The 57671-nt window shown below is 59.1% G+C and carries 37 protein-coding genes and 2 pseudogenes (2 of these 39 running past the window's edge); 14 read left to right on the top strand and 25 right to left on the bottom strand.

Features of this window, described 5'->3' with window-relative positions; genetic code table 11:
* The 4 genes and pseudogenes from JOE39_RS13145 to JOE39_RS26335 all read right to left on the bottom strand — a co-directional run.
* Positions 1-424, bottom strand: partial view of a high-affinity branched-chain amino acid ABC transporter permease LivM gene (locus tag JOE39_RS13145; protein WP_003393368.1) — the start only. Its footprint begins 842 nt before the window's first position; only the first 424 of its 1266 coding nucleotides appear in the window; its start codon is at positions 422-424; its stop codon lies beyond the left edge, outside the window.
* The gene (gene livH / locus JOE39_RS13140) at positions 421-1344 is read right to left on the bottom strand and encodes a high-affinity branched-chain amino acid ABC transporter permease LivH (RefSeq protein WP_003314436.1); all 924 of its coding nucleotides are present in this window, start codon (positions 1342-1344) and stop codon (positions 421-423) included. The genes JOE39_RS13145 and livH overlap by 4 nt, the downstream gene beginning before the upstream one ends.
* Positions 1345-1571: 227 nt before the next feature.
* Positions 1572-2696 (bottom strand): branched-chain amino acid ABC transporter substrate-binding protein, encoded by a 1125-nt coding sequence (locus JOE39_RS13135; protein WP_210077265.1) that lies wholly within the window; start codon positions 2694-2696, stop codon positions 1572-1574.
* A 75-nt stretch (positions 2697-2771) separates the two neighbouring features.
* Positions 2772-3023, bottom strand: a pseudogene (locus JOE39_RS26335) (hypothetical protein); the annotation flags it as partial.
* Between JOE39_RS26335 and JOE39_RS13130 the strand changes: the two are divergent.
* Complete coding sequence (locus tag JOE39_RS13130) at positions 3022-3327, top strand: DUF2288 domain-containing protein (protein ID WP_003393364.1); 306 nt, start codon at positions 3022-3024, stop codon at positions 3325-3327. The pseudogene JOE39_RS26335 and the gene JOE39_RS13130 overlap by 2 nt on opposite strands.
* 149 nt (positions 3328-3476) lie before the next feature.
* Here the strand turns inward: JOE39_RS13130 and JOE39_RS13125 are convergent, their stop codons facing one another.
* Together JOE39_RS13125 and rapA are read right to left on the bottom strand one after the other, a co-directional pair.
* Positions 3477-5768 (bottom strand): EAL domain-containing protein, encoded by a 2292-nt coding sequence (locus JOE39_RS13125; protein ID WP_032659775.1) that lies wholly within the window; start codon positions 5766-5768, stop codon positions 3477-3479.
* Positions 5769-6009: 241 nt separating this feature from the next.
* Entirely contained in the window at positions 6010-8856 is a 2847-nt protein-coding gene (rapA, locus tag JOE39_RS13120; RefSeq protein WP_003425586.1) for an RNA polymerase-associated protein RapA, read from the bottom strand.
* 233 nt (positions 8857-9089) lie between these two features.
* Here rapA and JOE39_RS13115 point away from each other — a divergent pair, with 233 nt between their 5' ends.
* Together JOE39_RS13115 and JOE39_RS13110 are read left to right on the top strand one after the other, a co-directional pair.
* A complete protein-coding gene (locus tag JOE39_RS13115; RefSeq protein ID WP_003348204.1) occupies positions 9090-9431 on the top strand; it encodes a hypothetical protein in 342 nt (113 codons plus the stop codon).
* Positions 9432-9531: 100 nt separating this feature from the next.
* Positions 9532-9690, top strand: coding sequence for a hypothetical protein (locus JOE39_RS13110; protein WP_003314444.1), 159 nt, complete (start codon positions 9532-9534; stop codon positions 9688-9690).
* Positions 9691-9901: 211 nt separating this feature from the next.
* Here the strand turns inward: JOE39_RS13110 and JOE39_RS13105 are convergent, their stop codons facing one another.
* Together JOE39_RS13105 and JOE39_RS13100 are read right to left on the bottom strand one after the other, a co-directional pair.
* A complete protein-coding gene (locus tag JOE39_RS13105; protein ID WP_210077267.1) occupies positions 9902-11527 on the bottom strand; it encodes a type III helper protein HopAK1 in 1626 nt (541 codons plus the stop codon).
* A 173-nt stretch (positions 11528-11700) separates the two neighbouring features.
* Entirely contained in the window at positions 11701-12171 is a 471-nt protein-coding gene (locus JOE39_RS13100; protein WP_003314447.1) for a MaoC family dehydratase, read from the bottom strand.
* Between the two features lie 368 nt (positions 12172-12539).
* Between JOE39_RS13100 and fadD2 the strand changes: the two genes are divergently transcribed.
* Both fadD2 and fadD1 read left to right on the top strand, forming a co-directional pair.
* Positions 12540-14228 carry a long-chain-fatty-acid--CoA ligase FadD2 gene (gene fadD2 / locus JOE39_RS13095; RefSeq protein WP_074909886.1) on the top strand — a complete coding sequence of 563 codons (1689 nt, stop codon included), beginning with the start codon at positions 12540-12542 and terminating at the stop codon, positions 14226-14228.
* A 354-nt stretch (positions 14229-14582) separates the two neighbouring features.
* A complete protein-coding gene (gene fadD1, locus JOE39_RS13090) occupies positions 14583-16274 on the top strand; it encodes a long-chain-fatty-acid--CoA ligase FadD1 (RefSeq protein WP_065093542.1) in 1692 nt (563 codons plus the stop codon).
* Between the two features lie 272 nt (positions 16275-16546).
* Here fadD1 and JOE39_RS13085 read toward each other — a convergent pair whose 3' ends face one another.
* Entirely contained in the window at positions 16547-16792 is a 246-nt protein-coding gene (locus tag JOE39_RS13085) for a type II toxin-antitoxin system Phd/YefM family antitoxin (RefSeq protein WP_210077269.1), read from the bottom strand.
* 174 nt (positions 16793-16966) lie between these two features.
* Between JOE39_RS13085 and hrpA the strand changes: the two genes are divergently transcribed.
* From hrpA to JOE39_RS13065, 4 genes are all read left to right on the top strand, one after another.
* Positions 16967-20878 carry an ATP-dependent RNA helicase HrpA gene (gene hrpA / locus JOE39_RS13080; RefSeq protein ID WP_210077271.1) on the top strand — a complete coding sequence of 1304 codons (3912 nt, stop codon included), beginning with the start codon at positions 16967-16969 and terminating at the stop codon, positions 20876-20878.
* A 241-nt stretch (positions 20879-21119) separates the two neighbouring features.
* Positions 21120-22241, top strand: coding sequence for a beta-ketoacyl-ACP synthase III (locus JOE39_RS13075; protein WP_209995867.1), 1122 nt, complete (start codon positions 21120-21122; stop codon positions 22239-22241).
* A 120-nt stretch (positions 22242-22361) separates the two neighbouring features.
* Positions 22362-27257 carry an NEL-type E3 ubiquitin ligase domain-containing protein gene (locus tag JOE39_RS13070; protein WP_209995869.1) on the top strand — a complete coding sequence of 1632 codons (4896 nt, stop codon included), beginning with the start codon at positions 22362-22364 and terminating at the stop codon, positions 27255-27257.
* Between the two features lie 39 nt (positions 27258-27296).
* A complete protein-coding gene (locus JOE39_RS13065) occupies positions 27297-28424 on the top strand; it encodes a GNAT family N-acetyltransferase (protein ID WP_016568774.1) in 1128 nt (375 codons plus the stop codon).
* 1002 nt (positions 28425-29426) lie between these two features.
* Here JOE39_RS13065 and JOE39_RS13060 read toward each other — a convergent pair.
* The 3 genes from JOE39_RS13060 to JOE39_RS13050 form a co-directional block, all read right to left on the bottom strand.
* On the bottom strand, positions 29427-31259 hold the full coding sequence (locus JOE39_RS13060) for an ABC transporter ATP-binding protein (protein WP_016568773.1): 1833 nt from the start codon (positions 31257-31259) through the stop codon (positions 29427-29429).
* Positions 31260-31360: 101 nt separating this feature from the next.
* Positions 31361-31924, bottom strand: a complete 564-nt coding sequence (locus tag JOE39_RS13055; protein WP_003314459.1) for a peptidylprolyl isomerase — start codon at positions 31922-31924, stop codon at positions 31361-31363.
* A 232-nt stretch (positions 31925-32156) separates the two neighbouring features.
* Positions 32157-33080 carry a LysR family transcriptional regulator gene (locus tag JOE39_RS13050; RefSeq protein ID WP_004416516.1) on the bottom strand — a complete coding sequence of 308 codons (924 nt, stop codon included), beginning with the start codon at positions 33078-33080 and terminating at the stop codon, positions 32157-32159.
* Between the two features lie 67 nt (positions 33081-33147).
* Between JOE39_RS13050 and JOE39_RS13045 the strand changes: the two genes are divergently transcribed.
* Entirely contained in the window at positions 33148-33462 is a 315-nt protein-coding gene (locus tag JOE39_RS13045) for a hypothetical protein (RefSeq protein WP_003314461.1), read from the top strand.
* A gap of 187 nt (positions 33463-33649) precedes the next feature.
* Here JOE39_RS13045 and JOE39_RS13040 read toward each other — a convergent pair whose 3' ends face one another.
* Positions 33650-38482 carry a glycosyl hydrolase family 28-related protein gene (locus tag JOE39_RS13040; RefSeq protein ID WP_210077274.1) on the bottom strand — a complete coding sequence of 1611 codons (4833 nt, stop codon included), beginning with the start codon at positions 38480-38482 and terminating at the stop codon, positions 33650-33652.
* Between the two features lie 267 nt (positions 38483-38749).
* Here JOE39_RS13040 and JOE39_RS13035 point away from each other — a divergent pair, with 267 nt between their 5' ends.
* Positions 38750-39628, top strand: coding sequence for a carboxylate/amino acid/amine transporter (locus JOE39_RS13035; protein WP_003418418.1), 879 nt, complete (start codon positions 38750-38752; stop codon positions 39626-39628).
* Position 39629: 1 nt separating this feature from the next.
* Here JOE39_RS13035 and JOE39_RS13030 read toward each other — a convergent pair whose 3' ends face one another.
* Both JOE39_RS13030 and JOE39_RS13025 read right to left on the bottom strand, forming a co-directional pair.
* Complete coding sequence (locus JOE39_RS13030; protein ID WP_003314465.1) at positions 39630-40364, bottom strand: SDR family oxidoreductase; 735 nt, start codon at positions 40362-40364, stop codon at positions 39630-39632.
* Positions 40365-40442: 78 nt separating this feature from the next.
* Entirely contained in the window at positions 40443-40988 is a 546-nt protein-coding gene (locus JOE39_RS13025) for a Bro-N domain-containing protein (RefSeq protein WP_210077276.1), read from the bottom strand.
* Between the two features lie 465 nt (positions 40989-41453).
* Here JOE39_RS13025 and JOE39_RS13020 point away from each other — a divergent pair, with 465 nt between their 5' ends.
* The gene (locus JOE39_RS13020) at positions 41454-42029 is read left to right on the top strand and encodes a DUF1349 domain-containing protein (RefSeq protein ID WP_198706130.1); all 576 of its coding nucleotides are present in this window, start codon (positions 41454-41456) and stop codon (positions 42027-42029) included.
* Positions 42030-42085: 56 nt separating this feature from the next.
* Here JOE39_RS13020 and JOE39_RS13015 read toward each other — a convergent pair whose 3' ends face one another.
* The 9 genes from JOE39_RS13015 to JOE39_RS12975 form a co-directional block, all read right to left on the bottom strand.
* On the bottom strand, positions 42086-42523 hold the full coding sequence (locus JOE39_RS13015; RefSeq protein WP_210077277.1) for a DUF3757 domain-containing protein: 438 nt from the start codon (positions 42521-42523) through the stop codon (positions 42086-42088).
* A 459-nt stretch (positions 42524-42982) separates the two neighbouring features.
* Positions 42983-45943, bottom strand: coding sequence for a bpX6 domain-containing protein (locus JOE39_RS13010; protein ID WP_210077278.1), 2961 nt, complete (start codon positions 45941-45943; stop codon positions 42983-42985).
* Entirely contained in the window at positions 45930-47726 is a 1797-nt protein-coding gene (locus tag JOE39_RS13005; protein ID WP_245227481.1) for a hypothetical protein, read from the bottom strand. The genes JOE39_RS13010 and JOE39_RS13005 overlap by 14 nt, the downstream gene beginning before the upstream one ends.
* A 38-nt stretch (positions 47727-47764) precedes the next feature.
* Positions 47765-48211 carry a hypothetical protein gene (locus JOE39_RS13000; RefSeq protein ID WP_210077280.1) on the bottom strand — a complete coding sequence of 149 codons (447 nt, stop codon included), beginning with the start codon at positions 48209-48211 and terminating at the stop codon, positions 47765-47767.
* Positions 48208-49329: an AAA family ATPase gene (locus JOE39_RS12995; protein ID WP_210077281.1), complete on the bottom strand. Its 1122-nt coding sequence runs from the start codon at positions 49327-49329 to the stop codon at positions 48208-48210. The genes JOE39_RS13000 and JOE39_RS12995 overlap by 4 nt, the downstream gene beginning before the upstream one ends.
* Before the next feature lie 576 nt (positions 49330-49905).
* Entirely contained in the window at positions 49906-50157 is a 252-nt protein-coding gene (locus tag JOE39_RS12990; RefSeq protein WP_024662863.1) for a hypothetical protein, read from the bottom strand.
* A 38-nt stretch (positions 50158-50195) separates the two neighbouring features.
* Positions 50196-52316, bottom strand: coding sequence for an alpha/beta hydrolase domain-containing protein (locus JOE39_RS12985; protein ID WP_210077282.1), 2121 nt, complete (start codon positions 52314-52316; stop codon positions 50196-50198).
* A 452-nt stretch (positions 52317-52768) separates the two neighbouring features.
* Entirely contained in the window at positions 52769-53383 is a 615-nt protein-coding gene (locus JOE39_RS12980; protein ID WP_096113084.1) for a hypothetical protein, read from the bottom strand.
* Between the two features lie 164 nt (positions 53384-53547).
* Complete coding sequence (locus JOE39_RS12975) at positions 53548-53829, bottom strand: transposase (protein WP_080397917.1); 282 nt, start codon at positions 53827-53829, stop codon at positions 53548-53550.
* A 59-nt stretch (positions 53830-53888) separates the two neighbouring features.
* Between JOE39_RS12975 and JOE39_RS12970 the strand changes: the two genes are divergently transcribed.
* Positions 53889-54965: a DUF6396 domain-containing protein gene (locus JOE39_RS12970; protein WP_096113083.1), complete on the top strand. Its 1077-nt coding sequence runs from the start codon at positions 53889-53891 to the stop codon at positions 54963-54965.
* 248 nt (positions 54966-55213) lie between these two features.
* Here the strand turns inward: JOE39_RS12970 and JOE39_RS12965 are convergent.
* Positions 55214-56523 (bottom strand): annotated as a pseudogene (locus JOE39_RS12965) (mechanosensitive ion channel family protein).
* A gap of 158 nt (positions 56524-56681) precedes the next feature.
* On the opposite strand from JOE39_RS12965, the gene JOE39_RS12960 reads away from it, so the two are divergent.
* Positions 56682-57671, top strand: the 5' portion of a protein-coding gene (locus JOE39_RS12960; RefSeq protein ID WP_210077284.1) for a hypothetical protein. The gene runs 123 nt beyond the window's last position; 990 of the gene's 1113 nt are visible here — the first part of the coding sequence; its start codon is at positions 56682-56684; its stop codon lies beyond the right edge, outside the window.

Raw genomic sequence — 57671 nt, 5'->3', positions numbered from 1 at the left:
CCAGGTCAAGCAGACCTGCCAGGCCGACCACGATGTTCAGGCCGAGGCCGAGCATCACGTAGATCAGGATCAGCGTGGCAATGTCCACCGCGCCGCGCGACCCGAAGAATGGCCAGATGAAGGCCAGCACGATGAGCGCCGCAAGGCCCCAGCGCTGGGTTTTCGGCTGGGTCAGGAAGTCGCTGGTCTTTTGCGGGATCAGCGGTTTTTCGGAGCCACGACGCAGGCCGCTGATCTGCTCGGCGAACAGCACGCGCAGGAACAGCAGCACCGAACACACGGCAATGATGGTCAGGGTCAGCGGGCTGGCGTTCTGCACTTGCAGGGTGACGCCGGAAAAGGCCAGTTTCAGGCCGAACACCGGGTAGGCCACGGCCCAGACCAGTAAGGCGCTGAACAGCGCCTGTTTGAAAGACTTGCTCATACTTTCTCAACCTCCGGACGACCCAGAATGCCGGTCGGTCGGAACAGCAGCACCAGGACCAGCAGGCCGAAAGCCACGACGTCCTTGTACTGATCACCAAAAATGTCGGCACCGAAGGCTTCGGCGACGCCCAGCACCAGGCCACCGAGCACGGCACCCGGGATCGAGCCGATACCGCCCAGTACCGCAGCCGTGAAGGCTTTCAGGCCGACGAGGAAACCGGCGTTGGGGTTGATCACGCCGTATTGCATGCTCAGTAGCATGGCGGCGACGGCGGCCAGTGCAGCACCGACCACGAAGGTCAGGGCGATGATGTTGTTGGTGTTGATGCCCAGCAGATTGGCCATCTTCATGTCCTCGGCGCAGGCGCGGCAGGCGCGGCCCATTCGCGAGCGGGAGATGAACAGGGTCAGGCCGGTCATGGCCACCAGGGTGACGACGAACACCACGATCTGCATGTAGGAAATCAGCACTTCCTCTGCGCCACCGGGCCCGAACGAGAGGCTGCCGGGCAGCAGGTTGGGGATGGCGAAGTTGCCCGAGCCCTGGGAAAGCTGGACCGAGTTCTGCAGAAAGATCGACATGCCGATGGCGGAAATCAGTGGAATCAGACGGTTGCTGTTGCGCAACGGACGGTAGGCCACGCGCTCGATGCTGTATCCGTAGGCACTGGTCACGATGATCGCAGCGGCAAAACCGGCAATCATCAGCAACGGCAGGCTGTGAATCCCCAGCATCGCCAGACCGGCGAGGGCCATGAAAGCTACATAGGAACCGATCATGTACACCTCGCCATGGGCGAAGTTGATCATTCCGATGATGCCGTACACCATCGTGTAACCGATGGCGATCAATGCATACGTACTGCCAATGGTCAGGCCATTGACCAGCTGCTGCATGTAGTGGAATAACTCGGGCATTTACCGCGCTCCTAAAAACCTGATCTGCATTTCTCTGACCTGCGCCGGGGTGGCATTCTGTCGATGCGTAGCCTGTTGCGCTATCAAGGAACCGCTATTGACGGTTTTAAGATTTTCAGGGGGCCTCGTGCACGCCGTTCGGGTCGCCGAAACGTGCGTACGGGCCTGGATTCGTAAAACAAAGCCCACTGCGCTGGCAGTGGGCTTTGAGGGTTGACGCAAGCAGCTTATTTGGCGGCTTCGGTCTTGGGTTTGCCGAAGTGCCACTCGTAGACCACGAACTGGAAGTTCTTCAGGTCACCTTTTTCGTCGTAGCTCAGCTCGCCCATTGGCGTCTTGAAAGTACCGGCATGGATGGCAGCAGCCACCTTGGTGGTGTCTTCGGACTTGGCGGCAGCGATGCCGTCAGCAATGACCTGCACGGCGGAGTAGGACGGGTACACGAACGGGCCGCTCGGGTCCTGGCTCTTGGCCTTGAAGGCTTCGGTCAGTGCCTGGTTGGCCGGGTCCTGGTCGAAGGATTTTGGCAGGGTGACCAGCAGGCCTTCGGAAGCTTCGCCAGCAATTTGCGAGATCGACTCGTTGCCGACGCCTTCAGGGCCCATGAACTTGGCATTCAGGCCTTTTTCCTTGGACTGGCGCAGAATCTGGCCCAGCTCAGGGTGGTAGCCGCCGTAGTAGACGAAGTCTACGTTGGCCTGCTTGAGCTTGGCGATCAGCGACGAGAAGTCCTTGTCGCCAGCGTTGATGCCTTCGAACAGTGCAACCTTGACGCCTTTTTTCTCCAGCGTCTGCTTGAAGGCTGTCGCGATACCTTCGCCGTACTGCTGCTTGTCGTGGATGACTGCAACGATTTTCGGCTTGGCGACGTCGGCAATGTAGTTGCCGGCGGCCGGACCCTGAGCGCTGTCCAGACCGATGGTGCGGAACACCAGTTTGTAGCCGCGCGCGGTGATTTCCGGGCTGGTGGCAGCCGGGGTCACCATGATGATGCCTTCGTCTTCGTAAACGTCGGAGGCTGGCTGGGCGGAGCTGGAGCAAAGGTGACCGACCACGTATTTCACGCCGTCGTTGACCACTTTGTTGGCGACCGCAACGGCCTGTTTCGGATCGCAGGCGTCATCGTATTCGACGGCTTCAAGCTTTTTGCCATCTACGCCGCCTTTGGCGTTGATCTGCTCGATGGCCATCTTGGCGCCATTGAACTGCATGGTGCCGTATTCGGCGACAGGGCCGGTCTTGGGACCGGCGATGCCGATCTTGATGGTGTCAGCTGCGAACGAATGGCTGGCAACCCCCGCCATAACCAGTGCGGCAAACAGCCTTGAAAGCTTATTGGTACCCTTAGTCATGATGCTCCACTCTTGCGTTGTAGTTTTTATAATCCTGATGGCCAAGGCTCCAGGACCGATTCGATCACCGGTTGTCCCACGCCGCCAACTGTACCGGAACAGTTTAGAGCGCGGTTCGCTGGCTTGGAAAGCCGGGCGTCTGAGGACAAACCTGTGGGTGTCGCTTAATCGAAAGAAAGTTACAGAATCGAACCGCTTGAGCGTCTGAAATCACTTCAGATCCATAGGGTTATCTGCACTTCCCTGCGATAAATCGCCTGCTTCTGGGCTTGCCGGTGGGAAACTCGGCGTTATCATTGCGCCGATTTTCTTTTTGGTGAAACCCATGACGCAAGAACCTAGCACCCTCTATGCCAAACTGCTTGGCGAAACGGCATCAATCACCTGGACTGAATTGCAACCATTCTTTGCCAAGGGTGCCCTGTTGTGGGTCGAGTTGCCTCTGGATTTGATCGAAGTCGCCGAGGCGGTGGCCGAAAATGATGCAGCCAGGGTGTCTGCATGGTTGGCTGAGGGGCGGGTTGGCAAGGTGTCTGAAACCAAGGCGCTTGAGCTGGTGGAGACAGATCCGCTGCTCTGGGCTGTAGTAGTGGCACCTTGGGTTTTGATTCAAAACAGGGCGCAGGATTGATTTGCGCACCAGTCAGGTGCCGCGCGGTTTTCCGGAGTGAGTTGGAAGGTAACTTTTCGGCAGCCCGCGTAGCGTAAAACCCCACCTTGGAGGTAGCGGTTCCGCGGGCTGCACTGTTTCTTTAGACGGTGGAGCCGTGCGCCCCCCCCTCAGGTACGGACAGGTCTGGGACTGGCGAAATCGTCATTGTCACGCAGTTCGGCAAACACATCCGGAATGGCTGGTGTTTCGCTGCCCGACTCCTCGCTGTGCTGTTGTGGCAGGGCAGACCAGCGGGTAGTGGGCTCGCGCTGGTTCATCTGTCTGGCAAGAGGCAGGATGCGCTCCAGCGGCTGGGGCCTGCTGAACAGATAACCTTGTACGTAATCACTGCCAAACTGCCTGAGAAACTCCAGTTGATCCTGGGTTTCGACGCCTTCGGTTACCACTTTCAAGCGCAACGTATGCGCCATGACGAGGATTGCCTGAACGATTTCCATGTCCTGCGGGGACTGCGGAATGTCGATAATGAACGAACGGTCGATCTTCAGCGTGTCCAGTGGCAGTCGCTTGAGATAGGCGAGCGACGAGTATCCCGTGCCGAAGTCGTCAATCGACAGTGAAACACCCAGGCTGCGAATGTGCTTGAGCATCTGGATGGTGTTGCTGATGTTGCCCATCAAGGCATTTTCGGTCACCTCCAGTTCAAGCTGTCCAGGTGCCGCGTCAGCATCGGCCAGCGCCCGTTCAACCTCTTCGACCAGTTCGTTGCGGCCCAGCGTCAGCGCTGAACAGTTGACGGAGATGATCAGCTGTTCCAGCCCTTCCTGGCCTAGAGTGCGCAGGTCGTGACAGGCGCGGCGCAGCACCCAGTTATCCAGCTCGGCAATCAGGCCGTTAGTCTCGGCAATGCTGATGAAGCGTGCGGGTACCAGCAGGCCGTGGTGCGGGTGATTCCAGCGTACCAGCGCCTCAAGCTTGGCAACGTGGCCAGTGCGCATGTCGACAATAGGCTGGTAATACACCTGCAGCCCCTTCCCCTCGCGCAAGGCATTGCGCAGTTCTTCTTCCAGTTGCAGTTCCAGACTGGCTTTGGTCTTGAGAGCCGGGTTGAAGAAGTTGACGCCGTTGCGCCCTTTGTCCTTTGACTGGTAGAGCGCGAGGTCTGCGTGCTTGAGCAGCTCATCGCAGGTCGAACCATCACGCGGGAACACGGCAATGCCGATACTGGTGGTCATGACCATACGCCTGCCTGCCAGCGCGATGGTCTCCTTCATTTTGTGCATGACTCGATGAGCCAGATGTCTTGCCTCTTCGTAGTCCGGAATGCTCAGCAGAATGCAGAATTCGTCGCCGCCGAAACGCGCAACCACGTCCTGGGCACGTGTAGCGCTGCGGATGCGCTCGGCGATCACCTTGAGCAACTCGTCACCCGCGTCATGGCCCAGGCTGTCGTTGATGCGCTTGAAGTGGTCGATGTCAAGGAACATCACCGCAAGCATGCCTTTGTTGAAGGTGTGCTCCTGCAGCTTCTCGGCGAAGATCTGATTGAAGCCGCGACGGTTGATCAGGTTGGTCAGTGGGTCGTAATGTGCAACCTGCTGAAGCGAGACACGTGCCTGATCAAGCTGGCTGAGCAGCACATTGACCCGTTGCAGGTCATGCTCCTTGCCTTGCAGTTTCTTGTCGGCCATTGCTGCGCTGATGCTGCCGGCGATGATCAGCAGGGCGATGGCCGCGATGGTAAGCCCCAGCTGTTGGCTGTTTTCGGTAGTGGGGCCGTGCAGCGCAACGCCTTCTGGTATTACCAGCCGCAGCGCCTTCATGCCCATCAGGTGCATGGTCAGCAGGCCTGCGCCCAGCAAAAGGCTGACCGCGTAACGGAACATCTGATGAAACATGCCGCTGTACTGGCGCAAGTGCCGGGACAGGGTCAGGAGCGCAATGCTGGAAAGAACCGCCACCAGAATCGACAGGGCAAACATCCGCGGCTCGTAGTACTGCGTGGCAGTGGAGCGCATGGCCGACATGCCCAGGTAGTGCATGACACTGATGCCGATCCCCATCACCACCGCGCTGATCAGACAGCGCTTCAAGGTCAGCTCGGGGATGGTCAGTGCTCGCATGGCCACCAATGCGGTGATCAATACGATCAGCAGGGAAATCAGCGTGATGGAGAGGTCATAGGCGATTTTGAGGGGGGCCTGGAAGGCCAGCATGCTGATGAAATGCATCGCCCATACGCCACCGGCCAGGCAAAGCGCGCCCAGCGCTTTCCAGAGGCGACGGCTTTTGAGGGCGTCGACCTGGATGACACGGTCCGCAATGTCCAGCGTGGCAAAGCACGCAGCACAGGCCACGCCGTAAGCAAGCGCGACCAGAAACAGGTTGTGACTACAGTCGATCAACAATTGCACGTCCGCTGGTGGGTCAGCGAATACGTTCAAACCCAGCCAATCCATAGCTTGCCCTATTCTCACTGCAAGGGCGCCAAGGCTGAAGGCCTGGCGTTCTAGGCTGAGTATAGAAGCTGTTTACATCCTGCCAATACACGAGGTGCCAATTTGGCATCAAAGTGATGGCTGGCGCGTCTGGACTCTATGCTTGGGAGGACGCAGAGCGTCCGGAAAGGCATGCCCATGCGGAGCATGGGCACGATAGGGGGGGCGTATATCGCGTGGCAGGTGGGTGTGTAACTGGCCCTCAGCCTGCGACCAGTACCCGGATCGCTTCCAGACGCAGTGCCGCTTTTTCAAGCATGGCCAGACCCTGTTCACGTTGAGCGCGCAGAGCCACCAGTTCACTGTCGCGCACGGTCGGGTTGACCGCTTGCAATGCCGTCAGGCGGGCCAGTTCTTCTTCAGTATCGGCTGCCAGGCGGCGCTGCGCTTCGGCAACGCGCTCTGCGTGTTTCGGCGTGATTTTCTCTTCGCCCGCGTTGATCCTCGGGGTCAGTTGGTCACGTTGTGCCTGGATGAACTTGTTGGCGCTGGCACGGGGCACACTTTCGAGCTGATCATTGAGCGTGTTGAACGACACACGGCTGGCCAGATCGTTGCCATTCGGGTCGAGCAGGCAGCGCAGCGCGGCAGGCGGCAGATAACGTCCCAGTTGCAGCGAGCGCGGCGCAACCACCTCGCTGACGTAGATCAGTTCCAGCAGAACGGTGCCCGGCTTGAGCGCCTTGTTCTTGATCAGCGCCACGGCGGTGTTGCCCATCGAACCGGACAGCACCAGATCCATGCCGCCTTGCACCATCGGGTGCTCCCAGGTGATGAACTGCATGTCCTCGCGGGACAGCGCCTGATTGCGGTCGTAGGTGATGGTCACGCCTTCGTCGTCGCCCAACGGGAAGCTGGCGTCGAGCATCTTTTCACTCGGCTTGAGGATCAGGGCGTTTTCCGAATGGTCCTCGCTGTCGATGCCAAACGCGTCGAACAGGGTTTCCATGTAGATCGGCAGGCTGAACTGATCGTCCTGATCGAGGATCGCTTCGACCAGCGCTTCGCCTTCGCCAGCACCGCCGGAATTGAGTTCCAGCAAACGGTCGCGACCGGTATGCAGTTCGCTTTCCAGGCGCTCGCGTTCGCTGCGGGCTTCATCGATCAGTGTTTGCCACTCGTCGTCGTCACCGCTTTCCAGCAGCGGCAGCAGGCGCGGGCCGAACTGATGCTGCAGGGCGTTGCCGGTCGGGCAGGTATTGAGGAACGCGTTGAGCGCTTCGTGATACCACTGGAACAGGCGGGCCTGCGGACTGGTTTCCAGGAACGGGACGTGCAGCTCGATGGTGTGCTTCTGGCCGATCCGGTCCAGACGCCCGATACGCTGCTCCAGCAAGTCCGGGTGCGACGGCAGATCGAACAGGACCAGATGGTGGGAGAACTGGAAGTTGCGGCCTTCACTGCCGATTTCCGAACAGATCAGCACCTGGGCGCCGAACTCTTCGTCTGCAAAGTAGGCCGCCGCACGGTCGCGCTCAAGGATGTTCATGCCTTCGTGGAAAACCGTTGCAGGGATACCGGAGCGCACACGCAGCGCATCTTCCAGGTCCATGGCGGTTTCGGCGTGGGCACAGATGACCAGCACCTTGACGCGCTTGAGCATTTTCAGGGTATCGATCAGCCAGTCGACACGGGGGTCGAAGCGCCACCAGCGCTCTTCTTCACTGACTTCCGATTGCGACTGGAAGCTGACTTCCGGGTAAAGATCGGCATGCTCGCCGACCGGCAATTCGAGGTATTCGACAGGGCAGGGCAGCGGGTATTGATGCAGCTTGCGCTCCGGGAAGCCCTGCACCGCGGCGCGGGTGTTGCGGAACAGAACGCGGCCGGTGCCGTGACGGTCCAGCAGTTCGCGAATCAGACGCGATTTGGCTTCTTCGTCGCCGGTATTCACCGCGGCCAGCAGCGAATCGCCTTCGGCACCCAGGAAGCCGTGAATGGTCTCTTGCGCCGCAGCGGACAGCTTGCCCTTGTCGAGCAACTCCTGAACGGCCTGGGCCACCGGGCGATAGTTCTCGCTCTCGGCGCGGAAGGCCTTGAGGTCGTGGAAACGGTTCGGGTCCAGCAGGCGCAGACGGGCAAAGTGGCTGTCCTGGCCCAGTTGTTCCGGCGTCGCGGTCAGCAGCAGTACGCCAGCAATGACTTCGGCCAGCTGTTCGACCAACGAATATTCGCGACTGGCCTTGTCTTCGTGCCAGACCAGGTGGTGCGCTTCGTCAACCACCATCAAGTCCCAGCCCGCCGCAAACAGGGCGTCCTGGGCTTTTTCGTCTTCGACCAGCCATTCCAGGGCAACCAGCGCGAGCTGGGTGTCTTCGAACGGGTTGCCGGCATCGCTTTCCATGAAACGCTCGGCGTCGAACAGCGCAACCTGCAGGTTGAAGCGGCGACGCATTTCCACCAGCCACTGGTGCTGCAGATTTTCCGGAACCAGGATCAGTACGCGGTTGGCGCGGCCCGACAGCAGTTGGCGATGGATCACCAGACCGGCTTCGATGGTTTTACCCAGGCCCACTTCGTCGGCCAGCAGAACGCGTGGCGCGATGCGGTCCGCGACTTCGCGAGCGATGTGCAACTGGTGGGCGATAGGCTGTGCGCGCACGCCACCCAGGCCCCAGAGCGAGGACTGCAATTGACGGCTGGTGTGCTCGAGCGTGTTGTAGCGCAGCGAAAACCATGACAGCTGGTCGATCTGGCCGGCAAACAGACGGTCGGTCGCCAGGCGGAACTGGATGAAGTTCGACAACTGGGTTTCCGGCAGCGTGACCAGTTCGTTCTGCGCGTTCAGGCCGTGGTAGACCAGCAGGCCATCGACATCGTCGACTTCGCGAACGGTCATTTTCCAGTTTTCGAAGTGCGTGATCACGTCGCCAGGGGAGAAGCGCACGCGGGTCAGCGGCGCGTTACGCAGTGCGTACTGACGTGTTTCGCCAGTGGCCGGATAGAGCACGGTCAACAAGCGGCCGTCCTGTGCCAGAACGGTGCCCAAACCCAGCTCGGCTTCGCTGTCACTAATCCAGCGTTGCCCCGGTTGATACTGCTGCGCCATGCTGCCTGTCTCCCGCTTGAAAAAGCTGAGTATGTTAACGGAACGCGCCCCGAAGGCCAAAGGCAGCGTGAAAAAACTCATGGTCAGCGCCGGAACCTATCGAATTTTTGGTTCCATGACACTTATTTCACTGAGAGGAGTCAAAAAAGATCTTATAAACCATCACTGGCTATTTCAGCCCGGTTCAAGTTGCCTCGTGCACGGCCGACACCCCGGTAAGAGGAGATAAAACCATGCTGCAACCTATGCTTCCGTTAAGTGTGGTGCCAGTGACATCACAGCTGGATCCGGCCAAACGCATGCCGGACATTCCACCTGTCGCGCCGGTGCAGCAGAGCTCCAGCGAGACCTCCATCGACCTGCGCAATGAAGATACTGAACGCAGCGCGTTGCTGTTGCGTGAAGAGCAACAGCGCCAGCAGCAACAGCAGCAGGCTCATGGCGGTGGAGAAGCCGAGGAATACGTGGGGCTGGTGGTTCCGGGTGATTCGCTGAACGCCGACAATACCGTACCCGTCGTACCGCTCATCGACGACGAGCCGCGTCAGGGGCTTTGGGTGGATATTCAGATCTGATCGCTGCACCGCCCATGTCTGTACGGGTCACGGGACTGGCCAGGGCTGCTGCGATTGAGCATTATTGGCCCTGATTTCCCGTGTTCGAGAACCGCAAGCCATGAGCGACGACGCACAACTGATCGACCTGGGCGCCGAGCGCGCCAAGCGTATCCACGATCTGAATGACAAGCGCCTCAATGAAGTACGCAATGCCTTCGAGCAGGCCATGCCGTTGAGCAAGCAGAAAAAGTCCGGCAAAAAGCCCAAAAAGCGCTGACCCAGCCGCCACGCTCCTGATCTGATCAGTTTGGTTTCACAACAGCTGATCTGGATCAACTCGCCTTTATGCACGCTGCCTTAATCTTGTTGCATCGGATGCGCTGTAGGCGGACACGCGCCTGACTGCATTCAATGAGCACGCAAGGCACTTGGGGCGACTTCGGTCGCCCTTTTTTTCGTCTGCATGCCACGCCCTTCATCGAGCGCTATCAGTTCACAGTGTTGGCGCCGGCATGGGTCAGGTCATAGGCTCTGGCGGCTTCGGCGGTCTTGATGTCGCGCTGATAGCTCGGCGTCCAGGCGGTCACCGCTGACTTCTGGGTGAAGCTGACATTACTGCCGATGTCCTTGAAGTGCGCATCGCCATAATCATCCAGCACGCCGGAGTTGCTGGCCTTGCCGGAAACATCCACTCCTTTTGCGAAATAGTTGGCCTGCGAAAGGATGGTCGCATTCCCCGTCGCGGTAAAGCCAAGATGGAAATTGTCGATCGAGTTGTTATAAGCATCAAATAGCCCTTGACGCATCAATCCGGGTGCTCGTACATCAAGGTTGCTGAACACGTTGTTGGCGATGGTCATGCGCGGGTAGCCCTTGTACTCGGCCTTGGCTTGAGCGGAGTCGTCCGGCTGACCGAGAATCACGCCATATTTGTTGTTCTGGAATTTCGAGTTGGTCAGGCTGACGTTGTCTGCCGTTCCGCCGACATAGAGCAGCTTGTCCAGACCTTTGGGATTCTGATCCTTGGTGCCTGAATAGGTGTTGTGGTCGATCCAGTATTTCTGACCGCTGCTGATAAACATCTGCATGTCACCGTTTTCGCGATAACGGCTGTCGTGGTCGAAGTTCAGGTTCTGGAAGATGTCATTGCTGGCGGTCTTGCCGCTGGCCAGGTAGATGTTGTGCAGACTGTTGCCCTTGTCGGTGCCGAGCAGAGTCTTGTTGGCGCCAAAGTTGATGGTCACTTTGCTGTCGGCAGACAGATTGGCCCCCAGTTTGACGGTGCGGGCTTTATCGTCCTCCATGTACTTCTTGAGGTCCGCCACGGTATTGACCGTAACGACTTCGCCACCGTTACCGCCGGTGGTGTTGGCCTCTTTGGCGAAACCTACGATGCCGGACATGTCCGCGCCCTGGCCATGCGCTGCCGGGGTCACGGTTTTCGCTGCTTTAACCGTGTTATCGGTCTTGGTGGTGTCCGTCGAGGTTTTCGGCAGGGCAGGGTCATTGACCACTGCCGGGTTTACCGCATCGGGCCCGGCGGGTGTCTTGTCTGGAGTGGCACTGCTTCTCTCGGCCGTCCGGTCTGCTGTTTGTGACGGCGCAGCGGACGTCGGCTCTGTATTTTTTTGCAGTGATACAGGTTTTTCTGAAGGGTGATCGTTCTGCACCACAAAGGGTTTTTCTGCGTTGCCCTGAGGTGTCGAAGGCGACGAGGAAGAGGACGAGGGCGATGGCGATTGAGCGAGTGTCGGCGTCTGTTCGCGTTGAGTCTGTGCAGGCCCGGAGCCGTTCTGTAGATTGCCTTCCAGCAGAGAGAGCAGGTTGTTGAGGATGTTGCGGATCGCTTGCACAAGTTTGTTCAGTACCTGCTCACCGTTGCCACCCAGCATGTTTGAAGACGTGCTCGTGTCAGTCGGCTGGACTCTGGAGCCTAGTGTATTCAGCGAAGAGTGCGGGCCATTGGCCTGCTGTGTCAGGCCGAAGTCGATCAGGTTGCTATTGTGGCCCGGCTTGATGCCCTGACCTTGAAGCTGCAGTTGATCAGTCTGCGCCGGAGCATCCTGCGCAGAAGTCCCGGAGACGGGGTAATAGTTTCTGTTGATCGTATTCATGGCTGATTTCCCCGCCTGTGGGATGAACAATTCGTGATCCGGATAGGGAGTGCTACTGGTTTCCTGAGTGGAAAGCGCAGGAAAGCAGTTCCGGGTGCATCATGAATTTTTGTTCAGGCCACTGGCGAGTCGGTCGGTCGTGCGCGCTGCGTGGCGCACGCCCGTGCGCGGTATCAGCCGAAAGTGATCTCGGGCAATACGGTCAGGTCGACGGTCTGCTGCTTGCGCGGGGCGAGAATCTCGGCTTCGCCGTCCACAACCAGCTCATCGTTCTGATTGAAAACGCGGGTGGCGATGCGCACGCGGAACTTCGGCAGTTTTTCCAGGATTTCCAGGCGCACCGTCAGGGTATCGCCCAGTTTTACCGGCTTGAGGAAGGTCATCTGTTGACCGATATAGATGGTGCCGGGGCCAGGCAACTCGCACGCAACCGCCGCACTGATCAGCGCGCCGCTGAACATGCCGTGGGCAATACGCTCCTTGAACATGGTCTTGGAGGCGTATTCGGCGTCCAGGTGGACCGGGTTATGGTCGCCAGACATCGCGGCGAACAGCTGAATATCACGCTCTTCCACTGTCTTGCTGTAGCTGGCGGTCTGACCGACTTCAAGGGCTTCGTAAGGCGTGTTGGTGACTTGAGTCATGTGGCTGTCCTGACAATAAAAATGAATTGAAGCGCGCCGGTTCGTGCAATCCGACCTGGCCTTGATTTGTAACACTTGATGACCTGTCGCCGCCAATGCGCGGACAAGATCATTCAGACGCTTGCTGGCGCTCCCCGGATCACATTCAAGGCAAATAATAAGCAAACGTCGTGTGAATACGGCTACTGCGCTATCGGGCAAGTATCTTTACCAGCCCGATTGCCGTGCGCAGTGTATCGCCGACGACAGATTTCAGTCTGAACAGAGACAAGATTCATGCTGCTGATGAGGCCCGGACGATTATTTGCCTGAGGCACTTTAACTGCTAACGTCCGCCCAGACCTATGCAGGGAAAAAGGATAAAAATAATGCAAGCTGACTTCTGGGATGACAAGCGTCCGGCGGGTGTCGATGCCGAGGTGGATCTGCAGACCTACCAATCGGTCGTCGAGGTGTTCGAGCGCTGCTGCAGGAAATTCGCCGACCGGCCTGCGTTCAGCAACATGGGCGTGACGCTGACCTACGCGGAGCTCGAGCGTCACTCCGCCGCCTTCGCCGCGTATTTGCAGCAGCACACGCAACTGGTGCCGGGTGACCGCATTGCCGTACAGATGCCCAATATCCTGCAGTACCCGATCGCCGTATTCGGTGCGATGCGTGCCGGTCTGACGGTGGTCAACACCAACCCGTTGTACACCGCGCGCGAGATGCGCCATCAATTCAAGGACTCCGGCGCCCGGGCGCTGGTCTATCTCAATCTGTTCGGCAAGCTGGTGCAGGAAGTGCTGCCGGACACGGCCATCGAATACCTGATCGAAGTGAAAATGGGCGACATGCAATCGGCTGCCAAGGGCTGGCTGGTCAATACCATCGTCGACAAGGTCAAGAAGATGGTCCCTGAATTCCATCTGCCTCAGGCCGTCGGCTTCAAGCGGGCGCTGCGCCTGGGGCGCGACAGCCGCATGCAGGTCGTGCCGCGAGGTCTGCAGGATGTTGCCGTTCTGCAGTACACCGGTGGCACCACGGGGCTGGCCAAGGGCGCGATGCTCACCCATGGCAATCTGGTCGCCAACATGCAGCAGGTCTATGCCTGCATGCGTCAGCAAGGGCCGCAAGGCGGATCGCTGTTTGAAGAAGGCAAAGAGGTGATGATCGCGCCGCTGCCGCTCTATCACATCTACGCGTTCACGGCGAATTGCATGTGCATGATGATCAGCGGCAATCACAACATCCTGATCACCAACCCTCGCGATATCGGCGGCTTCATCAAGGAACTGGGCAAGTGGAAGTTCACTGCCATGATCGGCCTCAACACACTGTTCGTTGCGCTCATGAACCATCCGGAATTCAAGAATCTGGATTTCTCGGCGCTGAAAAGCACCAACTCCGGCGGCACTGCACTGGTCAAGGCCACGGCCGAGCGCTGGGCGCAGATCACCGGCTGCATGATCGTCGAAGGGTACGGCCTGACCGAGACGTCGCCTGTTGCCAGTGCCAATCCCTACGGCACTCTGGCGCGCTTGGGAACCGTGGGCATTCCCGTGCCCGGCACCGCCATGAAAGTCATCGATGACAATGGCATCGAGTTGCCTTTCGGTGAGCGTGGCGAGCTGTGTATCAAGGGGCCGCAGGTCATGAAAGGCTACTGGAACCAGCCTGATGCCACAGCCGAATGCCTGGACGCCGAAGGCTGGTTCAAGACCGGTGACATTGCCGTGATTGGCGCTGACGGGTTCGTCAGTATCGTCGACCGCAAGAAAGACCTGATCATCGTGTCCGGTTTCAACGTCTACCCCAACGAAATCGAAGACGTGGTCATGGCCCATCCGAAAGTCGCCAACTGCGCCTGCATCGGCGTGCCGGACGAGCGCTCGGGGGAGGCCGTGAAGCTATTCGTGGTGGCGCGAGACCCGGGGCTGAGCATCGAAGAGCTCAAGGCCTTCTGCAAAGAGAATTTCACCGGCTACAAGGTGCCCAGGCAGATCGTTCTGCGTGATTCATTGCCAATGACCCCGGTGGGCAAGATTCTGCGCCGCGAGCTTCGGGACATTGCCTGACCCTTTAATCGTCTCCATCTGTGTACCTGACCCCGTTTGCAGATCGCTGCAAACGGGGTCGATTTTTTCCGGAAACAGGCGATTATGCTGAGGGGCCGCTCTGGTCCGGTGCTTTTGAGGCAGTGATGAGGTTTTATTAAATGTATTAAAAGTGACCAGATGTAATTTTCTGGTCTTATTGGTGACTGTCGGGCCTTCTTATGCCTCTAGTCGGCCTTTGGCAAAGCTGCTACTCTCGGCGCGCTTTTTGATCAGTCATAAAGCGGAAAAAGCGTCTACTGCATAATTCCAAGCACAAGAAAATCATCGCTTCAGGCGATGTGAAGAATTCGCTATCGCTACGGAGCCGACTGAATGATTGATAACTTCTGGAAGGACAAGTACCCGTCCGGTATCCCTGCCGATATCAACCCCGACGAGTACCCTAACGTCCAGGCGGTCCTGAAGCAGTCCTGCCAGCGCTTCGCCGACAAGCCGGCGTTCAGCAACCTGGGCAAGACCATCACCTACGGCGAACTGTATGAGCTGTCCGGCGCGTTTGCCGCCTGGATTCAGCAACATACCGACCTGCAGCCGGGTGACCGTATCGCCGTGCAACTGCCCAACGTTTTGCAGTACCCGATTGCCGTCTTTGGCGCGATTCGCGCCGGGCTGATCGTGGTCAACACCAACCCGCTGTACACCGCGCGGGAAATGGAACACCAGTTCAACGACTCCGGTGCCAAGGCGCTGGTGTGCCTGGCAAACATGGCCCACCTGGCCGAGAAGGTCGTACCCAAGACGCAGATCAGGCAGGTGATTGTCACCGAAGTGGCCGACATGCTGTCACCGTTCAAGCGCTTGCTGATCAACAGCGTCATCAAGTACGTGAAGAAAATGGTCCCGGCCTATCACTTGCCCAAGGCCGTCAAATTCAACGATGTACTTGGCAAGGGCCGTGGGCAGCCAGTGACCGAGGTGTCGCCTGGCAGCGCCGATGTTGCCGTGCTGCAGTACACCGGCGGCACTACCGGCGTGGCCAAGGGGGCAATGCTCACGCACCGCAACCTGATCGCCAACATGCTGCAATGCCGGGCGCTGATGGCGTCAAATCTGGGCGAAGGCTGTGAAATCATCATCACGCCGCTGCCGCTTTACCATATCTATGCCTTCACCTTTCATTGCATGGCGATGATGCTGCTCGGCAATCACAACATCCTGATCAGCAACCCGCGTGACCTGCCGGCCATGGTCAAGGAACTGTCGAAATGGAAGTTCAGCGGCTTTGTCGGCCTTAACACGCTGTTCGTGGCCCTGTGCAATAACGAAGGCTTCCGCAACCTCGATTTCTCGGCGTTGAAAGTCACCTTGTCCGGCGGCATGGCCTTGCAGCAGGCCGCTGCCGAGCGCTGGAAGCAGGTGACGGGCTGTCAGGTCTGCGAAGGCTACGGCATGACCGAGACCAGCCCGGTGGCCACGGTCAATCCTTCTCAGTACGTGCAGATGGGCAGCATCGGTATTCCGGTACCGTCGACCCTGTGCAAGGTCATCGACGATGCGGGCAACGAGCTGGCGTTCGGTGAAACCGGCGAGCTGTGCATCAAGGGGCCGCAGGTCATGAAAGGCTACTGGCAGCGCCAGGAAGCGACCGATGAAATGATCGACAGCGAAGGCTGGCTGAAGACCGGCGACATCGCGATCATCCAGCCTGACGGCTATATCCGGATTGTCGATCGCAAGAAAGACATGATCCTGATCTCCGGTTTCAACGTGTACCCCAACGAACTGGAAGACGTGCTGGCGACGCTTCCCGGCGTGCTTCAATGCGCGGCGATCGGCGTCCCGGACGAGAAGTCGGGCGAGACCATCAAGGTCTTCGTGGTCGCCAAACCGGGCGTCACCCTGACCAAGGACAAGGTCATGGAGCACATGCGCGCCAACCTGACCGGCTACAAAGTGCCGCGCAGCGTCGAATTCCGCGACGTGCTGCCGACCACCAACGTCGGCAAGATCCTGCGTCGCGAGCTGCGTGACGAGGAATTGAAGAAACTGGGTGTGAAGAAGTAAGGGCAGACCTGAAACCGGATTGACGTTCATTTCCACGCCAGGCGCTCATCGTTATATAAAAATCTCGATGAGTGCAGAGCAGGGCTTTTGTAGATAATCTGTTCACGGTCAGGCTTTTATCAGGTGCTTTTCGCTGAAAAGCTTGGCTGTGTCAAAATCTTCTCCAGCGTGCATGCACGCCCACAAACCCGTCAGATATTTACGCATGACAGCACAGATGGCCTGTATTTTCCTTTTCCCACTCCTTCAAGGCCGAGGGCAGAAATTCAAGCTCAAAGGTCATCTATATCTACCGACACCGGCTTTTCATGTTGGCGAGATTTGATCAGCTCGGCCAGATCAAGCTCATCAAGCCTCTCCATCATTGCTTCAAACACCTCGGCAGGAACCATGTAGCCCATGACTTTATTGTGATTAAGGACGGCCACAGGTAAACCATGAGCGCCACTCAGGACCGCTGACGGATTTTTCTTGAGTTCAGAGACGCTGACCGCGACATCTGCAAGGATGCTTTGCATGATTTAGGACTCCAGTTGGTGCTCTATTTTGGTCTTTTTTTGATGCGCTGGTGCAAGAGAGAGGATGCTGCGTCGTTGCCGTCATAGACCGCCCAATCCTCAGACCATCGTCACGACCCACCGCAATCTGCGACAATCCGCATCTGCCATTTGAAAAAAGACCCTGCGCGCCTGATGACCGACGAATCGCCCTCTACCGACCAACTTCTGAAAAACCTCGACCAAGCGATGATCAGCGAACGTCATCGTCTGCGCCGTCAGTTGCACGACCTGCGCAAAAAGCCCGACGAGGCGAAGCTGGCGCAGTGGGTTGCGCGCGTGCAGGCATCCTGCGCGCAGGTCACGGCGCGGCGTGAAAGTGTCCCGGCGATTCGTTATGACGATAACCTGCCCATCGCGGCCAAGCGTGACGAGATCAAGGAAGCGCTGCTCAAGCACCAGGTGCTGATCATTGCCGGCGAGACTGGCTCCGGGAAGACCACCCAGTTGCCGAAGATCTGCCTTGAAATCGGTCGCGGTCAGCACGGTCTGATCGGTCATACCCAGCCGCGCCGGATCGCTGCCCGCAGCGTGGCCAGCCGGGTTGCCGAGGAAATCGGTACGCCGCTCGGTGCGCTGGTCGGCTATCAGGTGCGTTTCGAGGACCAGAGCGACAGCAACACCCTGATCAAGCTGATGACCGACGGTATTCTGCTGGCCGAAACCCAGCACGACCGCTTTCTCGAGCGCTATGACACGATCATCGTCGACGAAGCCCACGAACGCAGCCTGAACATCGATTTCCTGCTGGGTTATCTGAAGACCCTGCTGCCGCGTCGTCCGGACCTGAAGGTCATCATCACTTCCGCGACCATCGACCTGCAGCGCTTTTCCGAGCACTTCAACGATGCGCCGGTGATCGAAGTGTCCGGGCGTACCTTCCCCGTGGACGTCTGGTATCGCCCGCTGACCAGCGAGCAGGACGAAGACGGCAACAGCGTTGAAGAGGACCTGACCGTCGATCAGGCGATTCTGGCTACGCTGGACGAACTGGCGGCCTTCGAGCGCAGCGAGCGCAAGAGCCCAGGCGATGTGCTGGTGTTCCTGCCTGGCGAGCGCGAGATCCGCGATGCCGCCGAGGTGCTGCGCAAGGCGCAGCTCAGGCACACCGAGATTCTGCCGCTTTACGCGCGCCTCTCGCCGGCCGAGCAGCAGCGTATCTTTCAATCGCACCCTGGTCGTCGCGTTGTACTGGCTACCAACGTCGCTGAAACCTCGCTGACTGTGCCGGGCATCCGTTACGTGATCGACACCGGTACGGCGCGCATCAGTCGCTACAGTTATCGCGCCAAGGTCCAGCGCCTGCCGATTGAGGCGGTGTCCCAGGCCAGTGCCAACCAGCGCAAAGGCCGTTGCGGACGGGTCGAGCCCGGCCTGTGCGTGCGTCTGTACAGTGAAGAGGATTTCAACGGTCGGCCGGAATTCACCGACCCCGAGATCCTGCGCACCAACCTGGCCGCGGTCATCCTGCAGATGCTGCACCTGCGCCTGGGCGAGATCACCGACTTCCCGTTCATCGAGCCGCCGGACGGCAAGGCGATCAGCGACGGTTTCAACCTGTTGCAGGAGCTCTCGGCGGTCAACCGCGAGAATCAGCTGACCCCGCTGGGCCGCCAACTGGCGCGTCTGCCGGTGGACCCGCGCATGGGCCGCATGCTGCTGGAAGCGGCGAAGCAGGGCAGCCTGCAGGAAGTGCTGATCGTCGCCAGCGCCATGTCGGTACAGGACGTCCGCGAGCGCCCGCCCGAGCGTCAGCAGGCTGCGGATCAGGCTCACGCGCAATGGAAGGACGCCGACTCGGACTTCGCCGGGATGGTCAATCTATGGCGCGGCTTCGAAGAGCAGCGCCAGACCCTGACTGCCAGCCCGCTGCGTAACTGGTGCCGGCGCAATTTCCTGAATTACCTGCGCCTGCGTGAATGGCGCGATTCCCATCGGCAATTGAGCCTGATCTGTCGCGACCTGCAACTGACGGTCAACAAGGAGCCGGCCGATTACCCTAAGTTTCACAAGGCTATTCTTTCCGGTCTGCTGAGTCAGATCGGGCAAAAGGCCGACGAGGGCGATTACCTCGGCGCACGACAGCGGCGCTTCTGGATTCACCCGTCCTCCGGATTGGGCAAGAAGCGTCCACAGTGGTTGATGACCGCCGAACTGGTGGAAACCACCAAACTGTACGCGCGCATGGTCGCCAAGATCGATTCGGACTGGATCGAGCCGCTGGCCGGCCACCTGATCAAGAAAAACCACTTCGAGCCGCACTGGGAGAAGAAGCGCGGGCAGGTCGTGGCGTTCGAACAGATCACGCTGTTTGGCCTGATCGTGGTGGGCCGTCGCCCGGTGCATTTCGGGCCTATCGACCCGGTGGTTTCGCGCGAGCTGTTCATTCGTGAAGGCCTGGTGCGTGGCGATATCCTGTCGCGGGCCAAGTGCCTGAGCGCCAATACCCGCTTGCTGGAACAGCTCGACGAGCTGGAAGCCAAGGCTCGACGCCGCGATATTCTGGCTGACGAAGACACCCTGTACAGCTTCTACGAAGCACGCATTCCGGCCGAGATTCATCAGACGGCCACCTTCGACAGCTGGTACAAAACCGAAAGCCAGAAGAATCCACAGCTGTTGATCATGCGCGAAGAGGACGTACTGGCGCGCGAGGCCAGCGAAGTCACCGCCGCGCAGTATCCGGACACCCTGCGGCTGGGCGACCTGAGCCTGTCGCTGAGCTACCACTTCGAACCCAATCACCCGCGTGACGGCGTGACCTTGCGTGTTCCCGCGCCGTTGTTGCTGTCGCTGCCTGCCGAGCGTCTTGAATGGCTGGTGCCGGGGTTACTCGAGACCAAGTGCATTGCGCTGGTTCGCAACCTGCCCAAGGCGGTGCGCAAGAACTTCGTACCGGTCCCGGATTTCATCAAGGCGGCGTTGCAGCGCATCACCTTCGGCGAGGGCTCATTGCCTCAGGCGCTGGGCCGTGAACTGCTGCGCATGACCGGTGTAAGGGTCAGTGACGAAGCCTGGGCCGAGGCGGCACAGCAGCTTGAAGGTCATCTGAAGATGAATCTGGAAATCGTCGATGGCAGCGGCAAGTTTCTCGGTGAGGGGCGCGATCTGGCCGAGCTGACGGCGCGCTTTGCCGAGGCGAGTCAGGCCGCGCTGGCCGTGCCGCAAACCGCAAAAAGCCAGCAGCCCGTGCAGGCCAAGGCCTTCGCTGCGGTGGCGCAGAAAACCCAGCAGAACATCGCCGGGCTGTCGATGACGGTTTATCCGGCGCTGGTCGAAGAGGGCGGAGCGGTCAAGGAAGGCCGTTTCTCGACCCAGGCCGAGGCCGAGTATCAGCATCGCCGCGCCTTGCAGCGTTTGCTGTTGCAGCAGTTGGCCGAACCCGCCAAGTTTCTGCGCAACAAATTGCCGGGGCAGACCGAACTGGCCTTGCTTCATCGCGAGCTGGGGCGCATCGATGCGTTGATCGAAGACATCCTGCTGGCCAGCCTCGACAGTTGCGTGCTGGAAGGTGAAGCCGAGTTGCCGCGCGACGGTGCCGGCCTGCTGTCGCTGGCTGAGCGCAAGCGCGCCGACTGGACCGAGCATGCCGAGCGGCTCGCGAAGCTGACGCTGGAAATTCTCAAGCTGTGGCACGGTCTGCAAAAGCGCTTCAAAGGCAAGATCGACCTGTCCCAGGCTGTGGCGCTCAACGATATCAAGGCGCAACTGAGCAAGCTGGTGTACCCAGGATTCGTCCGCGAGACCCCGGCGGTATGGCTCAAGGAGCTGCCGCGTTATCTGAAGGCCATCGAGATGCGTCTGGAAAAACTGCCGTCTCAGGTGCAGAAGGACCGGGTGTGGAGCATCGAGCTGGCAGGTCTGTGGACGCAATACCAGGCACGCGCCGACAAGCACGCGCAAGAAGGCAAGCGCGACCCGGAACTGGCGCTGTACCGTTGGTGGATGGAGGAATACCGCGTCTCGCTGTTCGCCCAGCAACTGGGCACGAAAATGCCCGTGTCGGACAAACGGTTGAGCAAGCAGTGGAGTCAGGTGGAGAGCTGATCCGCTGCTTCCTGTCACGAAGTAAAAGGCGTCTATCGTGCCTATATTCATTGGCCCGATAGCGCCAAAACCGGGCTCTGTGGCACACTCCGCGCCTGTCTTCACCGTGTCATGAAATGCTGCTCCCGGTTACGGGCAGCTTTTACAGTCGCACTGGTACGCAGGTCCCAAAAAGCAGTGGGCCTTCAGTTGCCGTGCGTGAGCAGGTCATTACCTGCAACTCAATAAGAGAGGAACGACCGTGCACAACGTCGTCATCAGCGGCACAGGCCTGTTTACCCCGGCCAACAGCATCTCCAACGAAGAGCTGGTGCAGTCTTTCAATGCCTATGTTGCACAGTTCAACAGCGATAATGCCGCCGCTATCGAACGTGGCGACGTGCAGGCGCTGAGTGAGTCCAGCGCCGCTTTCATCGAAAAGGCTTCGGGTATCAAAAGCCGCTTCGTCATGGACAAGGAGGGCATTCTCGATCCGCAGCGCATGAAGCCCAACCTGCCGGAGCGCAGCAATGACGAATGGTCGATCCTCTGTGAGATGGGTGTAGCTGCCGCCAGACAGGCGCTGCAACGCGCCGGCAAAACCGCTGCCGACATCGACGGTGTAATCGTTGCCTGCTCCAACCTGCAACGCGCCTATCCGGCAATCTCCATCGAGATTCAGCAAGCGCTGGGCGTTGCCGGTTACGGGTTTGACATGAACGTGGCCTGTTCGTCGGCCACCTTCGGCATTCAGACGGCCTGCAACAGCGTGCAACTGGGTCAGGCTCGCGCCTTGCTGGTGATCAGCCCGGAAATCTGCACCGCACACCTTAATTTCCGTGACCGTGACAGCCACTTCATCTTTGGTGACGGCGCCACGGCGGTGGTGGTCGAGCGCGCCGATCTTGCCACGTCGCCTTATCAGTTCGATATCGTCAGCACCCGGCTGCTGACCCAGTTTTCCAACAACATCCGCAACAATTTCGGTTTCCTCAACCGTACCTCGGACGAGGGCCAGAGCGCGCCGGACAAGCTGTTTGTGCAGGAAGGCCGCAAGGTATTCCGCGAGGTGTGCCCGATGGTCGCCAAGCTGGTCGCTGCGCATTTGCAGGACAACGGCATCAACATCACTGACGTCAGACGCTTCTGGCTGCACCAGGCCAACCTGAGCATGAACCATCTGATCGTCAAGAAGCTGCTGGGCCGCGACGCCAGTGTCGAAGAAGCGCCGGTGATTCTCGACACCTATGGCAATACCAGCTCGGCGGGCTCGGTGATTGCGTTTCACACCTATCAGGACGACTTGCCGCGAGGCGCTCTGGCGGTACTCAGTTCGTTTGGCGCTGGTTACTCGATCGGCAGCGTGATTCTGCGCAAGCGCTGATCGCGTTCGACGGGTAGCGCTCTTGAGACGGGCGCTACCTGTCATATCCCGTTATGTCATGTGCAGGCCGTTGGGTCTTTATCGTATTGGCTATTCACAAAGCCATTAGCGGTATCGACCATGTTCACCCTCAGATACAACCCCTTTGAAACAATAGAATCGTCCGTTGCACACGCCTCTGTAACGCCTCCACCGCAGGACGCGGCGCCGTTCGAAGCGGAGCACGCCAACACCGAATTCATCAGGCTCAACTTGCCAGACTGGTATGTGGGCGCGCCTACGGCACTGCGCCAGGCGCTGCACGCCAGCCAGCAAAGCGCACGCCGTTGCGCGCAGGCGCTGGAACCAATGCGCAACCGGCTGTTATCGGCGCAGCAGTTTGCAGCGCCCTTGCTGTCGAAAGCGTTTGTCGAACGTTTCAAGCTCGACCTCGACGTTGAAGGCTTTCAACTGATGACCTGGCGCTACGACAGCACCTGGAACCCGGTCCCGCTCGAGCAGACTCTGCTCCAGGCGGCCTTGCAGAACTTCGCTCCGAGCAACAGAAGCCGCTTCGATCCCTACTCTGCAATCTTGCGCGCAGGTGGCCTGCGCTACTGGCTGATCGACAGCGCCCAGCGCCGCTACAAGGTGGAATACCGGGACCGTCAGGCGATCGATCTCGAACAGTTCGCTGATTTTTGCCATGAGCTGGATCTGGGCCGCCAGTATCAGACCCATCTGGACAGCGTGTTCAAACCGCCAGGCCCGGCTGCGCAAGCGGTTGCCAGCGCATTCATGGACAGCGAGCGTGCCGCCGTCGAGGTGCTTGCGCATATCGCTGTGATGAAAGGCGATATCACTGAAGCGGCGTACCAGACCCTGCTGGACATGGTGAAGTCCGTTGACCAGCCGCGATGGGATGGCAAGGGCGTGCGTTACTGCCAGCTGCACATGCTCGACACCTACACGTTCCCCGGCTCGCTGTTACAGGGTGCTTTGCTGATACAGCAGGATGGCGCCAGGCCCGATGACGGTCCTTGTCTGGTCTACCTGCCTTCCGAGCCCTCGCATCCGATCAAGCAGTTCGCATCGTTGCGGGCCTTCAACGCCTGGCTGGTGACGGCGTTGGGCAGCGAACACTATCGACGCTACTTCAGCCGTTTCGTCAGCCTCGGCCAGTCTTCGGCATTTTTTACCAAACTGGACGCGCGGCTGTATCCGGCCAGGGATCGCAAGCTGAACCCCGATGCCGACCTGGTCGTGCAGGCACAGCCATTCTCGAAGCCGCCATTCGCGCAGCTATACGACCATTTACTGGCCAAAACCTATGACGACTCAAAGGCTATCGCGGTGCCTTCCGCTCAGGTGGACCAGCAGGCTCACGATGCACTGATCGAAAGCCTTGAAAACAATGGTATGAACCTGCTCAACGTGGCCGGGTTCTTTGTGCCGGTGCTGGGTGAAGTCATGTCCGTGGTCGCCCTCTATCAGCTCGCCAGCGAAGCGTTCGTTGCTTACGAAGACTGGAAGCACGATGAAGTCGAAGACGCCATGCAACATGTCTACGACATCGGCGAAAACGTTGCACAGATGCTGGTGGCAGGCGGCGTCGTGGCTGCGGTGAACGGGCTGCAACCCTCGATGTTCATCGAAAGCCTGGTGCAACGGCGTGTCGACGGGGCCGTACGTCTCGGCAAGCCGAGCATTGATGCCTATGCGCATACGGTTTCGTTGCCCGACAACCTGAGCAGCAACGCCCTTGGGCTTTATGAGCACGAGGGCAAGACCTGGTTGCCACTGGACGGCAAACTGTATCGCGTCGAGTCCGATGCAGACGGCACCCAATGGCGCGTCAGGCATCCGGTGAATGAGCGTTCGTACGCGCCAAGGCTCAAGCACAACGGTGCCGGTGCCTGGCGCCATGAATGGGAAAACCCCATGGGTTGGGACGAGGTAACGGCTTTCAGACGCCTGAACCCGACGTATCATGCGTTCCTGGAAGAAGACATTCATAAAGTCCTGCGCATCACCGGCACCCAAGAGGCGTTGTTGCGCCAGGTCCATGTCGAGAACCTCCAGCCTCCGGCCTTGCTGAAGGACGCCATTCAGCGCGTTGAAACAGAACGGCAGTTGCACGCCTGCATCGACGCTCTTCAGGCCGCCGACGTGGCTGATGTCCATGTTTCTCATCTTGAACCGTGGCTGAAACTGCTGGTGTCATCACCGCGCTGGCATGAGGCCCGCGGCCTGCTACTGATCGACGCCCAAGGCGCGCTGCTGGAAGCGTGGAACGCGGGATCGCAGATGACGCTGTCGTCCCATGTCACAGGGCCGACCGGGCAGCTCACTGAGGTGCTGGGTCAATTGCTGGAAAATCTGTCCGCCGATGAAGCCGCTCGTCTGAGCGGAAGCGACAGTGCCGACAGGGCCGTTCAACTGCGTGGCCTCAAACGCTATCTGGCCGATTACGCCCAGACGCACATCGGGCGCCTGCTAGATGACGTGCAGGCGCTCAAAGGTCGCAGCGACGACCCGCATGTCCAGCTGCTACAGCGCGACTTCGAAAGCCTGCCGAGCAGCGTGGCGCTCGAACTCATCGGCATGGCGAGCGATGCAGACAAAGCGCGAATGACCACTGAAAAGCGCATTCCTCTAGGGCTTGCCGAGCATGCCCGCGAGTATCAGCAGCAACTGCGGATAAACCGCGCCAACGAAGGCTTCTATCGGGCGGTAACCGATAATCCGGACACCCGGGCAGCGGGGCTGGGCATGCTGCAGTACGTGCCAGGCTGGCGGGGTGATGTTTCGATCGATCTGTTGAAGGATTCGCTGGAGGGCGACGAAATAGCCAGTCTCGACAGCGATCAGGCCTCATCGCACCGGCTGCTGGTCAATACCGAGCAGGGTGTTCAGTGCTTTGAGCCGTCGGGCGAGTCGCTCGGTGAAGTGGATCAGCAGTTTTTCAGGGCGTTGTTGCTGGCGCTTCCTGAGCAAGTGCGGCTCGACGTCCAGCTGCCCGCCGATGCGGATGAGCTGCAACTGCGCAGCCTGTTGCGCAATACGGCAGTCGAACGACGCGAGCGCATGGCTGCCGTTCTGCAATTACAACTGATCAAGCCGGGTATCAAATGGCCGCAACGCTTGCCCCATGGCCGTATTGGCTACCCCCTGAGTGGACGGTTGCGACGTTTCTTTCGTCGTCTGGGCATCGGCGCGTCCAGGTACTCGCCGGAGCTTGCGGTAAAAAGCTTATACCCTGATTTTTCCGATGCAGAGGTGTCCGGTTTCCTGAACGCGTTGCGCGCCGAACACACCGGACTGGCGAGGGAGTTGTCGACTTTCGTCCGGCAAAGACTGAGCAGCCTCGCCGATGAACTGCGAACGCTCCAGGTTACCCTGGACACTTGGGTCGCGGAAACGCCCTTTTCTTCGATGCGCCGGCCGAGGGAGGTTGCCGCGACGCGCATTCACGACTGCTGGAAACGCTTGAGCGTTCAGTGCCGAAACTTTCAAGGCGACTTCTTGGGGTACGCGCTCGATCTGGATAATCTGCGTATCGGACAACTACCGGATATCACGGCCAACTTCGACCATGTGGCGGTGCTGAAAGCCCGCGCCATGCAGCTTACCGATCCACAAGCGGATGCATTACTGAAAAACTTCAATAGACTGCGTTCACTGAGCCTGGACTTCAATGACCTGCGATCCTTGCCGACTTCGATAGGGCAAATGCCTCAGCTTGCAGAGCTGTCCATCAGCCACAATCCGCTGATCTGGACAGAGTCCGCCAACGCGACGTTGCAGAACCTGAACCGCCTGGAAATTCTGGACCTCAATTTTTGCTCGCTCGGCGAGGACGTCCCCATCAATGCACTGAACTCCCTGCGCCTGTTGTTTCTGCGCGGCTCCGGCATTAGCAGATTGCCGGCATGGAACTGGCTTCGGTCTGAGCTGATTCGTATTGATGTGCGTGACAATCGCATCTCGGAAATATCCATCGATGAGCTCGATAACATCGAGCGCTCCCTCAGTTCCTCGCGCCTGCACTTGCATCTGAACGGCAATCCGTTGAATTCACCCACGCTGGAGCGCATCAGGCTGTTTCGCGAGGGAAGGCTGCGACCGCGATGGGGTGTCAGCCAGAGTGTCAATCCGGTTGAGGCCGTGCCTGACAGTGCGCCGTGGCTTTTAGGCCTGAATCGTGAGCAGGCCAATACCCGCACAAGGCTGTGGCAAGACCTGCGCGCTTGTGCCGGCTCCACGGATTTTTTTCAGATGCTAAGCGATCTGACACACTCGGCCGACTTTTCAAGTAACCGCGATGAGCTGATTGCGCGGGTCTGGTCGATGATCGAATCGGCGTCGGTAAACGCCGAGCTGCGTGCCCAGCTCTTCGATGTTGCTGCGCACCCGCAGACGTGTGGCGATGGACTGGCATTGGTGTTTGGCGACATGGAAGTGCGCGTCCAGATCTTCTCGATCATGTCATCCACGCCGGCGTCTGCGCAGCCACGCAAGCTGTTCAGGATGACCCGCAGTCTGGACCGTCTGGACCAGGTGGAGAAAATTGCCCTGCGCGAGATTGCGTTTCGCCAGGCGAGCGGCGAGAGCGTCGATGAGGCCGAAGTACGCCTGGCCTATCGCGTCGGTCTGCAGGCGCGGCTTGAACTGCCGGGCCAGCCGCGAACCATGTGGTTCCGCGCTATTGCCAGGGTGAGCGAAGCGGATTTACAGACGGCGTACAACGAAATCATTGATCGCGAAACCACCCCTGAGTTTTTTCAGTCGATGATTGCCCGGGAGTTCTGGATGAGTTATCTGGAAATTCGTTACGCCCCGGAGTTCGAGCCGGTCAAGCAGCCTTTCAATCAGCGCCTGGTGGCCCTGGATGAGTTGCCGCCTGACGAGCAATCCGATCAGCAGTACCTCGAGCAGATTGGCGTGATCTCCCGTGAGCGTGAGCGAGCGATCAACGAATTCGCGGTCACTCTTTCCAGGCAGATTGCGGAGGCGGTGAACATCACGGCTCAATAAGGGATATTCTTCACCCTGTCTGCCTATCGGGGAACCTGCATGCCTGTTCACGTAATCGACAGCCTCGCCACCGTCACGCCTGCCCAATGGGATGCGCTGGTCCCTGGCAATCAGCCATTCCTGCGGCATGCGTTTCTCAGCTCGCTGGAGGACAGCGGCAGCCTCGGCCCACGATCAGGCTGGCGTGCCGAACATGTGCTGCACTACGAAAACGATCAGTTGGTGGCGGCGTTGCCGGCCTACCGAAAGTGGCATTCGTATGGCGAGTACGTGTTCGATCACGCCTGGGCAGACGCCTGCCGTCGCGCGGGCATCGCCTACTACCCCAAGCTGCTGGTCGCCGTGCCTTTCAGCCCGGTTGGCGGTTCGAGGATTCTGTCCGCGACGCCTCAGGGTGGCATCGAGTTGCTCGGCGAGCTGCCGGCGTACCTGCAACGTGAGGGGCTGTCGAGCGCGCACGTGAACTTTACCGATCCGGCGGCCGATGCCCTGCTTGAAACCCAACCGGGCTGGTTGCAACGGATTGGTTGCCAGTTTCATTGGCAGAATCGCGGCTACCGCGATTTCCAGGATTTTCTCGACGCATTGAGTTCGCGCAAGCGCAAACAGATGCGCAAGGAGCGTGAACAGGTGGCCGGGCAGGGCATCGAGTTCGAATGGCTCGAAGGCGCGCAGATGAGCGAAGTGCTGTGGGACTTCGTGTATGCGTGCTACTCCAATACCTACGAGGTGCGCGGGCAGGCGCCTTACCTGACGCGTGAGTTCTTCAGCCTGCTGGCCGAGCGCATGCCCGAATCGATCCGTGTGGTCATCGCGCTGCAGGGCTCACGGCCTGTGGCGATGGCTTTCAGCCTGATCGGTGACGACAGTTTCTATGGGCGTTACTGGGGCTGCCTGGCCGAGTTCGACCGGCTGCATTTCGAAACCTGTTTTTACCAGGGTATGGACTACGCCATCGCCCACGGCCTGCAACGCTTCGACGCCGGTGCGCAGGGCGAACACAAACTGATCCGCGGCTTCGAACCGCAGATCACCCGTTCGTGGCATTACCTGATGCACCCAGGCCTGAAAGACGCGGTCAGCGAGTTTCTGGAGCAGGAGCGCGTCGGCGTAATGGCCTATGCCGAGGATGCGCGCAGCGCGCTGCCGTATCGGCAGGCGGAGTAACCGGCCAGAAGATATTCAGCGACTGCACTGACCTCTTCGCGAGCAAGCTCGCTCCCACAAGTTCGGTGTACACCTGACCGACAGGTGAGTAGCTACCAGAAGACATCCAGCGACTGCACTGACCTCTTCGCGAGCAAGCTCGCTCCCACAAGTTCGGTGTACACCTGACCGACAGATGAGCGGCTATCCAGAAGATATTCAGCGACTGCACGGGCCTCTTCGCGAGCAAGCTCGCTCCCACAAGTGCGGTGTACACCTGACCGACAGGTGAGCAGCCATCCAGAAGACATCCAGCGACTGCACTGGCCTCTTCGCGAGCAAGCTCGCTCCCACAAGTGCGGTGTACACCTGACCGGCAGGTGAGCAGCTATCCAGAAGACATCCAGCGACAGCACTGGCACCTTCGTGAGCAAGCTCACACAACTTCTGTGTACACCTGACCGACAGGTGAGCAGCTATCCAGAAGATATTCAGCGACTGCACGGGCCTCTTCGCGAGCAAGCTCGCTCCCACAAGTTCGGTGTACACCTGACCGACAGGTGAGTAGCTATCCAGAAGACATCCAGCGACAGCACTGGCACCTTCGCGAGCAAGCTCGCTCCCACAAGTTCGGTGTACACCCGACCGACAGGTGAGCAGCTACCCAGAAGACATTCAGCGACTGCACGGGCCTCTTCGCGAGCAAGCTCGCTCCCACAAGTTCGGTGTACACCTGACCGATAGGTGAGCAGCTATCCAGAAGACATTCAGCGACTGCACTGACCTCTTCGCGAGCAAGCTCGCTCCCACAAGTTCGGTGTACACCTGACCGACAGGTGAGCAGCTACCCAGAAGACATTCAGCGACTGCACGGGCCTCTTCGCGAGCAAGCTCACACAACTGCTGTGTACACCTGACCGGCAGGCGGGGTAGCGGGGAGATCACTGCCCCTGAAGATTTTGTGGCTTGTGAAGATCTTGTGGGAGCGAGCTTGCTCGCGAAGAGGCCGGCAGCCTCGCCCTATCAATCCACGCCTACAAACCCACCGGTCTGATGCTGCCACAACCGTGCATACAGCCCGCCATGCGCCAGCAGTTCGCTGTGCGTGCCGGTTTCGGCGATCTGGCCTTTCTCCAGAACCACCAGGCGATCCATGCGCGCGATGGTCGACAGGCGGTGCGCGATGGCGATCACGGTCTTGCCCTGCATCAACGTCTCCAGGCTCTCCTGAATCGCTGCTTCGACTTCCGAGTCGAGTGCCGAGGTGGCTTCGTCCATGATCAGGATCGGCGCGTCCTTGAGCAGCACGCGGGTGATCGCGATACGCTGGCGTTGACCGCCGGACAGCTTGACGCCGCGCTCACCGACATGGGCGTCGAAGCCGGTGCGACCTTCGGAGTCCGAGAGCAGTGGGATGAACTCGTCGGCGCGCGCCTTGTGAATCGAATCCCATAGCTGTTCATCAGTTGCGTGCGGATTGCCATACAGCAGGTTCTCGCGAATCGAGCGGTGCAGCAGCGAGGTGTCCTGGGTGATCATGCCGATCTGCGCGCGCAGGCTTTCCTGGGTGATTTCGGAAATATCCTGGCCGTCGATGAGGATCCTCCCGCCTTGCACGTCGTACATGCGCAACAGCAGGTTGACCAGTGTCGACTTGCCCGCGCCGGAAGGTCCGATCAGGCCGATCTTCTCACCCGGTCTGATGTCCAGGTTGAGGTTGTGAATGATCCCGTTGCCATTGCCGTAATGGAAATCGACGCCGTCGAACCGGACGCCGCCGTTTTCGATCTTCAGCGGCAGGGCGCCGGGTTTGTCATTGACGGTGACGGGCTGCGAGATACTTTCCAGGCCGTCCTGCACGGTGCCGATGTTCTCGAAGATGCCGTTGACCACCCACATGATCCAGCCGGACATGTTGACGATGCGGATGACCAGACCGGTGGCCAGTGCGATCGCACCCACCGAGATCATCGACTGGGTCCACAGCCAAAGGGCCAGACCGGTGGTCGCGACGATCAGTACGCCGTTCATGGTGGTGATGGTGGTGTCCATCGAGGTGACCACGCGGCCAGCCAGCTGACTTTTTTCGGTTTGATCGCGCATCGCTTCGCGAGCGTACTGCTGCTCGTGGTTGGTGTGGGCGAACAGCTTGAGCGTGGTGATGTTGGTGTAGCCGTCGACGATGCGGCCCATCAGTCTTGAGCGGGCATCGGACGAATCCACCGAGCGCTGCTTGACCCTCGGCACGAAATACATCAGCGAGAGGATGAACGCCGCGATCCAGGTACCCAGCGGGATCATCAGGCGCCAGTCGGCTTCGGCGAACAGCACCATTGCGCTGATCGCGTAGATCAGCACATGCCACAGCGCATCCACCGACTGCACGGCCGAGTCACGTAACGAGTTGCCGGTCTGCATGATGCGCTGAGCGATACGCCCGGCGAAGTCGTTCTGGAAGAAGTTGACGCTCTGCTTGAGCACGTAACTGTGGTTCTGCCAGCGAATCAGGTTGGTCATGCCGGGGCTGATCGTCTGGTGGACCAGCAGGTCATGCAGGCCGACGAAAATCGGCCGCAGCAACAGGGCTACGACGACCATCCAGATCAGTTCGGAAGCGTGAATGCTGAAGAAATTCTCCGGCGGCGTGGTTTGCGCCAGGTCGATGATGCGGCTCAGGTAACTGAACAGCGACACTTCGATCAACGCACCGATCAGGCCGACCACCAGCAACGCAGTGAACGTCGGCCACACTTGACGCAGGTAGTAGAGGTAAAACGCGAAGACGGTATTGGGCGGGGCTGCGGTAGGAGCGTCTTTGAAGATATCGATCAGTTTTTCGAAACGACGATAAAGCATTGGCTATCACACCCACGCGACGTGGGTTCTCCTTGATAAGTGGAGGCTCTCCCGTCCGGACCGCACGAAGCCCAAGGCTTCATGCGGTGCAGGTTTCCCGATCAGTTGACGCGTTTGGCGGACTTGATCAGGATCGGGTCGATTGGCACGTTTTGCATGCCTTTCTGAGTAGTGGTGCGGGCGTTGACGATGTTGTCGACGACATCCATACCCTTGACGACTTTGCCGAACACCGCGTAACCGAAGTCGCGCGCGCCGTTGTCGAGCATGGCATTGTCATTGGTGTTGATGAAGAATTGACTGGTGGCCGAGTTCACGTCCGAGGTACGCGCCATGGCAATGGTGCCACGCACGTTATGCAAACCGTTCTGGGCTTCGTTCTTGATCGGATCCTTGGTCTGCTTCTGAACCATCTGCGGGGTGAAGCCACCGCCCTGCACCATGAAGCCCGGAATCACCCGGTGAAAGATGGTGTTGGTGTAGAAGCCGCTGTCGACATAGCCCAGAAAATTCTGGGTGCTGACCGGCGCCTTGGTGTCTGCGAGTTCGATTTCAATCTGGCCGAAGCTGGTGTCGAGTACCACGTGCGTGGCTTTATCCGGGGCAGCCATCAGGTTGGCGGCGAACAGCACGGAGCAGGCGGCGAGAGCGATTTTTTTCAGCATGTGGCAACACGTCCTTCATTGAGAGATATCGACTGTGACCGGCAAGGTAACCACGTTTGGCTTTTTTTGCCCAGCGTATTGGCGGGTTTGCAGCACTTCAGGCGATCAGGCTGCACGTCCATGGACCGCACAGGATTTCAGACTGCGTTGCTGGCGATGAATTCCAGCCGCGTGCGATTGAAGTGCTGCATACAGGCCTGATTGTGCGCAGAGTGCCATGTGGCTGCTCCGGTCAGGCGTTTTGCGGCGTGCCGAGTGCTGGTGTGAGCGGGGCCGTGTCGAAGGTGCGGATCAGGTCGATCAGAATCTGCGTGGCCGGGCCCAGCGGCCGGTCCTTGCTGGAGTAAAGATAGAAGGTCGGGTTGCGGTTGCCACCCTTGTCCAGGCGCAGGGGCTTGAGCAAGCCTTCGCGCAGTTCGCGCTCGATCATGTGCCGCGGCAGCCAGGCGAAGCCCAGGCCGTTGCTGACGAAGGTCGCGGCGGTGCCCAGGCTGCCGACGGTCCAGCGCTGTTCCGCGCCCAGCCAGCCGAAGTCCCTGGGTTGCTGCCTGCCCGAATCACGGATGACGACCTGCAACTGGCTTTCCAGGTCTTGAAAGGTCAGCTCGCGATTGGCCTGATGCAGGGCGTGGTCAGGGTGCGCGACGGCGACGAACTCGACCGAGCTCATCTCGGTGCCCAGATGCCCGGCAATGCTGTAGCCGCTGATGGCCAGGTCCGCAACGCCTTCGAGCAAGACTTCCTCGACGCCGGAGAGCACTTCTTCACGCAGTCGCACCCGGCAGCCGCGGCTCTGTGGCATGAATGCGGTCAGCGCCTTGACCAAACGTGCCGAAGGGTACGCCGCGTCGATCACCAGACGCACTTCAGCTTCCCAGCCCTGCTCCATATGGTGCGCGAGGTCTTCCAGTTGGCTGGCCTGCTTGACCAGTTGCCGCGAGCGGCGCAGCAGTACGCCACCGGCTTCGGTCAGCACCGCCTTGCGCCCGTCGATACGCAACAACGGCACGCCGAGTTGCTCCTGCATGCGCGCCACGGTGTAACTCACCGATGATTGCGAGCGATGCAACGCTTCGGCGGCCTGAGCAAAACCACCGTGATCGACCACGGCCTGCAATGTGCGCCACTGGTCGAGAGTCACGCGGGGCGCTTTCATGCTGTAATTCCTCTTTAAATACGGGCTTATTGTTCTACTCTGACAATCCCGACTCGGAGATTGCCGAATGAATCGACTGTGTTGTGCGCTGCTGGTCATGTTGCCGGTGACGGCCCTGGCGTACCCCATCGAGGTGGAAAAACAGTACCAGGACGTGAAGATCGATTATGTTGCCCACGACGTTTATCACGATACCGGGTCAATCACTGTCAACAACTACGGTGAAGTAGACGCCAAATGTTCGGTGGTGTTCATCAACGGGCCGGAGGCACCGCGCACCCGACGTGTGCAGGTCGGCGCAGGCAAGAGTCTCGACGTCTCATCCCGATTCAATCGCAGCATCATAAAGCTGCGAATCAGGCTCAGCTGTCAGCCCGCCTGAGAGTAGAGCGCTCTTATGGATAAGACAAATTTATGGGTGGGGGCACAGAGGCTCCGCGTTTTTGCGCAACGCGTTGGTGTAGGACCGGGGTTGCGGGGGATGTCACTCACCCCGGTCGCTCTTGCAGATATTCTGAGGGTGCAGCCCCGTTTCCAGGGCTATTTATGAGTTATGTGCTTTGGGACGATCAGACAATGATGTCGGCGGCCTGCAGCGTCTGCACGCCCGTGAGCTGGATTTCGAAGTCCGCGCCGACGTTGTCATCGATGTTGCCGTACAGCACGCCATCGGCAAAACGCAGTTCGCCGCTGTTGTTGGCGCTGAACGCGGCGTTGTCGATGAACACGAAGGCATCGTGGCTATCGGTCAGCGGGCGGGCATCGAAGCCGGAGAAGTCCAGCTTGTCGCCTTCGGCTGTCTTGAAGCCATTGATGATGTCGCGCAGTCCGCCCAGGCCCGTATCGCTGCTGCCGTTGAACACGTAGTGGTCTGCACCGGTGCCGCCGATCAGCGTATCCGCGCCTGATCCGCCGATCAGCACGTCGTCACCCGCGCCGCCGGACAAAGTGTCATTGCCATCGCCGCCACTCAGGGTGTTGGCGTTCTTGTTGCCGGTCAAGGTGTCGGCAAACTGGCTGCCGATCAGGTTTTCAGTGCCCTTCAGTGTGTCTAGGCCCGAACCGCCGGTGGCTTGCTGAGCGCTGGTGTTCAGCGCAACGGTGACGCCGGCGGTGGCGAACAGATACGACACGGTGTCATTGCCGTCGCGACCGTCCATGACGTTGTCGCCAGCGCCCGCATAAATCAGGTTATCCAGAGCATTGCCGGTGACATTGGCGGCCCCGGTGCTGTTGATGACGATGTTTTCCAGATTGGCCCCCAGCGTGTAGCTGGCCAGCGAGCTGTACACCGTATCCACGCCGCCCACTTTTGCATCGGCATTGGTCTCGACCACCCGGTCGGCGGCATCGTCGACATAATAACTGTCCGACCCATCGCCGCCGGTCAGCATGTCGGCACCTGCAGCGCCGTCGAGGATGTTGTTGCTGGCATTGCCGATGATGACGTTTTTCACGGCGTTGCCGGTGCCATTGATGGCAGATACGCCGGTAAGCACCAGGTTTTCCAGGTTGGCGCCCAGCGTCCAGCTGACAGACGACACCACGGTGTCCACCTGCGAGGGCGAGTCATTGCTTTCGGTGACGGTATCGAAGGCGTTGTCGACCACGTAGATATCGTTGCCATCGCCGCCGCTCATGTCGTCCGCGCCCTGGTCGCCGTCCAGCACGTCATTGCCGGAACTGCCGACCAGAGTGTCGTCGTCACTGGTGCCGAAGATGTGGCCGCCTTCGTTCTGGCCACTCTCAAAAATGGCCGCCGGGTCGTTGTTGTCAGCGGCGTTGCCATGAAAGCCCAGGTCATCGGCGATGAAATCGGCCAGACGCTGGCCGACGATCTCGGCGGATTCTTCATGCAGGTGCCAGACGTCATCGGGGTAAACCAGCGGGTTGACCTCGTAACGCAGGGGCAGGTCGGTGTAGTCAACCGCCAGCTTGACGTCGGCGCGCTCGGTGGCAATAGCTTCCTGAACGCTTCTGACGTACCCGGTGCCTTCGACAATGGCGTTGATCTTTTCTTCGGTGTAACCGCGCGCCTTGGCGGCGTCGGTCTGGTAGTGCCCGGTTTCGGCGATGTACACGGTGAAATCGCCGATCTGCGCGTGCAAGTAGTCGAACACTTTCAGGGTCGAGGCCTTGTACAGGTCGGCCGCCGCCTGCTTGTCAGTGGCGCGGGCGATTTCCTGAGCGGCTTCTTCGCCCTGACCCCAGATGATCCCGGTGGTCACTTTGTCGATGGCGGTCAGCGACGCCAGTTGCGACTTGAGCAACTCGGTGGCGCGCAACAGCGCAGGGCCCGGCTCATCGGTGTCGACCAGCCACCAGGAAACACGCTGTTCATCCTGAGTACCGGTCGAGTAGCCGACCACGGTGCTGCCGCCTACGGCGAGGTCGATGCCATCACCGTTGGCGTCGGTGAACTGGCTGCGCACGTCGTAATCGGTGTAACGGGTCAGGTCCTTGACCATTTCCGAGGTGCCGGACTGGTTATCGTCTTCAGTCATGCGCAGCAGGCGCGCATTGGACTGGCCCAGCGTCGGCAGGTAGAGAATCTCCTGCGCCTCGCGCTGGCCAAAGACGAAGTCCGCGTCGGTCAGGGTGTCGATCAGGTTGCCGCTCAGGGCGATTTCGAAGCGATTGCCGTCGGCATCCGCCGTGGCGGACTTGATGTAGGTCTTGTCGCCCGTCTCGTTGAGGGTCATGTACAGCGTGTGATCTTCGCCGTTGCCCAGCCCCAGAAAGCCCAGGGCGGAGACGTCTATCTTGTCTTGGCCGGGGGTGAAGTCATAGATCGTGTCGGTGGCGGTCAGTCCGCCAGCGTCGTAATCGCGGTAGCTGTCGGTCAGCGTGCTGTAGACGAACGTGTCGCCATCGGCGCCACCGTACAGGGTATCGCGTCCTGCGCCACCGTTCATGATGTCGGCGCCGGTATCGCCACGCAGTGTGTCATCACCGCCCAGGCCCAGAATCGTGTCGTTGCCTTCGGTGCCGTACAGCGCTTCGGCGTTCTCGGTGCCGGTGAGAATCCCCGGTGTCACGTTGCCCACATTGATGGCAAAACTGTCGGCCACCGAAGCACCGGTCGCGTCGCTCGCAGTCAGCAATACCGAGTAAAGCCCCGACGCCGTGCCTCCCGGTGTGCCGCTGAAGGTCAGGGTCTTGCTGTCGAACTTCAACCAGTCGGGCAGGGCGCTGTTATCGGCCAGGGTGGCGCTGTAGGTCAGCGTGTTGCTGTCCGGGTCGCTGAAGCTGCCGGGCTGCACGGCGTAGGAGAACGCCTTCAGCTCGGTGATGTTCTGGTCCATCAGCGGCGTATTGAGCACTGGCGCCTGATTGGCGGCGGCTGCGGTGGAGAAGAGGAAGTTGGACGCACTCAGTTTGTCGGCCAGATTGCCTTGCAAGGCGATCTCGAAGCGATTGCCTGTGCTGTCGACCGCATCGGTCTTGATGTAGGTCTTGCTGCCGTCGGCATTGACCGACAGGTAAATGGTGTTGGCGCTGCCATCGCCCAGGCCGCGCAGGCCGATGCTGGACAGGTCGATACGGTCTTCGGCCGGGTTGAAGTCGGTGATCGTATCGCTTTGCTTGGTGCCGCTGGCGGTGTAATTGCGATAGCTGTCCAGGCGCGAGTTGTAGATGAACAGGTCCGCGCCTGCGCCACCGGTCAGGGTGTCGGCATCGGCTCCGCCAGTGATCGTGTCGGCGCCCGCGCCGCCGTCGATGCGGTCCGTACCGGCATTGCCGTTGAGCACGTCATTGCCGTCGGTGCCGGTGAGGGTATCGCCGCCCGCCGTGCCTTCCACGACATGCTGGAAGATGAAATGGCTGGCATTGAGCGTGTCTTTCAAGTTGCCGCTCAAGCCCAGCTCGAAGCGGTTGCCGCTGGCATCGGCGTCGAGTGATTTGACGTAGGTGCGGTCCAGTGTGGCGTTGTAGCTGATGTTCAGCGTACCGCCCTTGCCGCTGCCCAGCCCGGTGAAGCCCAGGTTGGTCAGGTCGATGCGGTCCTGGCTGATGTCGAAGTCGGTGACCAGGTCGGTGGAACTGGTGGTAGCCGTGCGGTAGCTGTCGGTCAACTGATCGAAGCGAAAGGTGTCGGCCCCCGCGCCGCCGGTGAGCTTGTCGGCCCCGGCACCGCCGACCAGAATGTCGTCACCCGAACCGCCGTTCAGGGTGTCCTTGCCCGCCAGTCCGAAGATCTGCTCGTGGGCCGCGCCACCGTTGATGACGTCGTTGCCCTCAGTGCCATTGACGGTCACCAGCGGGAACGCATCACCTGCAAAGCTGCCATCGCCGTACACCAGGGTCAGCCCCTTGCTGGTGTGGCTGATGGTGTTGCCGACGATGCTGTTGCGGTCGGTGCCGTCTTCGTTACGCTCGGCGATGCCGTAGGTGGAGTTGTCACTGCCGGTGATGGTGTTGCCACGGATCAGGTTGTCGCTGCCGCTGAAGAACTTGCCGGACACGCCTGTGGTGTCGTCGTAGGACTGAATGATGATTTCCGGAACCGCTGAACCCAGCGCGTTGTTGCTCAGGGTGTTATCGAAGATATCCACCCCGGAACTGCCATAAATGCGCACGCCGGCGTTGCCGTTGTCGTGGATGTCCACGCCGCTGACCGAAACCTGGCTGGACAGCTTGATCAGTACGCCTTCTGCTGCGTTGCCATATACCGCGCCGCCGGTGATGGTGATGTTGGCGGGCGAGGGGATGTTCTCGCTGCCACGCTGCACCACGATGCCGGTGCTGCCATTGCCATAGGCAACGTTGTTGCTCAGGGTGAAGTCGTGGGTGCTGGTGACCACGTTGAAGCCGTGACGATCGTTGTCGTACGCAACGTTGTTTTCAAACACGCTGTCGCTCAGGTAATCGGCCACGAAGCCGTCCAGGCCGTTGCCATGCGACACGCTGTTCTTGATCACCATGTTGACGGTCTGCTCGTGCGGGTCGAAGCCGTAGCCCGAGCAATCCTTGATCTCGACGCTGTCGAGGGTGACGTTCGAATCCTTGCCATCAGAGCCTGGAATGTAACCGTTGAACCAGCCGTCCACCTTGCCGGTGGTGGCGTCCCGGTTACCGTCCAGCGTCAGGTTCTTCATGCCGAAGTCGTGGGTTTCTTCGCCGTAGGCCGAGCGCACGATGCCGGTCACTTTAGTGTCCGAGCCATCCGCGAGCTTGATGATCGTCTCGCCCATGCCTGCGCCCGACAGGGTGACGTTGCTCTTGAGCATCAGGCAGCCATCCGAAGGCTCCTCGCCACCGGACACGACGTACGTTCCGGCCCCCATCACCACTTCACCGCCGCCTGCCGCAGCGGCTGCGTCGATCGCGGCCTGAATGGCTGCCGTATCGTCAGTGACGCCGTCGCCCAGTGCTCCGAAGTCTTTTGTGTTGGATATCATGGTGTTACTCCAGGCGACGACGAATGTGGATGAATTGAGTCAATATTGCAGCGTCGGGATGATAAGACCTTTTTCTGTGGAAAAGTTGCCGATATAGGCTATATTTTCGTCGAAACCGACGACATGTACGTCAATAATGCGACTGTCATATTTGTGACGGGTAACGCGGAGCGCGGCGACGGGTTGGCGTCAAAAAGCGGCGGCCGCCGAGTGGACAGTGAGTGACGCAACCGCTATGGTCGCGCCCTTCAAAAATGGGGGGCGGGCATGGGTTATCTACTTTTCGTCACACTGATTCAGGCGTTTTCATTCAGCCTGATCGGTGTCTATCTGGCCGGACACGTCGACAGCTATTTCGCGGTGCTGGTCCGCGTGGTGCTGGCCGGTCTGGTATTCATTCCGCTGACCCGCTGGCGTCAGGTCGAACCGCGCTTCATGCGCAGCATGCTGCTGATCGGCGCGCTGCAATTCGGCGTGACCTATGTCTGCCTGTACCTGAGTTTCAGGGTGCTGACGGTGCCGGAAGTGCTGCTGTTCACCATCCTCACGCCGCTGCACGTGACGTTGATCGAAGATGCGCTGAACCGACGCTTCAACCCCTGGGCATTGCTGGCGGCAGTGGTCGCGGTGCTGGGCGCTGGCGTGATTCGTTACGATGGCCTGGACGGCGACTTCCTCGGCGGCTTCCTGCTCCTGCAACTGGCCAACTTTACCTACGCCGCCGGGCAGGTGCTGTACAAGCATCTGGTGGCGCGCTACCCGAGCGACCTGCCGCATTACCGACGCTTCGGCTATTTCTACCTCGGCGCACTGGCCGTGGTACTGCCCGCGTTCCTGATGTTCGGCAACCCGCAACACCTGCCGGAAGCACCGACCCAATGGATCGTGCTGCTATTTCTCGGCCTGTGTTCGACGGCGCTGGGCATGTACTGGTGGAATAAAGGCGCGTGCATGGTCAACGGCGGCACACTGGCGGTGATGAATAACCTGCATGTGCCGCTGGGGTTGTTGATCAATCTGCTGATCTGGAACCAGCATGAGGACTTCACCCGCCTGCTGATCGGCGGCGGGGTGATCGTGGCGTCGGTGTGGATCAGTCGCCTGGGCGTGCGACGCGTGCCGGAGAGCGTTTCCGGCACACGTTGAGTCAGACGTGCTGGCCGCCGTTGACGTGAATCTCCGCACCGTTCACGTAGGACGCGCCAGCCGTACACAGGAAGTAGATCAGCGAGGCGACCTCCTCGGGCTTGCCCAGCCGGTGCATCGGCACCAGCCGCTCGACAATCTCGGCGGTGCCGGGCGACAGAATCGATGTATCGATTTCACCCGGCGCAATGGCATTGACCCGTATCCCGTGCGGACCGAAATCGAAGGCCATTTCCCGGGTCAGCGCCGACAGTGCCGCCTTGGACGTGGCGTAGGCGACCCCCGCAAACGGGTGGACCTTCGAGCCGGCGATTGAGGTGACATTGATGATGCTGCCCTTGGCTGCCTTCAACTCGTCAAACAAACCCCGACCCAGCAGCGCGGTGGAGAACAGATTGACGTTGAACACCTTGATCCAGGTGCTGTAATCCGACTCCAGCACACCCATGCGCCCGCCGTCCTCGGTCTTCGGTGAAACGCCGGCATTGTTGACCAGCGCATCGAGCCGCCCGCCGAGCTTGTCCTTGATCGCCGCCATGCTCTCGCTGACGCTATCGATGTTTTCCAGGTCCAGGTGAATGTGGTTGAGCAGACCTTCAGCCCAGGGGCAGTCAGCGACCCAGTTCTGCCGCGACGCCGTAAACACCTCCCAGCCAGCGGCATTGAAATGCTTGACCGTGGCATGACCGATACCCCGGCTTGCGCCAGTCAGCAAAAGCTTTTTCTTGTCGCTCATGAGTGCGTTCCGGTTTTTAGGGTGGATGCATCATGTTTTTTGGTGGGAAGGGTGTCAACGGGGTTCAGGCAGTACCGGTCAGGCGGCAGTGCGCATTGTGTTGATGCGCTTCAACACCCTGCGCCATAACGGCCGCTTTGGCCGGGGCGCTGCCTCGGCCACCACATTCGGCATGTCGCGCAAGCGAACCCAGGTTTCGCTGCGCCAGTGCAGCACGCTCAGCGATGTGCCGGGCCATTGCAGCTGGCTCATTCTGGGGTTATCGAGCGTGACGTTCTGTTGATCGTGCAAGGTCGTCAGCACCTCATGCGTCAGCCACTGACGCAGCGCGCGGTTCTCCGGCACGTAGTGATGAACCAGCAGCGCCAGCACGCCGGACTCGCTGATCATCAACTGCCGCTGGCACTCGCCATGAGCTTCCAGCCAGACCTCGCGACGCTGATCCGCATCGAGCTTGAGCGTGGCACGCTCATCCAGCGGCCTGCCCATCAGACGGGCAAGGTCGGCCAGGCAGAACCAGGCTTGAGACTCGGTGAAAATGGCGCGCAGGGTGCGGCTGTGGCGCAGAAACAGAATGGCTTCGAAATGGGGGGTGTGGGTGTTTCTGAGAACGATATTTTGCATGGGTGACGCTCTTTTTGGTTATCGAGAGCCGCCACGGATTGTCGCCAAACATTGGGTGGCAGCTGTGTGCAGGTTGGCGAACCGGGCAAAAAGACAAACCCCGGCAGACCCGAAGATCTCCCGCGCACAGCCGCCATAGCGCGACATGCAGGCCAACAGGATCTGCTGTTTCGCGATGGAGCGTATTTTTGTCTTTTCTTTGGGTCGCCAAACCCAGCCGCTGATTTTGCAGCGAGCGGCGGGGAGGTTAGCGTGGTGGGGATGGGGTGGCAAGGGTGTGGGCGTGGGTTTGGGACGTAGGAAATGTCGTTTTTCCTGGGTGGGTGGGGTGCGTGAGGTTTTAGGGTGTGGTCAGATATCTGTGTTGTCTGTTGATGTTGATTACTGGGAAGGTGTCCATGCATATGGAGTAGATGAGGTCAGTAAACCCTCGATCACCCTCAACAACCCCACACAGGAGGCGACATGTTCGACAAAGGCATCTGGCTGAACCCACCCCGGCATTGCAGCGTGACGGACGAGCGTTTGACAGTCATCACAGACCCGCAAACCGATTTCTGGCAGCAGACGCACTACGGTTTCTGCCGCGACACCGGTCATTTTCTGGGTGTTTCGGTGACCGGTGATTTCACTGCGCAAGTGCATGTGCAGGGTGATTTCAAGACACTTTACGATCAGGCGGGCTTGATGGTCCGCATTGACGAGCGCAACTGGGTCAAAACCGGTGTTGAAGTCAGCGACGGAGCCCTGATGCTGGGCAGCGTTTTAACCTGCGGACAATCCGATTGGGCCACAGGTGTATTTGATGATTCATCATCCGGCCTCTGGCTGCGAGTCACCGTCGCCAAGGGCGTGCTGCGCATTCAGCACTCCAGCGACGGCCTGCGCTGGCCATTGCTGCGCCTGGCACCATTTCCCGCGAGTAAGTCTTATGCCGTAGGGCCGATGTGCTGCAGTCCGGAGCGGGGAGGGCTGGAAGTGATGTTCTCTCATTTCGAAGTCATGCCTGCATTGGGCAAGGATTTGCATGATCTGACGTGAGTGACTCTTCAGCGAGCCATTACAGGCTCGCTGAAGAGCGACAAGGTTATTTTGTGTTACTGAACGACAGTGAACTTGCAGTTTTCAGGTGATGTTTTTTCACACACGTTATAGACAAGACCAAAAGGCCCATCTTCTTTCTTCCAGGCATTGCCTGCAGTTTTTATAGTGAAATCCTTATTGTTTTTAGCGATGAAACGCATGTCCAGCGCCTCGCGTCCACCGATGTTGTAGGTGCAGTGCTGCAACATCTGAGGCGCGTCTGCACCCTCTTGAATAACGATAGCCAGATCAAAGGACTGCACAGGCATTTTCTTTGTCACAACGCCTTGCAGCACGCCGGTCCACTCGCCGTCATGGCCGCTCGCCCGGTATACACCGGGTGAGACCTGTTCGATCTTCGAGACAGCAGGGCAGTTTTCCGTTGCTTGAGCGGTCATGGATATGCCCAGCAGGGACGTAGCCATTGCGGCGCCGATCAATAATTTTTTCATGATATTCCTTCGGTTGATTTAATTCTTGATGTGTATATAAGCGTATGTGTAGAGTTTTTACACAGTTAGCCGAGCGAGCTTGTTTCCCAAGTCCGCTAGTTGGTTGCATATAGCTATCTAGTGTGCAGCAAGAATTGTGTTACTTGTTATCTCGTTATTAGGCGAGGTGCGTGCTTCAGTAATAACTTGATCGTATCCAGTGTGGATAGGTTTATCGTAGGCGTTAGTCTGTCTATTGTCTGCGCCTTCAGGCCTTAATTGTGTGTAGGAAATGGCGTTGGCTTGTGTGGGGGTAGTGGGTTGGCTGATTGCTCCTGAAACCCTGTCCATATAGACATGGCAAGAGCAGCGCGCGGGATGACGCCTCGAAAGGCCAAGCCGGGGGCTTCACCAAGGCTTGGTTCGTCTTGCTCCCGCTAGAGTGCGAAGCACTCATAAAAAGCCCACCCCTGCGGTGCGTCACTGCACCGAAAGAGCTCGAGTGATAGAGCGGGTCGTGTCGATATGCCACAGCCGGCCCTGATGGTCGAAAAGTATCCATTCATTACCCACGCAACGCAGCTGTGCATGGTGCAGCGGCCAGTGCAGGATGGCGCATAACCGGTCAGTGTTGCGGTTGATAAAGTGCCAGCGTGCTTCATTTTCGCCAGTTGCGTAGCAGACGACCAGCCACTGCTCGAACGAGTAGACGTTCAAAGGGTCGGCAGATTCTTGAATTAAACCAGGCAAGGTATAGCACTTGCTCGTGCCGCCCTCGTAGGACATCAGCAAAGGATCGCTGCCCGTTTCGTGCTCGATCCACAACTCAGTGGTCCGGCCTGCCGCGTTATACACCTGCCAACTGTGCTCCTGACGCCTCTCGGGGACAGGTTCTCGGCGAAGCAATCGGCGGTCGGGGAGCCGGTAATGCCAAAGTTGGAAATTATGTGAGGTGTTCAGCAATACGGACTCGTTGCGCTCGTCCTCTCGAATGAAGGCAACCTGCCCCGGTAGGTCGCTGACGTGCCAAAGCGTTTCGAACCCGCGATCCACGTCCACGACGCGCAATTGCGAGCCTCTGCCGACGGTCCAGGTCGTACCGTCGAAATTTTTGGCGAAGGCGTCCAGCATCAGCACGCCCAGATCGGTGGCGCTGCGATTGACCAGATCCAGCTTGCAGATGCGCCAGACGTCGCCTCGACGCGCCAGCGCCAGCGCGACCTGACGGCTGTGGCCCAGCACGATGGTGTGGGCGGGCACTGGAAAGTGAAAGGCCGTCTTGCCGCTTGCCTCGACGACCGATGCGCCGGCTTCGCCCAGTGCCATGAGGTAGCGTCCGTCAGTCAAGGGTACTGCGTCGCAGATAGCCCGGTTGCCCCTTTCTGGCGCCGTAAACGACAAGGCTGCGCTTGCCCGCTCAAGGCTCTGATTAAGAAGTTTGTTCTTTGGCAGGGCGCTGCCAGGCAGGTCCGCTTGTAGCAATTTATCCTTGCTCATTTTCACCAGCGCTTGAAGCTGATTTTGGGTGAGATGAGCGTGTGGCCCGGCCTGATCACAGATCATCGCCCGCACGGTAGCGGCAGCCAGCCAAGCCAGCGCGGGACTGTGGGTCTTGTGCGCCAGCAGCGCCTGGGCCAGCGCGGCGCGCTCCACGACCCGCTCGGGGTCGTTGCGCAGTTTTTCGACCCAAGTCGCGTACGTCGAGAGGGTGTCGGGAAGCAGGGCAGCCCGTTTAACCAGCGCGCCGATGGCCAGGCTTCCTCCTGCGCCCTCGGCGGCCAACAGCCATTGCGTGGCGCGTTCGTGTTCTGTCGGCAGACTCCAGACCACGTCCACCGCTTGCAACCAAAATCCTTTTTCGGTCAGGGCCAACGCCCATTCCAGGCGCAGGCGCGCAGCGGCTTCTGGCCAGTTTTGTTCGAGCAGGATGACGGTATCGGCGAACACGTTGTCGCGCCGTGCGACTTGCAGCGCTCGCTGCCAATTTCCTGCCAGGCACAGCAGACGCACGATGGCCGACGTGGGCATGTCCCAGGCCAGCGCAAGGTCAGCCGCCTGTTGATAGCGCTGGTGCTTTTCCAGATAGTCGAGCGCTTCCTGGCGGGCCCTCAAAAGCTCGGCCAGGACAAACACGGCCTCCTCGATACGCCCCTCGCGATCCAGTCGCTCAAAAGACTGCCGGTAGACCTGCTTGAGGTGGGTCTCAAGATCTGCCTCAAACAGCATGCTGGTGCGAGGCCCTGAATGCTGGGTGAGCGTCAGGTCCTCGCGCCTGTTGGGTGTGCCGAAAGCTTGTCCTGCATTGCCTTGGCCACCGCCTAGCGGAATGGCGTGACGCAGTGCTTCTTCCAGATCGCCGTTTTCGAACATCTCCAGCATGCGTTGCATGTAAGCGACCTGGCGCTTTCCGTAAAGCGCTGACAAGCGTGAATTCTGGGTCAGAAGCGTCAGCCAGCGCCGCCATCTGGCCGGGCCACGTGGCTGGCCCGACGCCCGTGGCGGTACGGGCGGCTTCGACGGTCGAGCGGCATTAGCGGTAACGGCAGGGGGCGTGTTTATTGCTGCCGAGTGTGTGCCTTCGCGCCGCATCCAGGCACGCACGGCCACCAATACAAGCGTGAAGAGTGCCGCGCCGATTACCGTCCAAACGAAGACGCTGCCCAGATCGAATGTGGAGGGATCCACAGAGCGTGGAGGTTTGGCTCTCTCAGCAGCAGAGGTAGCAGTCGGCAACTGCGGACTGCCGAGGGAATGGATTATATAGAGGCCAATACCCACGGCCACCGCAATGAAACCTGGCAAGCCGTCACTCAACGGGCCGGCACTCTGCGGGCTGTTTGCGTGGCCGGGCGCGTGACGCGCCGCAGCTACGCCAGCGGGGGCGACCTGACGTTGTCGCTCCAGCAGGGCTTGCATCACCGCTTCCCGCTCGGGGTCGACCGGCGCAAGCGAATCACCCAGGATTTCCCGTATGTCGGTCTGTACTGCCTGTGGTTCTACTTGCTGTTCCGGCAATACATCCTGGCAGTCATAAGTGTCGAGCAGCGCGTACTGGCTGACGTCGATCCATTGATCGGGGGTCAGCGCAGTGGCGTCGTTCAGGTGCAAGGCATTGACCTGAGTGCCGCGTACCAGCCAGACATCGGCGTGGGCCAGGCGTTGCATTTCCTCGGGACTTAGCCGTGCTGAGCAAAGTGTTCGGCCCTCGCGGATCAGTGGCCAGCCAGCGAGCCCTTCACAAAGCATGGTGTGTGCCTTGGGAAAGCGCAGCAGGTCGCCTTCGGCAAAGCGATAGGCCCTGGCGTCGGTTTGCCAGTGGGTGAGTATCAGTCGAGCCCGTTCCTGCTCGCTGAAGCGCTCAATGGGAAACCACAGCGCCTGGATCGGTTGATAACCGCTCAGTGCCGGATGGCGAATAATGACCGCATCAGGTCCGGACATGAGGGGCGTCCTCCGACTGCGTTTGTGCCTGATTGCACATGACCTGCAACACCCTCCGTTCGTCCCGAGCCGAATACACCACCAGCTCCCGAGCCTTGGTAAGGGCGGCGACCAGCCCGCTCATCGGGCAAAAGCTGATTCTGGCAATGGTTTCGTTGGTGGTGAACAGCACGCGTTGCTCACCCTGGAAGTAAAGGGCGACGGTCTGCTGGTTGGGGCTGAGCAGGACCATGGAAAGCACCTCGTCCTCCCCGATTAGCAATCCCAGGCCTTTCCAGCCGGGTGCCAGATCGATCTGTTCAGTTTGAAGGTCGGGAGCCACCATCTGCCACTGTTGCTGCCCGTCGACCAGGCGCATCCACGCGCAACCATGGAAGGCGCGGTCCCAGCACGCACTTGCCGGAAACAGTACCTGTTCGACGTTGACGCCCTTCGACGTTCCGACCACATGACCCTTGGATTGGCTGATCCAGGGATTGATCCGGTGGACGTACAATCGACCGGCATCGTGGCGCAGATAGGCCAGTATGTTGCGATCAACCTGCGCCATGCCCACCACTTTATCAGCCATCGAGTGGGTGACACCGGACTGGTGCTGGGTGGGCAGCTTACCGTTTTCGACCACCCAGAAGGCCAGATGACCTTTGGTGTCGAGCAGGAAAACCCGGCCATAGGTACCGTTGTGCATCCACACCATGGGCAGCAGCGTGGCGGTGCCCACGGGCATTTGCAGTCGTTCACGCTCAGGCCGGGCGACGGGTTTGACGCCAGGCATATTCCAAAAGACCAGTTGCTCGTCGAGGCTCAGGATCGCGCCGGGCATGCGGCCCGGGAACGTGATCGCCAGCGGCGTGCTGCGGTTGTTCCAGAGCGTGCGGCGAACATCGAAGGGTTTTTTCTGCCGTGGAGCCGGAAGCTTGATCACCACAAGCCCAGGCTCGTCGAGCAGTTTCAGGGCGACATGAGAGCCGCTGCCGGCAATGACCGGGGGCAGCGTCAGCGCAACCCGTGGAATGAGGGTCTTGACCGCGGTGCGAGTTATCTGCCGCGCGATGTCGAACTCGCCCTTGATCAGTTGCAAGGCAAGGCGCTCGTCGGGGTTGGGCAGGGCAACTTGTCGGGTGCCGGCGTCTTGCAGCGCGACCATGAGGCTGCTGCCGTCGAGGCTGCGCTGTATCTGGACCCTATGAGTGCAGGAGCGGGCGTTGGTGGCGGGCAGTTGTTGGCCAACAAGCCAGCGTTCGCCGCTGTCGTAATTCTGCTCCGACAGCCAGGCGCGCCAGGTATGCCAATGCTCATCGGTGACGGTCTGATAGGTGCGGGCGTCGAGCAGTTGCTTCAAATGCGCAGCGTCCTTGAACTCATGCAACTGTGGCGCGTTTTGCAGGCTGCCCCAGCGCAGCTCGGCCCCGGCTTCGCTGGCACGACGGGCGAGCAGGATCAGCAGCGCCAGATGCACCAGTCGTGGCCCGCCCAGTTGCAGCGGGCCTACGTCGAATAGCACAACGATCATGCGGTTGGCCTGATGGGTGCGATATTGCGGCGCAAGGAACAGGTGTTCGCCAACGACCGCCCTGCGTAAAAATTCGTCGGGCAGCTCATCGGCCAGCAGCCATTCGCTGGCGAGCAGTCTTTCGTACGGGCCACGGCGGTGCAGATCGCCGAGGCCGTCGGGCTCGGGCACGCCGCCCTGCTGCATGCCGCGCAATGGCCCTAGCAGTGGATTCAGGTGTGCGAACAGATCCGCCAGCAATGGCAGCTGTTCGGGGGGAAACCATTGCAACCAATCTCGCCAGGGGCGCAGGGATTGCGGTAATTGCATCAGCGACCTGCCCATCTATTCTGAATGCGTTGCAAATGCCGAGCCGTGAGGGGCAAGCATCGGTCGAGCGGCACCACCACCTTTGGGGCATGCCACAGCAGCAGGGGCGCACGCGCGAATCTGCCTAGCAGCGCTTGCCCCATCAGGTCGAGCGGTGCGTCGGGTTCCCAACTGGTGGGTAGCCAGAGGCCGGGTGCGGCGGGCTCGGTGCAAGCGTAATCGACGCCCTCGACCCACGGCAGGTCATCGGCATTGCCCGTGACGATCAGCACGTCACAGTTGGCAGTGGCTTGCAGCTGCGCGGTCTGGTCTTCGGGCATACGGAGCAGCCGGGCGTGCAGACGTGCCGCCACTTCTCCCCAAGCCACGGCGGCCTGTGGTTGACCGGGCTCGCGCCGCACTCGCCAGTTCCAGTCGATGGCAGCGGCGGTGACACTATTCGTCATGCCCGGGTTGTCAGCAGATGAGCCACTTGTCCGCGCGCCTCATGCAGGCGCTGAGGGATAGTCTGGCTGTTGAAGTTGGCATCGATTTCGCGTAGCAGCGCTTCCAGCAACAGGCTGGCAGGCGGCTCGCTGCGCGCCAGGTAATCCTCTGCAGTTTCAATCAGACGATGCAGGCGAGCCATCGGTTGCAGCGTGGCCTCCTCGACGGCACTGAATAGATGGCTGTTGCTGCACTGGGTAAAAAGATCCTGCAACACCTCGCGGCCGTGTTGCTGAGTTTCTCGGGTCGGCAGCACGTAAAGCAGCGGCCAGAGGTCGGCTTCGCTGGCTTCCAGCTGCCCGCGCAGCAAAGCCGCCGCTGCAATAAGACGCTGGGATTTGACGATACGTCGGTCCGAGAGCTGTATACCGGCTTCCCGCAACCGGCGGATAGCTTGGGCCAGCGCTGGCCGCGCCAGTGACAAATCGACGTCCTTGAGCGCGAGGCCCAGTGTGTCGAGCTGAGTCAACCCCAGTAGCTGTGGAACCGGGCGCTGCTCAGATTGCCAGCCGCCGGCCAGCATCGCTTCGAGCTGATTGTCAGGTACTGCGTCCACGAAGAGGTGCAGCAAAAAGCGGTCGCCGAAGGCCGCCAGCGATTCGTCGTCGGGCACACCGTTAGCCGCTGCGACACAAACACGCAAGGGGCACTGAATCTGGGTGTGACCACGGCGGAAACGTCGTTCATTGAGCACGCCAAGCAGGGTGTTGAGGATTGCCGTCGAGCCTAGGAACACTTCATCCAGAAACACAATGTCGGCTTCAGGCAGCATGCCGCTGATATCGGTTTCAACCGTGCCTTCGCGCAGTTTTTGCAGATCGACCGTACCAAAGAGTTCCGAAGGCTCGGTGAAACGTCCCAGCAGGTACTCGAAGTAACGACCGCCCATGGATTGCGCGACCCGACGCACCACGGCGCTTTTCGCCGTGCCGGGCGGGCCCACTACCAGAATGTGTTCCTGGGCGACAGCTGCCAGCACGATCAACTCGGCCAACTGCTCGCGGCCTACCAGGCCTTCGGTGACTGCGCGAACGGCATGACGGATCTGACTAGCGGCGAGATCGAGCGAAGCGGACATGGGGCATCTACCTTGAATCTGGAGGGGCACTTTTTTTCTGAAGGAAAAGACAAACTGGCAAGTTTATCGGCATGCAATGCGCAAGCTTGAGACCGTTGAGGTGCTCTTTGCTAAGAACTGGAGGTTATTTATGAAGTGGCGGCGTTTTGAGGCGTTGGTGGAAGGGAAAACGAGCAGATTAGTGCCCGTTTCGACGCAGCTTGCTCCCGCTTAAATGCAAAGTACTCATAAAAAAGCGTCACCGCGCCGCTGAGCTGCGTAGCGGCCCCAAACAGTCAATGAGATCTGTCTGATATACCGGAAACTAACAGAGATTTTTTCTTAACAGATGTCTGCTTTCGGCCCCGAGTATGTAAAAACAATTTTGAGCAAGATAGACATATAAAAACGATCTGAAAATCGCTCTCTACGCAAAATCTGTATCTGCTCACTTGCTGATAAATTTCAGATTTAACGTAGAGGCGCGCACTTCAATGTTGGCAAAACGTTTTTACGCACTTTGGACCCAATGCGGCCGCTCGGGAGGGGTAGAATCGAGCAGTGCCCATGGTGCGGTGATAGCCAAGTTCCTGTGGGTTAAGCACATTTGTGGGTTAGAGGGGGAGGCAAAGGTGTTCCATCCTCATAGGGGCCTAATGTTTTCCGTGCACGTAACACTAGCTCCTCAACCTGCACATACGGCAAATCCTCGGTGAACAACGAGATGGTTAAAGTGTTGTTAGCATCACATCGGAACACCTCAGCACAAACCTGCCCATTTGCGTCGATGAGTTCAATCCCGAGACCATCCCTGATCACATCAGAAGCAATCTGAAACCGAAAATCCATGTATTACTCCTTTGTAGTGGTCGCCTGTTTACCCCTGCTCAAGGCCCCGCACGCACACCTTTCTCCTGTGCTTCCTTTACAAGCCGCTCACGGTCTTCAGGAAGCAGCATTCGCGCTTCAACCAGCGAGTCTGCAGCTTTACTCACTGCAGACGCATAAGCCTCCTTCGTGGGGTAGCGTTCCTCTAGGGAAAGGCGAGGGTCTCCGGCCACGATTCGCTCTTTCTTCGTCGCGGCAAACGGGAGGAAGCTGCCTTGGAAGTTACAAAAGCCGCCATCAAAAAACTCGGGCCGGAAGGTGTTCCAACCCGTGTAAGTCCCGATGGGAGCGCCCAAATACACATCCCGAACGCCACCCACATCAATTCCGTCTGCATCCACTTGAGGTACCAAAAGGCCGTAACTACCGACACCCGATTTCGGCGGCTCGTTTGTGAGAATGCCAGAGCTGTCTTCGGGACGAAAACCAGGTCCAAAATCAAGCACTTGCAGGCTATTGACGGCACCGGTGTAGCGGAGCTCGGGGCGCGAAACGCCACCATAATTGGTCGCGGGGATGAGCGGGAAACTGACCCTGTCCGCCGGCACGAGGGTGCCGTCCGCCACAGAAGGTTTTATCGAAGCCGGCGGTGTTGTCTCATCACGAACCCAGCCAACGAGATTGATGAACGCTGCGCGCATTGTCCAGGTGTGTGGATTTGGATTTGATTGCACCTGGCAAAGCCCAAAGGGTGGTTTAGCCGGGAGTGGCAAAGACGGCGGGGCATGCTGCGTACTTGCCATAATAAAAGTGCGGACGTTTGCCGGTTCAGGTGCATCGCGCAAGCCGAGTGGATCGGTAAGGCCAAGCGACTGGCGTCCCTCCCAAAGTTCAAGGGCCGTTGCCATGTGGAATATCAGAGGGCAAGTGTTGTTATCGTTGCAGCGATCCAGCAAACCCTGCGAGCGTCCGGTAACAGGATCGGTTTCCCGGCCATAGGTAAACGGAAAATCGTAAGCAGGGGAGTCATGATCGACCTGCTGGCCCCACGCTCGACCAGGTTGAGCAAAGCGGATGTTGAGCGGCATCAGGCCGCCACCGATATGCGGCATCGCACCATCATAGACCCGACGACCTTCCTCGCTGCGGTTGAAACCCAGCGCGATCATGCTGCGTATGAATCGTCCGGCCTGTGATGAGCCAGTGATAATCGACTTGACCTTAGGCCCATGCACTACAGGGTTGGGCACACCGGTATCGTCATGCTCAGCCTGCTGGAAAAACGCACCAACATCCCGTGCGATAGCAAAACCAATACCCATTACCGCCGGTTCCTTGGCCCGGTAAATCAGCTCGTAAAGCTTGCCGGGCTGAAAACCAGCGGGTAGGCATATCTGGGTTTCGCTCGGCGTATTGCAATCGCCAAACTTCCAGTCATTCACTGGAATTTCCTGTCGGGGCGCATTTGCCCGCGAACGCACTGTCAACGTCGGACGAAAGCCATCCACGAGCACTTTGGTATTGTCGGTTTCAACCGATTTATAGCTGGTATGAGGCGGCGTGGAGGTGAACCAACCTGCGGACAGGTTAAGGCTGACGGTCGGTGAGAGCGTGGTCAACTCACTGCGCACCACACCTGTTACCGGCGACCCATCAGTATTTATGGCCGTCGGCAATTGCACCATCATACGGTTGTCACCCGGGGCGACGTCCCCCTGCCAGGCAAACGCGATCAGCGTCGTACCCTGGCGCTGTAGAAAACCGTCCCCGGCGACTTCGAAGTTGTTGAACGCTGCTGGACTACCCTGCATATCAGCGTTGAACAATAACATCGCGCGCTTAGAGCCTCGATTTGGCACGTCGAATAGAAGAATGTCATTCGATTTGGCCACGTCAGCGGGACGCAGGATTGCAACATCAGTCGTGTATTCAACCATCCCGCGCCCGTTACGGGGTGCAAGTTCGATGTCTTGAATAATCTTGTTTTCAGGCGCTCCTAGGTCTAATTCACCATGAGCGCGCGCAAAGACACGTTCGTAAGCCCCTGTATTCCCGAAGCTTTCGCCTCCGAAAGCGGGTTCGGTCCGCAGGATCTCCAATTGTGTGATACGGGCTTGGACGGGTGCTGCAACGATCATCATGGAGCCTGCAAACGCTGCAGCATGAAGTAGGCGATTCATCCTTACCCCCAATTTGTCATTTTTTTTATGGATGGCTTTTGATGCTCTGATAGCGATGCTTGTACAGATCAAAAGGTTTCAAGCATAGCCCGCAGATAGCTCGGTTATCATGAATTCGTCAGCGTCCGCGTAATACACCTTGCTTGAATTAGGAGGGGGCCTGTTATCGCTGATGCAAAATTGACCCAGCTGCCGACTTGGCGTTGCCCCATAAGTGCAGCTCAAAGTCAGAACTGCTAACGGTTTACGAGGTAAACGCTTGGGTCAGCGAAATTTCGTAACCGTCCGGTGAAGTCATCTTCCCGATCCCTGCGATAGGGGCAATGTTGCCCACTTTAAAACACGTGGACACTATCGCCCTTATCATCAGGATTGCCATCCGCCAAAGAGCCGCAAACGCAAAACCCGCTCAACCCATGTGCTGGGTGGAGCGATGGGGTGTTGCCATGGATTCAATACGCCTGATTGACGCTCAAACCACGCATGATAGAAAAGCTCGGGTCGATCAACTGCAGCGTGTTATCCGCCTTCAACCTGCCGACAACCACGCGATAGGTTTTCGGTTCTTCAGAAAGCGTTTCCGGGTTGCGTGCCAGTTTCTGAACAGCAGGTGTTTTGGCCCACGCGGCTACCGACTTCTGACGAATGTCCACCGTCACGACCCATGACTTATCGACGGCCTGGCCCATTTGTTCGGTGTTTTCTGACGTGTCTTTGATTTTGGCTATCTCATAGCCTTGGGCATAACAGAATCCTGACTCCTGTTGGACATAAGCAGCTTGCCCAGGGTCAGTGAGGGAATATGTCTTGCCACTTTTAGCGAGCAGCCCCGCGGCTACCAACGCATCGAAAGCGGGCTCATTACCCATCGAAGTGCCGCTCCCGAAACCTTTCTCCAGAGTCACCGGGAAGGTCTTGAACATAGACGCACGCACACAGGAAGCTCCCTCGAGCCTGGGTTGCAAGGCGGCCTGAATCTCACTTTCGGAAGGCCCGCCTGAGCAGGCAGCAAGCATCAACGCACCACTGACAATCAACACCGCCTGGGCTACTTCTCTGATTCGCATCGTTTTATCCTTTACGATTGAAGGCTGATATCGGCATTAGGACTTCTGGCTCAGGTAAAATGTTTCCCTTCCTCCAAACTATTACTTCCAGACCTTGATGAGTGCCAGGCCAGTAGAACGTCCTTTGGTTTAGCCGTCATGCCGCAAGCCATATTCCGAAGCCGTCATGCACCAGCACTTTCATGCGATTGGCGCGGGTGTTGTATTTCAACGCAGATATTCGATGATGATGCGTGGGATTTACCCCGAGCCTGCGGCACGGGGAGAACAAATGCAGGAGGCAGCGCGGTGCTTCTCTGCGATTGCAGCTGAATCCATTTATGGACGAGGTTTGCGTTGAGGTTATGGCTGAGTGCGATGCTGGCAATCGAAGCCTCGGGCTGGGCACACTCTTGAATGACTTGAGCCTTGAAGGATTTGAAATAGGAACGCCGTGTTGGCTGCATGAAATACCCGCTTAAATTCAGACTGACCAAAAACCCAAAGTATGGAAAGGAATACGCCTATGAAGGTGATATTAGCTGGGCTGTTCGTGTCGCTGCTAGCGGCTTGGTCCGACGTGACCGTTGGACGTGAGTCGCCGATCGAGGCCAGCGGTATACGCTCAGACTTCGTGTGCACGCAGGATACGGGGCTTTCGGTAGTGCCCCAGAATTCAGATGCACAAGGTTTATTCCTCTATGCTCGCCATCTTGAATATTTGCACGAGGGGGATTTCAACAGTGGGAGTGTCGATGAATTCAATCGTATAAGTCGCTATTACCGTATCGCGTCCGCGTATGGAAACGCCGATGCGACCGAGGCATTGAGGGCCCTACAGTGGAGGTTGATCGATGACAGCTACGATGGTGTTGTCACTCAGCTTCGCCGCAATCGCGAGAGAGAGGCCGAGCGCCTGACGACGCTGCTCACACAGCAGTATCCGTCGCGAGGTTACCTGCTCCAAGCCAGCATATATGCCCAGGCATGGAATCTTACCGGCGCATTCATCCTATACCGCAAGGCGGCGGATCTGGGCAATGCCCAGGCGCAGTACCGACTGGCCCAGTATCTCGATGTCAATTCGATCGCAATGGCCAAAGCATTCGGGGCGAAGGCCAAGGACATCGCATTCGCGTTGCCGCTCTATCGCTGTGCCGCCCAGCAAGGACACGGTGGTGCGATGTACGAGCTTGCCATCAAACAAGCCAAGGACCGGCGCTACCCCGAAGCTATGGCGGGATTCCAGCAAGCGGCAATGATGGGGGAAGCTGCTGCTGCATTCAGACTTCGGGAGGCTTTTGGCGAGCAAGCGAACGGGCCTCTATCACTAGGAAGGGAGAGTGACGCCGCGCGTTATGAAAGATACGAGAAGATCCGTATTTTCTTGATCGATGAGCAAAACTTCGCTCCGCGAGTGCCTGACCTGAATCAGATTGTGCCGTTGCCTCCTGCAGCCTTGCCCGAATGGGACGGGACCTTTCTGTGGAAGCCAGAGCAGCGCGCACCGCGCGAGACTCCATCGGAGACGTTGATGGCACACATGGCCAAAGCCAAGGGGTTGGACCCGCTGACAGGACTACCGAAGGATGCCGCGCCGTGAAACTGACATAGCTTGCGGGCGGTAAATCGCCTTTACATGCGCTATGCCTTTATCTCGCGACGCTTTGAGGTATCCCAGATCGCTAGCTGCTCGTACGTTTCTGTCTGCAATGTAGGAAAGTCGTAGCTGGCGGCCTGTTCCTCGGTTTCAAACTCCGACACGACTGCAGAAAATCGAGTACTCATGATTCCAGCCCCTACGGGGTGTGAATCCATCTTGAGCATTCAGTTACGCATTGTCTGCGCCGTTCAGCCTGAATGTTCTGTAGGCAATGGCTCTACCAGCGGTGTAGCCCCCACCCGCGCCGGCTCCCCCCTCAACCCCACCCGCATATCCGCCCCACTAGGCTGCTGATACAAATTCAAACCAAACTCCGGCATCACGGTAATCAGATAATCGAAAATATCCCTTGTATCCGCTCGTAATCCACCCATACCGTGGTGCGGGTGAAGCAGTAGATTTCCAGCGGGATGCCCTGCGAGGTGGGTTCGAGCTGGCGAACCATGCAGGTCATGTTCGGGTTGATATCGACGTGGCTTTTCAGGTACGCCAGGGCGTAGGCGCGGAAGGTGCCGATGTTGGTCATGCGTCGGCGGTTGGCGGACATTTGTGCGACGTTGCCTTGTGCCTGGTTCCAGGCCAGCAATTCGGCCTGTTTGCGGCCGATGTAGTCGGTGAGCAGGTGAATTTGCATGAGTTGCTGTTCTTCGTCGTCGCGCACGAAGCGTACGCCGCTGGCGTCGATGAACAGGCTGCGTTTGATGCGCCGTCCGCCTGATTGCTGCATGCCGCGCCAGTTGCGGAACGACTCTGACATCAGGCGCCAGGTCGGGATGGAGACGATGGTTTTGTCGAAGTTCTGCACCTTGACGGTGTGCAGGGTGATGTCCACTACGTCGCCGTCCGCGCCGACCTGCGGCATTTCGATCCAGTCGCCGACGCGCAGCATGTCGTTGCTGGTCAGTTGCACACTGGCGACGAAGGAGAGCAGGGTATCTTTGTAGACCAACAGGATGACCGCCGACATGGCGCCGAGGCCGGACAGCAGTAGCAGCGGCGAACGGTCGATCAGGGTGGCGACGATGATGATCCCGGCGAAGACGTACAGGATCATCTTCGACAGCTGCACGTAACCCTTGATTGAGCGCGTACGGGCGTGCTCGGTGCGCGCGTAGATGTCCAGCAGGGCATTGAGCAGGGCACCGATGGCCAGGGTCATGAACAGGATGGTGAAGGCCATGGCGATGTTGCCGATCACGTTCCGGCCCGCAGTGCTCAAGCCCGGGACCAGGGTGAGGCCGAACTGAATGACCAGCGACGGCACCATCTGCGCCAGTCGGTGAAAGACCTTGTTGTGGCGGAAGTCGTTGACCCAGTGCAGGGACGGCTGACGGCCGAGCATCCTGACGGCGTACAGCACCAGAAAGCGCGCCACGCGGCCAAGCACCAGTGCGGCGGTCAGCAACAGGATCAGGGCCAGCCCGGTGCGTACCCACGGGTGCTGATCGAGCATGTCCCAGATTTCCTGGGTCTTGAGCCAAAGCGAGTGAATATCCATAAAAGCATCGGGCCCGTTGAGCGAAGAGGGGGCGTGATTAGAACATTTACCGGGTCGGACGGGGCGGCCTGTGAGCACGAAGTGCACGTTGGGCAATGATTTCAAATTGTATCAATTGCTGAAGTAAACTCATCGCTCATTATCAGAGGAGTTGCGTCTTGCACCTATCCATCGTTCAACGCTGTGCGTCACGTCTCGGGTTGCAGGCCTTGTGGGTACTGGTCGGCCTGGCCTCTTCGACACTGGTCAGTGCCGCCGGTGCGTTACCGACCTACGGTGAAATGGACGCAGCAGGGTTCGCGGGCTCGCCCCGGGAGAACTACGCCCTGCAGGGCTTTTCCGATAAATACCGTGCGACGCTGGATATTTCAGCCAAGGACGATGTGTTTCGTCCCGGCGTGATCAACGTGTACGACAAGGCCAGCGGTGCGGCTTTGATCCGCGTGCAGTCCGACGAACTGGTGCTTGGCACTGACCCCAAAACCGGCAAGGTCAAAACCAACGTGCACGAGTTGCCCTATGGCGAACAGAGCGTACTGATCTATCAGGATTTCAACTTCGATGGCATCAAGGACCTGGCCTTGATGGACGGGCAAAACAGCTGCTATCACGGCCCCTCGTATCAGGTCTTTCTCGGCACGGCCGATGGTTTTCGGCACAGCGATTCGTTTACCAAACTGGCGCAAAACAACTGCGGCCTGTTCAGCGTGGATGAGAAAACCCGCAAGATCGAGACCATGACCAAAGACGGTTGCTGCTGGCACCAGACGTCTACCTACAGCATCCGTAATGGCGAGCCGGTTCTTGAAACGCAAACGGTCCTTGACCATACCGGTGGGTCGGGACTGCCGACTGAAACAGTCAGTCGCAATCAGAATGGCAAGATGACGCACACCACCAGCATCGTCTGGGAGGAAGACCAGCAGCGTGAGATTCTCCTGTCGTTCAGGCTCGCGCCGTCCGGCAAGCGCATTGTGTTGTTCCGCTCAGGGGACGCAAGCCCGGTCTTCTACGCGGCCGTGGACAGCAAGAATCAGGTCGGGCTGCTGTTTCCCCAGGCTGACGGTGAGCAACTGAAGTACGACGCTACCAGTCACGTATTGAGCTTCGTGCGCGGCGACACCGCTTACCGGATCTTGGGTGACGCA

Origin of the sequence: Pseudomonas sp. PvP100, from assembly GCF_017833055.1 — a bacterium.
Lineage (GTDB): Bacteria > Pseudomonadota > Gammaproteobacteria > Pseudomonadales > Pseudomonadaceae > Aquipseudomonas > Aquipseudomonas syringae.
Note: the sequence above shows the minus strand (reverse complement) of the source record. Positions and strands in the feature narration are given on the sequence as shown.

What these genes read in the sequence shown, in the direction of transcription:
- livH (WP_003314436.1), bottom strand. Translation starts at nt 1,344, where the DNA reads ATGCCCGAGTTATTCCACTACATGCAGCAGCTGGTCAATGGCCTGACC.
- JOE39_RS13135 (WP_210077265.1), bottom strand. Translation starts at nt 2,696, where the DNA reads ATGACTAAGGGTACCAATAAGCTTTCAAGGCTGTTTGCCGCACTGGTT.
- JOE39_RS13130 (WP_003393364.1), top strand. Translation starts at nt 3,022, where the DNA reads ATGACGCAAGAACCTAGCACCCTCTATGCCAAACTGCTTGGCGAAACG.
- JOE39_RS13125 (WP_032659775.1), bottom strand. Translation starts at nt 5,768, where the DNA reads ATGGATTGGCTGGGTTTGAACGTATTCGCTGACCCACCAGCGGACGTG.
- rapA (WP_003425586.1), bottom strand. Translation starts at nt 8,856, where the DNA reads ATGGCGCAGCAGTATCAACCGGGGCAACGCTGGATTAGTGACAGCGAA.
- JOE39_RS13115 (WP_003348204.1), top strand. Translation starts at nt 9,090, where the DNA reads ATGCTGCAACCTATGCTTCCGTTAAGTGTGGTGCCAGTGACATCACAG.
- JOE39_RS13110 (WP_003314444.1), top strand. Translation starts at nt 9,532, where the DNA reads ATGAGCGACGACGCACAACTGATCGACCTGGGCGCCGAGCGCGCCAAG.
- JOE39_RS13105 (WP_210077267.1), bottom strand. Translation starts at nt 11,527, where the DNA reads ATGAATACGATCAACAGAAACTATTACCCCGTCTCCGGGACTTCTGCG.
- JOE39_RS13100 (WP_003314447.1), bottom strand. Translation starts at nt 12,171, where the DNA reads ATGACTCAAGTCACCAACACGCCTTACGAAGCCCTTGAAGTCGGTCAG.
- fadD2 (WP_074909886.1), top strand. Translation starts at nt 12,540, where the DNA reads ATGCAAGCTGACTTCTGGGATGACAAGCGTCCGGCGGGTGTCGATGCC.
- fadD1 (WP_065093542.1), top strand. Translation starts at nt 14,583, where the DNA reads ATGATTGATAACTTCTGGAAGGACAAGTACCCGTCCGGTATCCCTGCC.
- JOE39_RS13085 (WP_210077269.1), bottom strand. Translation starts at nt 16,792, where the DNA reads ATGCAAAGCATCCTTGCAGATGTCGCGGTCAGCGTCTCTGAACTCAAG.
- hrpA (WP_210077271.1), top strand. Translation starts at nt 16,967, where the DNA reads ATGACCGACGAATCGCCCTCTACCGACCAACTTCTGAAAAACCTCGAC.
- JOE39_RS13070 (WP_209995869.1), top strand. Translation starts at nt 22,362, where the DNA reads ATGTTCACCCTCAGATACAACCCCTTTGAAACAATAGAATCGTCCGTT.
- JOE39_RS13065 (WP_016568774.1), top strand. Translation starts at nt 27,297, where the DNA reads ATGCCTGTTCACGTAATCGACAGCCTCGCCACCGTCACGCCTGCCCAA.
- JOE39_RS13060 (WP_016568773.1), bottom strand. Translation starts at nt 31,259, where the DNA reads ATGCTTTATCGTCGTTTCGAAAAACTGATCGATATCTTCAAAGACGCT.
- JOE39_RS13055 (WP_003314459.1), bottom strand. Translation starts at nt 31,924, where the DNA reads ATGCTGAAAAAAATCGCTCTCGCCGCCTGCTCCGTGCTGTTCGCCGCC.
- JOE39_RS13050 (WP_004416516.1), bottom strand. Translation starts at nt 33,080, where the DNA reads ATGAAAGCGCCCCGCGTGACTCTCGACCAGTGGCGCACATTGCAGGCC.
- JOE39_RS13045 (WP_003314461.1), top strand. Translation starts at nt 33,148, where the DNA reads ATGAATCGACTGTGTTGTGCGCTGCTGGTCATGTTGCCGGTGACGGCC.
- JOE39_RS13040 (WP_210077274.1), bottom strand. Translation starts at nt 38,482, where the DNA reads ATGATATCCAACACAAAAGACTTCGGAGCACTGGGCGACGGCGTCACT.
- JOE39_RS13035 (WP_003418418.1), top strand. Translation starts at nt 38,750, where the DNA reads ATGGGTTATCTACTTTTCGTCACACTGATTCAGGCGTTTTCATTCAGC.
- JOE39_RS13030 (WP_003314465.1), bottom strand. Translation starts at nt 40,364, where the DNA reads ATGAGCGACAAGAAAAAGCTTTTGCTGACTGGCGCAAGCCGGGGTATC.
- JOE39_RS13025 (WP_210077276.1), bottom strand. Translation starts at nt 40,988, where the DNA reads ATGCAAAATATCGTTCTCAGAAACACCCACACCCCCCATTTCGAAGCC.
- JOE39_RS13020 (WP_198706130.1), top strand. Translation starts at nt 41,454, where the DNA reads ATGTTCGACAAAGGCATCTGGCTGAACCCACCCCGGCATTGCAGCGTG.
- JOE39_RS13015 (WP_210077277.1), bottom strand. Translation starts at nt 42,523, where the DNA reads ATGAAAAAATTATTGATCGGCGCCGCAATGGCTACGTCCCTGCTGGGC.
- JOE39_RS13010 (WP_210077278.1), bottom strand. Translation starts at nt 45,943, where the DNA reads ATGTCCGGACCTGATGCGGTCATTATTCGCCATCCGGCACTGAGCGGT.
- JOE39_RS13000 (WP_210077280.1), bottom strand. Translation starts at nt 48,211, where the DNA reads ATGACGAATAGTGTCACCGCCGCTGCCATCGACTGGAACTGGCGAGTG.
- JOE39_RS12995 (WP_210077281.1), bottom strand. Translation starts at nt 49,329, where the DNA reads ATGTCCGCTTCGCTCGATCTCGCCGCTAGTCAGATCCGTCATGCCGTT.
- JOE39_RS12990 (WP_024662863.1), bottom strand. Translation starts at nt 50,157, where the DNA reads ATGGATTTTCGGTTTCAGATTGCTTCTGATGTGATCAGGGATGGTCTC.
- JOE39_RS12985 (WP_210077282.1), bottom strand. Translation starts at nt 52,316, where the DNA reads ATGAATCGCCTACTTCATGCTGCAGCGTTTGCAGGCTCCATGATGATC.
- JOE39_RS12980 (WP_096113084.1), bottom strand. Translation starts at nt 53,383, where the DNA reads ATGCGAATCAGAGAAGTAGCCCAGGCGGTGTTGATTGTCAGTGGTGCG.
- JOE39_RS12975 (WP_080397917.1), bottom strand. Translation starts at nt 53,829, where the DNA reads ATGCAGCCAACACGGCGTTCCTATTTCAAATCCTTCAAGGCTCAAGTC.
- JOE39_RS12970 (WP_096113083.1), top strand. Translation starts at nt 53,889, where the DNA reads ATGAAGGTGATATTAGCTGGGCTGTTCGTGTCGCTGCTAGCGGCTTGG.